Source organism: Sulfitobacter aquimarinus (assembly GCF_040149565.1).
In the GTDB taxonomy this organism is placed as follows: domain Bacteria; phylum Pseudomonadota; class Alphaproteobacteria; order Rhodobacterales; family Rhodobacteraceae; genus Sulfitobacter; species Sulfitobacter aquimarinus.
In genome coordinates this window covers 1-57671 of record NZ_JBEFLO010000001.1, presented here as the reverse complement: position 1 = coordinate 57671, position 57671 = coordinate 1, and the positions used below count along the sequence as shown (strand labels likewise).

Sequence of the window (57671 nt, the reverse complement as noted above, 5' to 3'; positions counted from 1 at the left end):
CGAGGTCTTCGGAGAAAACGGCGATGTCGTCTGTGATGTGGGGCGTGTCCATGGGCACCACATCGTATCCCCGAGCGGGCACGCCTGCGGCGCGCAAAGCGGCCAGCATCGGTGCGCCCATTCGCCCGCAGCCTGCTATGCCAGTCCGCGAGCGCATCTTATTTCACGATGTGTTCGTCTTTGACGAACATGTTTGCCCATGCGCGATCCATCAATTCGGGGGTCATGTGATTTGGCACACCTTCGAATTCGCAGATTGCGATGATCTGGTCGATCAGGAAGATCGGCTGATAGTTGGCATATGTGTTGTCGATTGTGGGATATTTGTTTTTCAGCAAGTGGATCAGCGTCGCTTCATCCAGCGGCATGCCGCGTTTTTTGGCAACCATGGCAAAGATTTTGAGGAAGTTCGCCTGATTTGGCCCGTCGATTTTGATCTTGAAGAAGATCCGGCGCAGGGCCGCTTGGTCGAAGATCTCGTTGGGGTGGAAGTTGGTGGAGAAGATCACCAACGTGTCGAAGGGGACCTCGAACTTCTCACCTGATTGCAGGGCGAGGATGTCTTTGCTTTCCTCCAGCGGGACGATCCAGCGGTTCACGATGCTTTGCGGGGGTTCTTTCTGGCGGCCAAGGTCGTCGACGATGAAGATGCCGCCGGTGGATTTGAGCTGTAGCGGGGCCTGATATGTCTTGGCGTTGGGGCTATAGACCAGATCGAGCATGTCGAGCGAGAGCTCACCGCCTGTGATAACCGTCGGGCGCTCGCAGCAGACATAGCGGGCATCGAAGCGGGTGATGCGGCGCAGGGAGTTGGGGTCTTGTTCGGCCTGTGCGACTTCGGTGTGCACAATCGGGTCAAACATGGTGATGACCTGACTGGCGTATTCAATCGCGCGCGGCACATAGACCTGATCGCCAAGCGCGTCGCGGATGCCGTTCGAGATTGAGGATTTACCGTTGCCGGGTGGGCCATACATCAGGATCGAGCGGCCGGCCGAGACGGCAGGGCCGAGGTTGTCGAGCAGATCGTCAGGCAGCACCAGATGACCCATCGCGCCTGTCAGCTGGGCGCGGGTGATTTGCATGTTGCGCACGGATTGGCGTTTGACCTGTTCTTTGTACACCTCAAGCGGGACGGGCATAGGGCCGAAATATTCCGATTGGGCCAACGCATCCAGCGCGCGGGCCTTGCCGCCATCGGTCAGCTGGTAGCCCATCTCGTTGGCGCCGTCCTCGGCCACGGTGCCTGTCGCCTCGATCAGGCGCTGGGTGCGGCACATATCGACCAGTTCCTGTACCACAGGGATGGGCAGGCAGACGGCTTTGCTCAGGTCGCTGACCAGATCAAGGTTCTTGCGGAAGATTGTCTTGATCAGGATATCGCGCATCATGACGATGGGCAGGCGCATGTCTGACAAGGTCTTGGGCGGTGGCGGGGCCATGACGGTTGTGGTTGGGGCGTTCATACTGCTGTCTCCCTCTGCTGGGCTGTTGTTAGCCCGTCAATAGCAGGAAAAAATGGCCGTTTTCAGGCACCATAAAGAAGGCCGAGGCCCAAATAGAGGCTAAGCGCGCTGCCAAGGGCGAGGCCCATTGGGAACTTCTTGCCCTGCTCCCAGCTGGTCCAATTGGGGGCCAATTGGCGCAGCGGCGTGAATTTGGCGAAACGGTGGGTCACAAAAGCGGCCAGCAGCGTGGAGGCGAACAGCCAGATCAACAGGTTCAGATCGCCCAGTGCGACAAAGGGGGCCGCCGCAGCGAGGAATTTGCTGTCGCCTGCGCCCATAGCACCCGCCGCGTTCAGCACGATCCCTGCAATCAACACGATCACAAGGTTGGCAAGCCGCCACAGGTAGTCGTCAAAGGGCAGGGCGATCAGGCCAATCACGACAAAGACGGCGGCCAGCAACAAGTTCGCGCCATTGGTGATCTTCATCGTCGAAATGTCTGTATATATTACATAAAGACAGATCGGCAGCACGAAGGGAAAGAACCACGCAGCGGCGTAGACCGTAATCGCCACGGGTTACGCCTCGAGTGCGGCGAGGGCCCGAGAGGCGGCCTCGAAGTGTTGGGGATGCGTCTCGATCGCTTCGCGCAGCAGGCCTTTGCCTGTCTCGACATCGCCTTGTTTGATCGCGGATAGGGCAATTGTGTGCAGCAGTTGCGCGCGCTCTGTCTGATCCATCGGGACGACAGGCAGGTTATAGTTGCCCTGCGCACCGCGGGCCAAAACAAGGTTGTTTTTGGCCGTGAACAGCCCGCTGTCTTGGGTAACGGCGCTTGTGAACAGACGCTCGGCGTCTTTGAAATCACCGCGCGTCAGTTTGGAATAGCCCCAGTTGTTCAGTACAGGCGCGGGCTTTGTCGTCAGGCCCACCGCGATCTCGTAAAAGCTGTCGGCTTTTTTCCACTGCTTTTTGCTGTCGGCGACGATGGCCTCCAGACGGTAGCGTTTGAAGGTTTCATGCGTGGGCGGGATCGCGGTCAGCGTCTTTTCCGCACGCGCCCAATCGCCCGACCGGATCAGCGCATCCGCGTGCTCGACGCGGTCGTCATTGGTGGCACCCGCCAGCGAGGTCGTCTTGCCCCACGCCGCCGCACCTTCGTCATAACGTTTGGCGCGGATCAATGATTGCGCCAGACCGCGCTGGAATTCGATATTTTTGGGCTGCTCGGCAGTCACCCGTTTGAAATAGGTCACTGCCTCGTTAGGGTCGCCCACGGTCAGCATGACATCGTTCAGGTTGGCGTCGTCAATGACGTTCACGTCCTGAAAGGCACGCTCGACGGTTTCTTCTGCGTTCTGCTCGGCACAGCCGGCCAACATAACTGCCCCTACAAAAAGGGCGCTCAAACGGGAGGTATGGCGCATGGTTGCGTCCTTTTACTGCTTCTGCCTCATGCGGTGCCCCTGCGCGGGATGTTGTTGCCGTGCCTATTTTTAGGTCACAGCCCCGAGCGGATCACATAGTCTGCGGATCCACGGCGCACCAACTTATAGTCTTGGGGTGTACCCGATGCCGCGCCGAAATTCTCGTTCTTTTCGAGGGCCAGGCGTAAATTGTCGCGGATTGAGACACTTTCGCCATTATCGAGCGCGAAAGCCTTGCGAAATATCTGTGTGGCGTCGGCATTTTTGCCACGCTCCATCAGGACAACGCCCAGATTGTTCCAGATTTCGGGGCTTGTCGCGTCACGCTCCACGGCGCGGCGCAGCAGGATTTCCGCCTGACCCAACCGCCCCAGCCCCAGGTTAGCGGTGCCAAGGCCCGACAGAATCTCGGCATCGACTGTGCCGCGGTCAATAGCGGCACGGTTGAACGAACGGATCGCCAATTCATACTGCCCCGAGGAAACGAGGCGATGACCTGTTTCAAGATTGTCGGCACCGTCGGCCCGCAAATCCACACCCGGCGCATCCAGCGGATCAACCTTTGGGCCGAACACAGATGCGCCAAAGCCGCCCGAAGAACAGGCGGCCAAAGCAGTGTTAAGAATGAGGAGGGCGGCCAGCGCCCTCAGCCATGATGTCATTATTGTCCGGGTCCGCTCATTTCGCCCATTTTCTGGATGCCCATGACCGATGGACCAACAAGGATGATCAACAGAGGGGGCACCGTGAACATCATAGTGGCAAGTGTCATCTTGGTTGGCAACTTGTTTGCGGCCTCTTCCGCACGCATGACGCGTTTGTCGCGCATCTCGGCCGCGTAAACGCGCAAGGCGTCAGCGATCGAAGTACCAAAGGCCGCCGATTGCACCAGCACGGTCACAAAGGACGACACATCCTGCACGCCGCAGCGCGTGCCCATGTCGTTGAGGACGTTAACCTTGTCCTTACCTGCCTTCATCTCTTGGGCCACGACTTCGAATTCATCGGCGAGGGCGGCATAAGACGCCTTTAGCTCACGCGCGACGCGGACGATACATTGATCCAGCGACTGGCCGGCCTCAACGCAGACCAGCATCATATCGAGCGCGTCTGGAAAGCCGCCCTCGATCTCTTCCTTACGGGCGGCAACGCGGCGCGTGATCCAGTATTTGGGCAACCAATAGCCGACAGCGCCGGGGCCAAGGGTCCACATCATGGTTTTCTGTGTCGTCATCTCAACTTCGACGATGAAGTTCGTGTAAACCACACCGATCACAAGGCCCAGCAGGCCCAGAGTCATCTGCGCGAAATAGAAAATGCGCACGGCATCGCGGGATTGGTATCCTGCCTGACGCAGCTCCAGCTGTTTGTCGCTCAGTTCCTTGTCGTCTGACGGCTCAAGGAAGGTCGAGAACTTTTGCAGCTGGGCGTTGCCATCCTTTTGGCGCAGCCTTGCGGGTTCATCAACGCCGCCACGCGGGGCGCGCTGTTCCCGCTTGAGCTTGTCCAGCGGGTCTTCGGGTTGGTTGATCATCATGACAACTGTGGCCAGGACCAGAACGGCCCCCATCACGCCAAGGATGATGATCAGCCCGAAAGGCCCCATCACTTCGCTGATTGCAGTGTTGATATTACCAAGCATATCCGCCCCCTAGACTTTGATATTTGTGAGCACGCGCATCACAAGAAGGTTAACGCCGAGGAAGATACCGACAAAGAAACACGCGGGGATAAAGTAGGGCGTCTCTTTCACTTCGTCGTAGTAGTGTGGATCGCCGACCTGAATTACGACCAAGGCCATGAGCGGGAAGGCAGACAGGAATTTGCCTGACCACTTCGCCTCGGCGGTGATCGCTTTTACACGGCGGAACAGGCGGAAACGGGCGCGGATCACTTTGGCCAGACCGGCCAGAATTTCCGCAAGGTTACCCCCGGATTGCTGCTGGATCGTCACGGCCACGGCGAGAAAGCGCAAATCCTGCATGTCCAACCGCTCGGCCATGTCTTTGAGCGCCTCGCCGACGTCACGGCCATAAGCCGCCTCATCCGCGATCACGCCGAATTCGGAGGCAAGCGGGTCTTGCACCTCTTTTGACACGATGGAGATCGCGTTTGAGAACGGGTGCCCCACACGGAGGGAGCGGACCATCAGCTCAACCGCGTCGGGCAGTTGTTCTTCGATCATCGCCATGCGTTTTCCGGCTTTCATGGAAATCCACATGAACACGGCCCCGATGCCCATCCCGATGGACATGACCAGACGCACGGCGGGCTCGGTCGCGGTGCCGATGGTCAGCGCCATAAAGATTGCTGCCGACAGGCCCGCCATCACCAAAATCAACTGCTGGGGCGTGAACGCAATCGCCGCTTTCTGCGCCTTTTCAGACAGCAGTGAATACAGCGGGATCGACCGCGCCTTCATGTGCTGGTGCATTTCCTTGCGCAGTTTTTCCAACACCTCTTCGCGGCGCTGGCCCTTCTCGAGCATTTCGAGACGGCGGTTCACGCGGGAGTTCAGCGAGATGGATTTGCCAAAGGCGACCAGATAGATCCCCTCGACGAGGACCAGAACACCGACGAAAATCAGGCCATAGATGATGGGTTCAACGCTCATATCGGGTACTCCTACTCGGCCGCAACGGGTTCATAGATGGACGAGGGCAGATCATAGCCCCACATGCGGAAGCGTTCGGCATAGTGGCTGCGCACACCTGTTGCGGTGAAGTGCCCGATGATCTTGTTATCAGGCGTCAGGCCAACCCGCTGGTAGCGGAAGATCTCCTGCATCGAGATCACGTCGCCTTCCATGCCTGTGATTTCCGTGATCGAGGTCATGCGGCGCGAGCCGTCTTGCAGACGCGAGGCCTGCACGATCAGGTTCACAGCGCTTGAAATCTGGCTACGCACAGCCTTCAGGGGCATTTCGATACCGGCCATGGCGATCATATTTTCCAGACGCGACACACCGTCCCGAGCAGAGTTCGCGTGGATCGTCGTCATGGAGCCGTCATGGCCGGTGTTCATGGCTTGGAGCATGTCGATGACTTCCTCGCCACGAGTCTCACCCACGATGATGCGGTCGGGCCGCATGCGCAGGGCGTTTTTCAGACAGTCGCGCGGCGATACCTCGCCTTTGCCTTCTACGTTTGGCGGACGGGATTCCATCCGGCCCACGTGGGTCTGTTGCAGTTGAAGTTCCGCCGTATCCTCGATGGTCAGGATGCGTTCGGCATTGTCGATGAACGAGGACAGCGCGTTGAGCGTGGTCGTTTTACCCGAACCCGTACCACCCGACACAATCACGTTCAGACGTGTGGCAACGGCGGCTTGCAGATATGCGGCCATCTCTTCGGTGAAGGCCCCGAATTGCACCAGATCGTCGATGCCAAGCTTGTCTTTTTTGAACTTACGAATGGACACGAGGCTGCCGTCAACGGCAACTGGTGGCACCATCGCGTTGAAGCGCGAGCCGTCTTTGAGCCGCGCATCGACGTAGGGGTTCGATTCGTCGACGCGGCGACCCACGGCCGATACGATCTTGTCGATGATCCGCAGTAGGTGACGCTCGTCCTTGAAGGTGATGTCCGTCAGCTCCAGCTTGCCCGAACGCTCTACAAAAATCTGTTGCGGGCCGTTCACGAGGATATCGTTCACGGTTTCGTCTTTGAGCAACGTCTCAAGCGGGCCGAGGCCGGTAACTTCGTCATAAAGCTCGGAGTTGAGCGTCATGCGGTCTTCGCGGCCCAGAACGATGGACTTCTCGGCCAGATGCTCGGCCGAGATTGCGTTGATTTCCGCGCGCAAGTCAGCCTCGGTGGCGTGCTCCAAAGCGGCAAGGTTCAGGTTGTCGAGCAGGACGCGGTGCAGATCGAGCTTGATCTCGCCCATACGCTGCTTGCGTTTGACTTCCTTGTCCACGGGCGTGGCCGCCGCGGGCTGCGAGGCTTTGCGCATGGAAGCCGCCGGTGCTGGTGCGGCGGGTTTTGCTGCTTCGATCGGCGTTACCTTGGCCTGCGGGGCAGGGGCTGCGGCGGCGTCCGGTTTTTTATACTTGGAGAACATGGGCGTGTGCTTTCTATGTCTCGGGCTCAGGCTGCGGCGGCTTCAGAGTCGCGCAGGGTAAAGATAGAGGCGGCCAGTTTGGAAATCTCTTTGCGCAGCGGGCTTTTAGGCGCCGATGCAGCAAGAGGCATCCCGTGGTCGTTGGCCTGCGTGATCGGCTTGCCGCCATCAGGCAGTTGCAGATCAATGCTGATGTCGAGGCTTTCGGCCATCCGCTTCACGCGGCTTTTGGCGTTCAGATCGGTGAATTTGGGCGCACGGTTCAGCACATAGCGCAGCTTTTCCACCGGCAGCTCTTCGGATTGCAGCGCACGTTTGAAACGCAGCGTATTTTGCGCCGACCGCATATCCAGCTCGAGCATCGCAAAGTAGATATGCGCGGTGGTCAGCACGGTTTCGGACCATTGCACCAAGGTCGAGGGCATGTCGATCACGACGTAATCAAACTGGTTGCGGGCCATATCCAGCACGCGGCCAATGTCTTCGGCTGTGATCAGGTCCAGCGGTAGCATGTCGGACGGGGCGGTCAAAACCGAAAGCGTGTCCTCGTAGGTGGTCAGCGCCTGACCAAAGATTTCTTCGTCCATCGCTTCGGTATCCGACAGCATTTCATAGACGACTTCGCGGCGGGGTAGGTCAAGGAAGGTCGACACCGACCCGTATTGCAGGTCCAGATCCAGCAAACACACCGAAGGCGTGCCTTTGCCGCCCGCCAGGGCCAGCTCCCATGCGAGGTTCACGGCCATTGTGGTCGAGCCTGTGCCACCGGCAAGCCCGTGAACCACGATCACCGCGCCGTCTTTTTGCGCGCCTGCCTTCAGGCCGCTTGCACCTGCGACTTCGGGCACAGGTTCAGGGGTGCGGATACGCTCGATCGCTTGGGCCAGCTCACCCTCGGGGAGGGGGTAGGGCACGAACTCATCGGCCCCTTGGCGCAGCAAAGTGTGCAGCGCATTGGGGGTCACGTCTTCGGCGATCAGAATAACCTTGAGGCCGCGTGCCTTGGCTTGGGTGATGATCTCGGTCATCATCGGCATGTTGTCTTCGTCGGCGTCGTCCATCGCAAGGGCGATGAATTCCATGCCCTGTGCCTCGGGTTGACCGAAAAACGCCAGTGCCTCGGCAAATCCCAGATCACCCCAGCTTTCGCCAAGCGCGCTTTCCATGTCCTCGATCAGCAGATCGAAGTTCTGCACGTCACGGCTAACCGTACATGCAAGGATGACGTCCTGTTCGGGTTGCGGCATTACGCTGCTCATTGCCTTCATTCCTTTTATCAAAGGGAGGGGGGCCAATGTGCTGCATGTCAGATGCAGATTTCGCCCGACCACCCCCTGCCGGACCTTTGCCCGGACAGAGTTTTCTTGTTGAGGAATTCTTGCCAGTGAACTGGGGCATGATTGGGGCGCAATTGCTGCGATTGTTGGGTTTCTTGAAACGATGGGGGGGTGATAGGGCGGATTGATTTCTGCAAAAAACGCCTGATCTAAATGAAAAAGCCGCTCTGGAAGAGCGGCCTTTTAAGTTGTTTCAAAGACTTAGTTGGTGCCGGTGATGCCTGTCTGATCAGATGACAAAGTCGACGGCGCCACGGCACTGGCCACATAGTCACGGTAAATGATCTGGGCGTATTTGCCGTCCATCACCGTTGGATGACGTTTCACAAAACCGCTGACTTCGGTGACCGTTCTGCGGTTCCGGCGCTCGCGGCCTTGGGTGACGACCAGCGGCTGTGTCTCGCCGAAGGAGACGACGGCCTCAAGCCTGCTGCGGCTGATTCCCTGCGTCGAGAGATAGCGCACAACGGCATCTGCGCGGCGTTTGCCCAAGCTTTTGTTCGCGCGGTTTGTGCCGACAGCGTCCGTGTGGCCGTAGACCTTGAACCGGATTTCGGGGAATTGCCGAATCCAGCCCGCCTGCTTGCGCAAGATCGCCTGTGCCTGCCCGTCAAGCTGTGACGAGTTGAACGCAAAGTTGACCGTGCTGTCGATCTCGGCGGCAAAACGTTTCGCCAAATCAAAGGTATACTGGCGTTCGCCCGTCATGACGAGGCGGTTGTTCAGCGTCGCATTGCCAAAATCACCTGTATCAACCAGCGCACCCGCTTCGGAATAAAACTGCGTATAGACCGGATCGGAACTGGTGGTGGCGCAGGCGCCAAGCCCGACAACCGCCGTTAGCATCGAGGCTGTGAATATGTGCCGTGTGGTCATGCGCTTCATAGCCTTAATCCAATACGTAGCCATATGACCCGGTAAAGTCCTGCTTGGCAACCTCGCCTGCGGCGCCTTTTTTAGGCGTGCGGGTGCCAGCGGCCGTACGACCGTGCAGGAACAGGTCCTGCTCTGTCGGGGGCTTGATCCGGTCGGTCGGCAGGGCCAAAGCCTCGCCACGGGTTGGGGTCACAAGATGCGCGCTGATGATGATGACCAATTCGGTCTGGCTGCGCTGGTAGTTGGCCGAGCGGAAGAGGGACCCCAGCACGGGCACGTCGCCGATCCACGGCAATTGCGTCGCGCTATCGCTAAAGTCGTCCTGCAAAAGCCCTGCAATCGCAAAGCTTTCGCCATCGCGCATTTCGACCGTGGTGGAGGTTTCGCGCCGCGAGAAAGCAGCAACCTGAAAGCCGTCCAGTACAACGCCGTTATTTGTATCAATCGCCGATACGGCGGCCTTCAGCTCAATATTGATCAGATCTTTGTCTACAACACGCGGGATAAAGGCCAGTTCAACACCGAAGGGTTTGAATTCAATGGCCGTCGCACTGCCGTCCTGGGCAACGGGGACCGGATATTCGCCACCTGCCAGAAATTTCGCTTCCTGACCTGAAAGAGCGACCAGATTCGGCTCTGCCAGAAAGCGGACAACGCCTTTTTGCTCCAGCGCTTCCAGAAGAATACCAACCTGCACCGAGCCTGCGTTAAAACCGAACAGAACCGCGCCGGAGTTGACGTTGGAAGGCGCATACTGGCCCGTTTGGGCCGCAGAGCCGCCCAACGCGATGAGCGAGCCAGTGCCGCCGTTAACGCCGAAGTTGTTGCCGCCACCAATCGACAGCGAAGAGGCGAGGGTTTTTGCAACGGATCGCTGCATTTCAGCAAACCGCACTTTCAGCATAACTTGCTGAATGCCGCCGACAGTCATCAGGTTCGAGACACGCTCGGGGGCGTACCGCTCAGCCAGTTCCAACGCGCGGGCCAGCTTTTGTGCCGATGTCACGACACCCGACAGCACGATCCCGTCATTGGCAGAGCGGACCTCGATCTTCTCACCGGGGAGGATCTGGCGCAGACGTTCTTTGAACTCGGACAAATCGGGGGTCACGACCACATCAACGTTTGTGATCAGCCGTCCTGCGGCGTCAAACAGCGTGAGCGTGGTGGTGCCGGGCGCTTTGCCCAATACATAAATGGTGCGATCCGAAAGCGAGGACAAATCCGCGATGCCGGGGTTTGCGATGCTCAGTTCGGCAAAGGGCGTGTCACTTTCCACAACAATTGCGCGGTTGAGCGGTACCTGCAGTCTGGCACTTGTGCCACTTTTGACGACACGCAGATTATCGGCAACGGCAACCGTAGGGGCCGTTACCGCAATTGCGGATACACTTAGCGTCAGCCCCAGAAGGGCCGCTTTTAGAAATCTATCGATTTTCATGTGACCTGCCTTTTTGATCACGCCTCAAAATAGGGTCTTTTTGCCCGCCGTTTTGTTAACCTTGCTGCAATTTCGATTTTTTTGCAAGAATCAATACGTTCGCAGGCAACATTTCTGTGGATTAATGGCAACAGGGGCGAAACGCGAAACGCCGCCCCTGATGGGAGCGGCGCATCTATGTTGAGGGAAATAGGGGGTTTATCCCGCGATTTACCCCTTAATTCGTGCAGGGAACGGGCAGGTTGACCACTTCCGAGCCGCGGCGGGTGCGGATGGTGCAAACTTTCTCTTCCACCTTTTTCGGCGCGGCGACAACAGTTTCCTCTTCCAGACCCAGCAGATCCTTTTGGTTCACTTCAATGTTGCTGGCGATGACAAGGTCGTCACCTGCACCAACCAAAGACAACGAAAGGCGACCTGTTGACTGGGCTTGTGCAAGCGACGCCACCTGATTTGGTGTGACAGCGACAGTAACAGTGCGCGCAATCTGTGCGCCTTCGACAGTGCCAGAGCTTTGGTCGACCGCGATCAGCTGTACGGTTGTCTGGATCAGCTTGGTCACTTCGGTGCGGCGTTGCCCACCGCCGACGCTGCCTGTCCAATAGACATCGACGCGGTCACCAGGGCGCAAGAAGCCCGACACCCCAGAGGATACATCGACCTTGATCGCAAAGGCGCGCATCCCTTTCTCAAGCCGCGAGGTCAGGCCCGCGTCTTCGCCCGGGCGGGTGACTTTCACAGCCAGCAAAGCCTCGTCTTTCTCGATGGGGCGCAGGACAACGCGCTGCGCATCGGTGTTTTCAGGGAAAATCTTCAGAATGTCGTCGAAATAGCCTTCGGGCAGGGCGGTAACTGGGAATTCGACCGCCCGGACATCTTCTTTTGCAAGCTTTTCACCGTATTTCAGGGCGCGTGTGACCACAAAAACCTTTTGGGTCTTCACGACTTTTGCTTTCGCGGCTTCGGCGTGCGCGATTGCGTTTTTATACTGACCAATCTGGCCCTTCGCGAGATACACAGCGCCGCCGGCCAACGCTAGTCCAACCAACAGCACCAGTCCAAAAATCATGCGCATTCTGTGTTCCTCTTTCCTCAAGCAACGGAAAATGCCGTCGCGGTTTATATGATCCGGCTATTGTGCCGGTTGATTGTGGTCTTTGTGCGCCGCCGATGTGCGGCGGGTTGGGCAAAAAGATCGCTTTTTACCCGTCCAGACCCATGACTGTTTCGACGTCTGTGTTGGTCAGGTAGTCGCTTACGTTGTCGCCAACGCTACGGCTGCCAGCTTGGATTGATGCAAATGACGCAATGGCCAGGCCGCAAACTGCTGCTGTCAGAACAACCCAGTCTACTGTGACGGCGCCGCTGTCGTCTGATGTGTACGATTTAATGAAGTCAAACATCGCAACTCTCTTTTCGGTTCGTTGCAAAGCTGTGCAACCGGACTAGAAAAAGGGGCTGCATTCCATGCAGAACGCAGCCCCCCGAGTAAGGGTGATGGCTAGGCCATCATCCTTAGCATTCGATTATTGCGCTGGTGCGCCAACGGTACCGATTGTCTGACCGTCAAGGAAGGTCGCGGTGTTGGTTGTCATGTTGTCGGCACCGGTTTGGATCGAGCCGTAGGCTGCGATTGCCAGGCCAACAACTGCGGCTGTCAGAACAACCCAGTCAACTGTTACGGCGCCGGATTCGTCATTGCGGAAGTTTTTTACGAAGTTCATCATGATAGTATCCCTCCAAAGGATATAAGGTTTAAGTTCCAACCCTGCCTCGCTGTCTGGCCCGCTCTCATTCAGGCCTGCTTGACTTGGTATGACGCTATATAGCTGGATGAATGGGGCATGAATTTGACCGCGAATAAGGCTTTCGCGATTTAACTGATGTTTTTGGGGGTATTCGTGTTAAGATCATGTATATAAAGGAAAATTACCCATTCATTTTTTGGTTTTGGTTAATGCCTGCGACCCAAACACCCCAATTGTGTCAAATTCGCCATGTTTGACTGCCTCAATTGTTGGATTGGGCGCCGGTTTTCGGTAATATTGCCGAAAAAAGCAGCCTAAAAACGAGAGCAGGTCCATGAAGTCTTTTGCAAAGATACTGATGCTGGGCGCGATGATGTCCGTTTTGCCGCTTGGGGCGGCCGTTTTGGCCGAACAACCTAAACCGTTTCCCGATTTTAAGCCGAAGTTTGTAAAACCCCCGAAGGCGGGTGCCCGTAAAAGGGTGAATGTTCAGATCAATCGCCCGGCTATTTTGCCTACGCCGGATGCAGCACCCCTGCAACCCGCTGCAAAAGCAAAGCCGCGGAAGGGACAGTATGACTGGTTCTGGGCCAAAGTCTCTCCTGATGCGGCGCAAACGGGGCCGGGACGGTTGGAGCAGGCGATCACGACCTTGTCCGGCTCAAACAGCCGCGTGCCCGCGCCGCGATTGCAGCATATGCAGGACATCGCAAAGGTGCACGGTGTGGACATCCTGCGCTCGACCATCGGGACCAAAGTATCGCCTGCGCTGGCGCTTGCCGTGATCTCGGTGGAATCGTCCGGCAAGGTTGCAGCCGTCAGCGGGGCAGGGGCGCAGGGCTTGATGCAACTGATGCCCGCCACAGCCAGCCGTTTTGGCGTCGAAGACAGTTTGGTGCCTGCGCAGAATATTGCGGGCGGGATCAAATACCTTGATTGGTTAATGGGGCATTTCAGCAATGACCCTATTCTTGTGCTGGCAGGGTATAATGCAGGCGAAGGATCCGTGCGCAAACACGCAGGCGTCCCGCCGTTCCCCGAAACCCGCGATTACGTGCCGAAAGTGCTGGCGGCGTTTCAGGTCGCCAAGGGGCTATGTAAAACGCCGCCCGAGCTTATCTCGGACGGCTGTGTATTTGCAGCAATGAAGTAACCCGCGCGGGGAGCAGAGTTTCATAGAAACTCTGTGCACAAAGTCTCGGACGAGACTTTGTCGCCACCGCTGCGCATTAAACGATCGTTGCGTCTGTGGCGGCGCGTAGCTCGTCTTCGGTGACGCCTTCGGCACATTCAACAATGCGCAGGCCGCCTTCCACCACATCCAGCACACCCATGTTGGTGATGATACGGTCCACAACGCCTTTGCCGGTCAGGGGCAGCGTGCATTCTTTCAGCACTTTACTCTCACCGTGTTTGTTTGCGTGATCCATGACCACGATCACACGGCCCACGCCTGCAACCAGATCCATCGCGCCGCCCATGCCTTTGACCAGCTTGCCGGGAATCATCCAGTTCGCCAGATCGCCGTTCTCGGCTACTTCCATCGCACCCAGAATCGCGGCAGCAATCTTGCCGCCGCGGATCATCGCGAAGGATGTCGCTGAATCGAAGTACGCCGTGCGGTCCATTTCGGTGATAGTCTGCTTGCCCGCGTTGATAAGATCCGGGTCTTCATCCCCCTCAAACGGGAAGGGGCCCATGCCCAGCATGCCATTTTCGGATTGCAGGGTGATGTCCTTGTCGCCCACATAGTTCGCCACCAGCGTCGGAATACCGATGCCAAGGTTCACATACATGCCGTCTTCGAGTTCTTGCGCGGCGCGTGCCGCCATTTGATTGCGATCCCACATGTTATGCTTCCTCCCGCTTTCTAGTCGTGCGCTGTTCAATGCGCTTTTCATGGTCGCCCTGAATGATGCGGTGCACATAGATGCCGGGCAGGTGGATGTGATCGGGGTCGAGGCTGCCTGTGGGCACGATCTCTTCCACCTCTACAATGCAGATTTTCCCGCAGGTGGCGGCAGGTGGGTTAAAGTTGCGCGCCGCTTTGCGGAAGATCAGGTTGCCCGTCTCGTCCGCTTTCCATGCTTTCACGATGGACAGATCGGCAAACAGGCCTTCCTCTAGTATATAGTCCTGACCATCCCACTGTTTGACGTCTTTGCCTTCGGCAATCACCGTGCCAACACCTGTTTTGGTGTAGAATCCGGGGATACCTGCGCCGCCTGCGCGCATCCGCTCGGCCAATGTGCCTTGGGGGGTGAATTCCAGCTCCAGTTCACCCGATAGATACTGACGCATGAATTCCGCGTTCTCGCCTACATAGGACGAGATCATCTTTTTCACCTGTTTGGTCTGCAACAAGATGCCAATGCCAAAATCATCAACGCCCGCGTTGTTGGAGGCAAAGGTCAAATCCTTTGCGCCGCTGTCGCGGATCGCGGCCAGCAAAAGCTCGGGGATGCCGCACAGGCCAAAACCGCCCGAAGCGATCAACATGCCGTCGTCGATCACACCTTCCAGCGCCTCGGCGGCGCTTGCGTATATCTTCTTCATAAAATTGGCTCCCCTGTCGTTTCACATTTCCGCATCTGTGTGACGCGGGGGCAGGGGCATGTCAATGCTGCGGCGCGGCGTCAGATCACCCGCACTTGGGTGCCGACAGGAGCCATGGCAAACAGATCTTCTACCATCTTGTTATATAAACCGATGCAGCCGCTGGACGATTGCCGCCCGATCTTGCGCGCATCATGCGTGCCGTGGATCAAATATGCGGGCCATCCCAGATACATCGCATGGGTGCCCAACGGATTATGCGGGCCAGGCGGCATGTATTTCAGATCAGGATTGTCTTTCAGCATCGAAGGCGTAGGCGTCCAATCAGGCCCGATTTTTTTGCGCACAATTTCGGTGTAGCCACGTTTGGTCAGATCATCCGTGCGCGGTACAGAGGTCGGGTAGACCTTGTCGACCTTGCCGTTACCGGCCCAGAAATGCAGGGCGCGCGACGTGGTATCGGCCACGATACAGCCTTTTCCAAGCGTATCAAAATGGTCCTGCCAATGCTGCGTGGTGAAACCCATGATGTTGTTGCGGTTGACCGATGGTGCCGCCAACAGCGGTGTCGGTACGGCCAAAGCGGCCGATACGGCGCCGATCAAATGTCGGCGCGTGAAACGCGGTTGTGTCATATTGCCCTCAAGTTCTGCTCGTCTTTTTTGTTTACACAAGCACGCAGAAGGGCCGTTTGCATAGCGCCACGCGGCAGCGCCATGCTGATTTTATGGAAAGTGCGACATCCCTGCGCCAACTACTATGCAGGGTTGTGCGTCTTACTCTTCTGATTTCTTTGCAGCTGCCTTCTTGGCCGCAGGCTTTTTCGCGGGGGCCTTTTTCTTGGCTGCCGGTTTCTTGGCGGCTGGCTTTTTGGCGGCGGCTTTCTTCTTCGGGGCCGCTTTCTTTTTGGCCGCAGGCTTTTTCTTGCCTGCCTTCTCGGCGCGTTCATCAATCAGATGCACGGCCTGTGCCATCGTGATCTCTTCGGGGTCGACGGTGTCGGGAATCGTCGCGTTGATCTTTTCCCATTTGACGTAAGGGCCGTATTTGCCCTTCATCACATTGACTGCGCCGCCTGCCTCTGGATGTTCGCCCAACTCGCGCAGGGGGGCTGCGGCTTTGCCGCGCTGCCCGCGAGAGGCGACTTTTTCAGCCAGCAATTGCACCGCACGGTTCATCCCGACGGTAAAGACCTCGTCGATGCCTTCAAGGTTGGCGTTCGTGCCGCCACGGTCCGATGTGGACGGCGCATGTTTGAGATACGGGCCATAACGCCCGATGTTGGACCAGACCATGATCCCGTCTTCGGGGTGGGGGCCAATCTCACGCGGGAGCGAGAGCAGCATCAGCGCGCGCTCCATCTCCAGCTCTTCAGGTTCCCAATCTTTGGGAATCGACTGGCGCGGCGGTTTTTTGTTTTCTTCGGTGACCTGCCCGCGCTGCACGTAGGGGCCGAACCGCCCTTTGAACACACGGATCTCGTCGCCTTGGTCCTCGCCCAGCAATTTGCCTTCGGGCGGGATGGCTGACGCCTCGGCCTCGGGGTTTGGCGGGCCGAAGGGGCGGGTATAGCGGCATTCGGGGTAGGCCGAGCAGCCGATGAATGCGCCGCCTGAACGGGCGGTGCGCATGCTGAGCCTGCCTTTGCCGCAGTTGGGGCACAGGCGCGGGTCGCTGCCGTCTTCATTCGCGGGGAACAAATGCGGCGCCAGCACATCGTTGATCTTCTCAAGCACCTCGGTAATCCGAAGCTCTGACGTCTCGGCGATAGAGGCCGAAAAGTCACGCCAGAAACGGTCCAACACCTTTTTGTATTCGGCATTGCCTGCCGACACCTGATCCAGCTGGTCCTCCAGATCGGCGGTGAAGTCATAGCCGATATAGCGGCGGAAGTAATTCTCGAGGAAAGCTGTGACCAGACGGCCCTTGTCCTCGGGGATCAGGCGTTGACCTTCGCGGCGCACGTACCCACGGTCCTGAATGGTCGTCACGATACTGGCGTAGGTCGAGGGGCGGCCAATGCCCAGCTCTTCCATACGCTTGACCAGCGTTGCCTCGGTATAACGGGGCGGGGGCTGGGTGAAATGCTGGCTGCCCAGTACGGCCTCTGCCTCGGCCAACAGGGCGCTGGATTTGCGCTGCATCCCGCCTTGGCCCGTGTCGCCTGTGTCCACCAGATCGTCATCCGTGAGGCCCGTGGCCTTGCTGAATTCTTCGCTGTACCGTGCGGCGGCGGCCTTTTTCAGCGCGTCGCCCATGGCGATCTGAGGCAGGCGTTTATCGTCGTCATCCCCCGAGACATCATCGCGGCCTTCTTCATAGACGCGCAGGAAACCGTCGAACAGCATGACCTGACCACTGGCACGCAGTGTGACCTGCGCATCATCGCTGCCGATCTCGACTGTGGTCCGCTCGAAACGCGCTGTCTCCATCTGGCAGGCCAGCGTGCGTTTCCAGATCAGATCGTAAAGCTTGCGCTGGTCGCCATCCATCAGCTTGAGCGCGTCTGCGTCCTTGGCCATATCGGTCGGGCGCACGCATTCGTGGGCCTCTTGCGCGTTCTTGGCCTTGTTCTTGTAGACCCGCGGCTTGCTCGGTACGTATTTATCGCCGTAGCGATCCGCGATGGCATCGCGGGCCATTTGCACGGCTTCGGGCGCCATATCGATGCCGTCCGTCCGCATGTAGGTAATGTGACCCGCTTCATACAGGCGCTGTGCTGTGCTCATCGTTTGGCGCGCACCCATGCCGAATTTGCGGCTGGCCTCTTGTTGCAGGGTCGAGGTCATGAAAGGCGCCGACGGGTTGCGCGAGGCGGGCTTTGCCTCAACCGACGCAACTTTGAGATCGCGGCTGGAGACAGCTTGCACAGCCATTTCAGCCTTGGTCGTATCGCCGAGATCGAATTTATCCAGCTTTTTGCCAGCCAGTTCCGTCAGGCGGGCCTCGAATTCCTGCCCCGACGGGGTCGTCAGCAAGGCTTTCACGCTCCAGTATTCACGCGGGCGGAAGGCCTCGATCTCCATCTCACGCTCGGTGATCAGACGCAGAGTGACCGATTGCACGCGGCCCGCCGATTTCGCACCGGGCAGTTTGCGCCACAAAACGGGGCTAAGGTTGAACCCCACAAGATAGTCGAGTGCGCGGCGGGCCAGATACGCCTCCACCAAGGGCATGTCGATTTGACGCGGGTTTTGCATCGCCTCTGTCACCGCCGTTTTGGTGATCGCGTTGAACACCACGCGGCTGACGGGCGTGTCTTTCTTAATCGACTTGCGGGCGGTCAGCGCCTCTTGCAGATGCCAGCTGATCGCCTCACCCTCGCGGTCGGGGTCGGTCGCGAGGATCAGTTCGTTATCGTCTTTCAGCGCGTCGGCAATCGCCTTCATGTGTTTTTTGGAGCCGCTGTCGATTTCCCACAGCATCTCGAAATCATTCTCGGTGTCGACCGAGCCATCCTTGGGCGGCAGGTCCCGCACGTGGCCGTAAGAGGCCAGAACCGTAAAGTTATCACCGAGGTATTTATTGATCGTCTTGGCCTTGGCGGGCGATTCGACAACGACTACGGGCATAAATATTAGGTCCTTCGGGGGAAATTCGGCAGTTCAGTGGTTTCCTGACATGTGGGATCAGGGGGGGCTTTGTCAATGCGCACCGCGTTGCATAGCGTTCGGAAATGAGGGGAAATTGGGGCCAGACGCCGCAGTACGGGCCGCATCGCTGCGCGATAAGGGCGGTTCGCGGCTTTAGGAGGGGCGCGACAACAGGCCGCCTGCGCTGCGCATGACTTTGCCATCCATCTCAAGCTCGACCAAGGCGGGGGTGAGTGCGGCAGTCGGTACCTCAAGGTCGCGGATCAGCTGGTCTTCGGCAACGGGGGAGGGGCCGAGACGTTGCAGGATGGACAAGTGCAAACTGGCGGTTTCGCGCAGGGTTCTGCGCGGTTTGGCGGGCTTGGGCGCAGGGGCCGGCGGTTCCGCGACCAAGGGGAGCTGCGGAGCGTCTTCGTGCAGATCGCTGAGCGCCTCGATCACGTCGGCGGCATTGCGTACCAGCGTGGCCCCGTCGCGGATCAGCATGTTACCGCCCGCCGCACGGGCATCAAACGGATGGCCCGGCACGGCGAGTACGTCACGCCCTTGGTCCAGCGCGTCGCGTGCGGTGATCAGGCTGCCGGACTTTGCCGCGGCCTCTACCACGATGGTGGCGCGGGCAAGGCCCGAGATGATGCGGTTGCGTTTGGGGAAATGGCGTGCGGTGGGTTGCAGGCCCATAGGCTGTTCCGACAGGCGCAAGCCGTGGGTGGCAATGTCTTCGGCAAGGCCGGTATTTTCGGCCGGATACATAATGTCCACACCGCCCGCCTGTACCGCGACGGTGCCTGTGGGCAGGGCTGCCAGATGGGCAGCCGCGTCGATACCGCGTGCAAGGCCCGAGACGATGGTAAAGCCCGCCTCGCCCAGTTCTTTCGCGAGAGTGCGGGCCATGCGGGTGCCCAGCGACGAGGCATTGCGTGCGCCGACCATGGCAACCATCGGACGGTTCAGCAGGGCAGGATCGCCCAGCAACCAAAGAAAGGGCGGCGCATCATCCAGTTCTGCCAGTGCCGGAGGGTAGTTGGGATGATCGACATGCAAAAGCTGCGCACCTGCGGCATGGGCGGCCCGCAATTCCGCGCGCACGACCCCTTCGGGGCAGATCTCATATCCTGACACGCCCGCGGCGCGCGCTACCTCCGGTAGCGCGGCCAGCGCGTTTTGCGCAGTGCCGTGTTCAATCAGCAGTCGTTTATACGTGGATATGCCGACCCGGCGCGAACGCAACAGACGGAGACGGGCAAATCGTTCGTCTTCCGGGGTGGGTGGGAGTGGGGGGTGAGTGGAAGAAGGATTGTGATCCTCGAATGTCATCCCGTTGCTCCGTCTGTTGCTAGAATCAGGTATAGCTTTTGGTGGTTAACAAGGGATGAATCGTTTCGCGCTCAATTGCATTAAGCTGGCAATGACCGGCGCGTAGCCGCGAGGTGCCAGCCGGTGAGTATGAGCCACGTCATCACACCTATGGCCACGCCGCTCAGCATTGAGGCGCCGATGAGCGCGGGAATGAGCATCTGCGTCAGCGGTGCCACAACGCACCAACTGGCCGCTGGAAAGACAACGCCGATGACCGCGGCGCGGCCAAAGCCGCCTTTTCCGCGCCGTGTGGCCCTGCGCAGCCAAAACAACGCAAAGGGTAAATAGACCCATGCGACAACCGCTGTCAGCTGGATCGAGATCACTATCATGTACAAGTTTGGACCGACGCGCAGGTCGCGCAGCTCCGCCAAGAAGACAGCGCGGCTGAGAAGGAACCCGACCAAATGCAAGATAAGAACGGCGCTAACCCCCGATAAAATCCAATGCCATGCGCGCAGAGGCGTGGTTTCGTCCTGCGGTGTCATTTGGCGCAGGTGGTCAAGCCGCCGCACCCCCTATCGTCAGCCCGCCAATCATCAGCGTTGGCTGGCCCACGCCTACAGGCACCCATTGGCCCTGCTTGCCGCAGTTGCCCATGCCGGGGTCAAGGCTGGGGTCATTGCCGATGGCGCGGATTTGTTTCAGAGCGGTGGCCCCGTCTCCGATGAGAGTGGCACCTTTGACGGGCGCGCCGACCACGCCGTTCTCAACGCGGTAGGCCTCGGTGCAGGAGAACACGAACTTGCCGTTGGTGATGTCGACCTGACCGCCACCGAATCCTACGGCATAGATGCCGTCCTTGAGATCCGCCACAATGTCACCGGGCGCGGTATCACCGCCCAGCATATAGGTGTTGGTCATGCGTGGCATGGGGATGTGGGCAAAGCTTTGGCGGCGCCCGTTGCCGGTGCTTTTCACGCCCATCAGCCGCGCGTTCTGGCGGTCTTGCATATAGCCAACCAGCTTGCCGTCCTCAATCAGGACATTCTTGGCGCTGGGCGTGCCTTCGTCATCGACCGAGATAGAGCCGCGGCGGTCGGGAATCGTACCGTCGTCCAGAACCGTCACCCCTTTGGCGGCGATCTGCTCGCCCATCAGCCCTGCGAAGGCACTGGAGCCTTTGCGGTTGAAATCCCCCTCCAGCCCGTGGCCGATGGCCTCGTGCAGCAGGATGCCGGGCCAGCCGGGGCCAAGGACCACGTCCATCACACCCGCAGGGGCGGGCACGGCGCTGAGGTTCACGACCGCGACGCGCAAGGCCTCACGCGCTTTGGACTGCCAGTCTTCGGGGGCGAGCAAGCCATCAAGGCCAATGCGCCCGCCGCCGCCTGCCGTGCCGCTTTCGCGGCGGCCGTCTTGTTCTACGATGATCGAGACATTGACGCGGGTCATGGGGCGGATATCTCGCACACTGGTGCCTTCGGGGCGCAGAATCTCGACCTCCTGAATCGACGCGGAGATCGAGGCGCTGACCTGCACCACGCGGGGATCAAGGCTGCGGCAAAAGTCGTCAATCTCACGCAGTGTCTCAACTTTTACGGAGAAAGCAGCGCCCGCGATGGGGTCCGCGTCTGTATAGAGCTTTTTGTTGGTGCCTTCGGGCGCGTCTGCCCATGTGCCGCCCCCGTCACCCACAGCGAGGCGGGCGGTTTCACTTGCGCGGCGCAATGCGGCCTCGGAGATTTCGGTGGAATGGGCGTATCCTGCCACTTCGCCGCGCACGGTGCGCAGGCCAAAACCTGTTGCAGCGTCATAGCTTGCAGTCTTTAGGCGGCCGTCATCAAAGACCAGCCCCTCGGAACGGGTCCGCTCGAAAAACAGTTCCCCGTCGTCGGCACCTGCCACCGCGTCGCGCAAAACGGAAAGCGCCACGTCGCGGTCTATGTTGTCGGTGAGGGGCGAAAAGGGGGTGTCGGCCATGGGGAGATGCTCCGTGAAATGGGGCTGCGGGGGAAAATGGGGCCGCAGGGGCGCTCGCGTCTATCTGACGCAAGCTGGGGACTTTCTTTCGTAGTCAGAATATGATTGTAAGGCGCCAGATTACAACGGCGGGTGCGCCTGCCTGCGCGTTTTAGCCACTTAGGGTCAAGAATATCAGGACGAATATGATGACAAAGAACCTCACTCTTGCCGGCCTGTTGGCTGGTTTTTCAAGTATGCCTGCATGGGCGCAGAACGTTGATCCAACGGGTCTGGAGATCATCGGACAACCCGCTGACCGCAAGATGGGCTTTCAGCCTGCGGTGACCGAGCTGGCCAATGACCTGCAATGGTTGGACGGGATGATTCTTGTCATCATCACCGTGATTACGATTTTTGTGACCGGTTTGATGGTCTGGGTCGCGATCCGCTATAACGCAAAGCGTAACCCGACGCCTGCCAGCTTTACCCACCACACCCCTGTTGAGGTGGCGTGGACGGTTGTGCCAATTCTGATCCTTGTCGCCATCGGCGCGTGGTCACTGCCCATCCTGTTCCGCCAGCAGGAAATTCCGCAAGCGGATGTCACCATCAAGGCCATCGGGAACCAGTGGTACTGGACCCACGAATATGTTGACGAAGGCTTCGGCTTTGACAGCTATATGATCGGCGCACCTGCGCTGGGCGGCGAGAACATGAAGACACCGGAAGTGATCGCACAGCTGGAAGAAGCGGGCTATTCCGAAAACGAATGGCTGCTGGCGACAGATACTGCCGTGGTTGTGCCTGTAAACAAGACGATTGTTGTTCAGGTTACCGGCTCTGACGTGATCCACGCATGGACGATCCCCGCATTCGGCGTCAAACAAGACGCGGTTCCGGGCCGTCTGGCAGAGCTGTGGTTCAAGGCCGAAAAAGAAGGCGTATACTTCGGTCAGTGTTCCGAGCTGTGCGGCCAAGCCCACGCCTACATGCCCATCACGGTCAAAGTTGTTTCGGAAGAAGCATACGCCGAATGGCTGGGCCGTGCCCGCGAAGAATACGCAGGCATCGCGGCACCTTTGACGGTTGCCTCGAACGACTGATACGACCCGCAGCCACAGTGCGCGACCCTGCGCTGTGGCTGCGGCTTTTCCATTTCATGACCTCTCATAGCATCGGGAAGCCCCTCTATGACCGACGTGACCAATAGCCAGACCTTTGAAGGTGAGCCGCAGCTGGGCGACTACTACGCGCTGATGAAGCCGCGCGTGATGCAATTGGTCGTGTTTACGGCTGTGGTCGGCATGTTGGCCGCACCTGTGTCTGTGAACCCTGTCATCGGCTTTGCCTCGATCCTGTTTCTGGCCATCGGGGCAGGGGCCTCGGGCGCGCTGAACATGTGGTGGGATGCCGATATCGATGCGGTGATGAAGCGCACGGTGAACCGCCCGATCCCTGCGGGCAAAGTTTCGGCTCAGTCCGCGCTTTATCTGGGGGTGGCTTTGTCGGGCATGTCCGTGATGATGCTGGGCCTCAGCGCTAACCTGCTGGCGGGTGCGATGCTGGCCTTTACGATCTTTTTCTACGTTGTGCCTTATACCATGTGGCTCAAACGCTCGACCCCGCAAAACATCGTGATCGGTGGTGCGGCAGGGGCGTTCCCGCCTGTGATCGGCTGGATTATTGCAACGGGCGATATTGTGGTGCTGGAGCCGTGGCTGATGTTCGCGCTGATCTTTATGTGGACGCCGCCACACTTCTGGGCGCTGGCCCTGTTCATGCGCAATGACTACGACGACGCGAAGGTGCCGATGCTGACCGTGACCCACGGTCGCCGCGCCACACGCAATCACATCCTTGGATATACCGTCCTGCTGGTGATTTTGGCTGTCGGCACCGCCTTCACCGCGATTGGCGGCTGGGTCTATCTGGTGACGGCACTGGTGCTGAACGCGCTTTTCCTCAAAGGCGCCTATGACATCTGGCAGCGCGATGAAGACATGTCCGAGGCCGATAACTTCGCGGTCGAGCGCAAGTTCTTCCGCCTGTCGCTGTGGTATCTGTTTGCCCACTTTGGTGCGATCCTTGCCGAAGCAGCACTTGGCATGGGGGGGCTGTTCTAATGGCTCTGCGTCCCGAACATGAAATTCACAGCCGCCGCAAAGGTCTGAACATCGGCATCGGCCTGATGCTGGGCGCATTTGTTCTGCTGATCATGCTGCTGACTTTCACCAAGATTACGTCGCCCCAGTTCCAGATCCCTGCCTCACAGGCCAATGGTGTGGGCGAGCAAGTGCCAACTTCCACCACTGGAGGTAATGACTGATGGCGATGACAGGTCCTCAAAAGACAGTCACACAGACGGTTGGTCTGGTTGTGCTGATGGGCGGTCTGGCTTGGGCGTCCGTGCCTTTTTACGACTGGTTCTGCCGTGTCACGGGCTTTGGCGGCGTGCCGGGTGTCTCGACCGTTGCGTCGGACGAAGTGCTGGAGCAAACCATCAAGATCCGCTTTGACGGATCACTCAATAACCAGATGGGGTGGGAGTTCGCCCCCGTTCAGCGCGAGATGGAAATCCGCATCGGCGAGACGGGGCTGGCCTTTTACGAGGCGTACAACCCGACCAGCAAACCGATTGCCGGTCAGGCGTCGTATAACGTGACGCCTTATCAGGCAGGCGGCTTTTTCGAGAAAATCGACTGCTTCTGCTTTGAAGAACAGGTGCTTGCCCCGGGCGAGCGCGTGCAAATGCCGGTCAGCTTCTTTGTTGATCCGGAAATTGTGGGCGACCGTGAAGGTCAGTATATACATACCATCACGCTCTCCTATACATTCTACGAAATTGACCTGCCGGAGGGGTATGCCGCCCTTGAGACAGATCAAACCACCGACTTGAACTAAACACACATAGGGACGCCCATCATGGCCCATGCAAAGAACCACGACTATCACATTCTGAACCCCTCTATCTGGCCGCTGCTCAGCTCGCTGTTTGCCTTTGTCATGCTGACAGGCGGCGTGCTGTGGATGCACGAGATTACACCGTTTGTTTTCCTGATCGGCCTTGTTGGTACGCTGTATTGCAGCTTTGCATGGTGGTCCGAGGTTGTGGACGAAAGCAAGATCGGCGATCACACAACGGTTGTTCAGATCGGCCTGCGCTATGGCTTTATCCTGTTCATCATGTCCGAGGTCATGTTCTTCGTTGCGTGGTTCTGGAGCTTCTTCAAACACGCCATGTACCCGATGAACGAATATGTGGGCTCGACCTACATCCCACCGCAAATCTATCAGGTCGATGCCTTCCACCTGCCGCTGATCAACACGCTGATCCTGCTGCTGTCTGGTTGTGCTGTCACATGGGCGCACCACGCGCTGGTCCACGGCAACAACCGTGCCGACCTGAAGAACGGTCTGATCATCGCGGTTGTCCTGGGTGTGCTTTTCACCGCGCTGCAAGCGTATGAGTATAACTACCTGCTCTATAAAGGCTGGGAATTCGGCGGCGACAAGTTCTTCTCGAACTTCTTTATGGCCACAGGTTTCCACGGCTTCCACGTTGTGATCGGGACGATCTTCTTGCTGGTGTGCTGGTTCCGAGCCCGCGCTGGTCACTTTGACGAAAAGAACCACGTCGGTTTCGAAGCCGCCGCTTGGTACTGGCACTTTGTTGATGTCGTATGGCTCTTCTTGTTCTTCGCCGTCTACGTCTTCGGCATTCCGGCCAACTAAGCACGGGCTTGCACCTCTATGCAGGCACGCTAAATACGGACGCGCGGGGCTCATGGCCTCGCGCGTTTTTCCTTTTACAAACACGAGGGTGCTGATGCGCCGTAGTCTTTTTCTTATCGTCATCGGGGCAGGCGGGGCCGCCATTCTGCTTTGGCTGGGGTTGTGGCAGATGCAGCGGCTCGAGTGGAAGCTGGGCGTCATCGACGATATCAACAGCCGCATCGAGGCACAGGCCATCCCGCTGCCCGATTTTCTGGACCGTGAAAACGACGCCTATCTTCCCGTAGAAATCAGAGGTGTCATCGCCCCCGATTATCTGCGCGTTCTGGTCAGCCAGAAAGAGATCGGTGCGGGCTACCGCATTATCTCCGCGATCGAGATGAGCGGGCGCAGAGTGCTTTTGGACCGCGGCTTTGCACCTGTGGCAGAGTCGGATGTGCCCACGCATGACGGGTCGGTGACCGTGCAGGGCAATCTGCAATGGCCGCAAGAAACCGACGGCTTCACCCCTGAACCCGATCTGGACAACAACATCTGGTTTGCGCGCGATGTGGATGCCATGGCCGCCGCCCTGAACACCGAACCTACGCTTGTGGTGGCCAAGACGACATCGTTCAACGATGCGCCAATATCCCCCCTGCCTGTTGACACGGGCGCGATTCCAAACGACCACCTGCAATACGCCATCACATGGTTCTCGCTTGCTGCGATCTGGCTGTTGATGAGCCTCGCCTTTATCCTGCGCGCCCGCCGCGCACCCCAACGATTGAGCTGACCAACATGCGCTATATCTCGACCCGTGGCACCGCCCCCTCCCTGAGCTTTGAAGAAGCGATGTTGACGGGGCTTGCCCGTGATGGCGGCCTGTATGTGCCCGAAACGATACCTCAGTTGTCAGCCGCACAGATCAAGGCGATGGCCGGCCAATCCTACGAGGAAATAGCCTTTACCGTCATGCGCCCCTTCATCGGTGATACCTTTACGGATGCCGAATTCCGCGATCTGATTGCCAAAGCCTACGCAAACTTCGGCCACGACAGCCGCGCCCCGCTCAAGGAGCTGGCCCCCAACCACTTCCTGCTCGAGCTGTTCCACGGTCCCACACTGGCGTTCAAAGATTTTGCCATGCAGCTGATCGGCCAGATGTTCCAGCTGGCTTTGGGCCGCAAGGGCGAGCGTGTGACAATTGTGGGCGCGACTTCGGGCGACACAGGCTCTGCCGCGATCGAGGCGTTTCGCGGGTTGGACAATGTCGATGTCGTAATCCTCTATCCCCATGGTCGCGTGTCCGATGTGCAGCGGCGCCAGATGACCACGCCGTCCGAGAGCAACGTGCATGCGCTGGCCGTCGATGGCGATTTCGACGACTGCCAAGCGCGCCTGAAGGACATGTTCAACGACTTTGAATTCCGCGATGGGGTCAAACTGGCAGGGGTCAACTCGATCAACTGGGGCCGTGTACTGGCGCAGGTGGTTTATTACTTTTCCTCTGCCGTGAGCCTCGGCGCGCCGGATCGCAAGATCAGCTTTACCGTGCCGACGGGCAATTTCGGCGACATCTTTGCGGGCTACATCGCCAAGAAGATGGGCCTGCCGATTGACCAGCTGGTCGTGGCCACCAACCAGAACGACATCCTGCACCGCTGCCTCAGCGGGCAGGGCTACCACAAAGATACGGTGCATCCCTCGATCAGCCCGTCGATGGATATTCAGGTTTCCAGCAACTTCGAGCGTGCGCTGTTTGACGCCTATGACCGTGACGGCAGTGCTGTGGCACAGCTGATGGCCGAGCTGGGGCAGGGCGGGTTTGATGTCTCCCAAGGGGCGGCGCAAGTGCTGTCGGAGCACTACACCTCTGGACGCGCCTCGGAAGAGGAAACCAGCAAGACCATCACCCACACGCTGAAACACAGCGCCGAATTGCTGTGCCCGCATTCCGCCGTCGGTGTGAAAGTCGCATACGAAATGCGCGAGCCTGCGACCCCCATGGTTACGCTGGCCACCGCACACCCTGCGAAATTCCCCGACGCGGTCGAGGCCGCCACCGGCATTCGCCCAGCCTTGCCGCCGCGTATGGCGGACCTTTTTGACCGCCCCGAGCGGTTGGCCCGAGTGCCAAACGATCTGGCCGCACTCAAGACGACCATCAAAGGATTGATTGCCCAGTGACATTGCAAACGCACCGCCTTTCTAACGGCTTTCGCATCGTAACCGAACAGATGCCGGGGCTCGCTTCGGCCTCGATCGGGGTCTGGGTCGGGGCAGGGGGGCGTCACGAGACGCCCAAGCAAAACGGCATCGCGCATTTTCTGGAGCATATGGCCTTCAAAGGCACCAAGACGCGCACGGCGCTACAAATCGCCGAAGCGATTGAGGACGTGGGCGGCTATATCAACGCCTATACCTCGCGTGAGGTGACGGCCTATTACGTGCGCGTGCTGGAAAACGACGTGCCGCTGGGGCTTGAGGTGATTGCCGACATCCTGCGCAACCCCGTGATGGACGAGGCCGAGATCGAGGTAGAGCGCGGCGTGATCCTGCAAGAGATCGGCCAGGCGCTTGATACGCCCGACGATGTAATTTTCGACTGGCTGCAAGAGAAGGCCTATCCCGATCAACCGATGGGCCGCACGATCCTTGGCCCGTCCGAGCGTGTCTCGAACTTCGGGCGCGATGATCTGACGGGGTTCATTGACCAGCATTATGGCCCTGAACAGATGATCCTGTCCGCCGCAGGGGCCGTTGACCATGACGCGCTGGTGGCGATGGCCGAGAAGCTGTTTGGCGATATGAAACCCAAACCGCTGATGCGCGCCTTGCCCGGCGTTTTCGCAGGCGGCGAGCATCGCCAGACCAAAGAGCTGGAGCAAGCACATTTCGCGTTGGGGTTTGAGAGCCCCGGTTACCGCGCTGACGATATTTACGTGGCGCAGATTTATGCCTCGGCCCTCGGGGGCGGCATGTCGAGCCGCCTGTTTCAGGAAGTGCGTGAAAACCGTGGCCTGTGCTATACCATCTTTGCCCAAGCGGGCGCTTATGCCGATACAGGCATGATGACGGTCTATGCCGGCACGTCGGGCGATCAGCTGCCTGAACTTGCGGGCATCACAATTGACGAGATGAAGCGTGCTGCAACGGATATGTCACCCGCCGAGGTCGCCCGTGCGCGGGCGCAGATGAAGGCGGGGTTGCTGATGGGGCTGGAAAGCCCCTCCAACCGCGCCGAGCGTCTGGCGCGGCTCATACAGATTTGGGATCGCATCCCGCCGCTGGAGGAAACGATCGCCCAGATTGATGCCGTCACCACTGGCGACGTGCGTGATTTTGCCGAGCGTATGGCAGCAACGGCCCCTGCGGCCTTGGCGCTCTATGGTCCTGTCGACAAAGCGCCCACCCTGGTCGAGCTTGAGGCGCGACGCGCAGCCTGATGCTTTTGTCGCGGCGTAAACTCAAGCTTGAAACAGAGCGCATGACCCTGCGCACGCCGGTCCATAATGACTTTCGCCCGTGGGTCGCGCTGCGCAGTGCCAGCCGCGATTTTCTCACCCCGTGGGAGCCATCGTGGTCTGCGGATCATCTGAGCCGCAAGGCGTTTTCCAACCGTGTCTATTGGGCCAACCGTTCGGTGAATGCGGGAACGGCAATGCCGCTGTTCATGATCCGTCGCGAGGACCAGATGTTGCTGGGCGCGATCACGCTGGACAATATCCGCCGTGGTCCGGCGCTTGCGGGGACGCTGGGCTATTGGACGGGGGAGGCCTTTGCACGTCATGGATACATGCGCGAAGCGATCGAGACAGTGGTGCATTACGCCTTCACCCACCTTGATCTGAGCCGGATCGAGGCGGCCTGCCTGCCCGAAAACAAGCCGTCACGCGGGTTGCTGGAGCGGTCGGGCTTTAAATACGAGGGCGTCGCGCAAAGCTATTTGCAGATCGACGGGCGGTGGCGGACGCATGTTCTGTATGCGTCGCTCCGGGCAGACAGGCGCGGCAAGGCGCAAACCGACTGAGATTTTGAGACGAGCGTGAATTGTGCTAGGGTGGCCGCATGGTATTGAGGGCGCTCATCGCTATTTTGCTCTTCGCTGGGTCCGCGCAGGCGCAAACGCGCACGCCCAGTCATTGTCATGCGCTGGCCGATGCCACGCAGGGCATGACCTATCTGCATCGCGCAGGCCTGCAGGACGTGCCTGCGGAAACGGTGGATATTCACTACATCGCGCACGCGAGTTTTCTGCTGCGCAGCGCGGGCGGGTTGAACATGGTGACGGATTTTACAGGCTTTATCGGTAGCACGCCGATGATCCCCGATGTGGTCACGATGAACCACGCCCATGACACCCATTGGACCGCCTTTCCCGAGCCTGCGATCCCGCATGTGCTGCGCGGGTGGGGCGCGTTTAACGAGGGTGTGACGCATCATCTGGATCTGGGCGAGGTCTTGGTGCGCAATGTCTCGACTGACATACGATCACAGTTTTCGGGCGTGGAGGAAGACGGCAATTCGATTTTCATCTTTGAGCTGGCGGGCCTGTGCATCGGGCATCTGGGCCATTTGCACCACATGCCCCGCGACGAACAATTCGCCGCCATCGGGCGATTGGATGTGGTGATGGCCCCCGTGGATGGCGGCATGACGCTGGATTTGCCGACGATGATTGCTTTGCTCAAGCGGTTGCGGTCGCGGATTGTGATCCCGATGCATTGGTTTTCCGATACGGGGCTGGAGACGTTTCTGGCGGGCATGGATGATGCGTTCAATGTGGTGCGCGTCGAGGGACCAAGGCTGAATGTGCGGCGCGATGCGCTGCCTTCACGGCCCACGATTATGGTGTTGCGGCCCAATTATCTGCGTGCCGACTAGGGGTTGGACCTTGCATCGGCAGCACGCGTATTAGATCAATCCGTATGAGTGATATTTTGAACCCCGCTGACGCCGAATTTGCGCAAACCCTGCGCGCCGCTTTGCCTGAAGGGACGCTAGATGGTGCCAGCGCTTCGTATCTGGAGGAGCCGAGGGGCCGATACGCGGGGCAAGCGGGTGTTCTGGCGCGGCCGCGTAACGCGCAAGAGGTCTCGACGCTCGTGCGCATGGCCGCGGATGCGCGGGTTGGTATCGTGCCTTATGGTGGTGGCACAGGGTTGGTTGGCGGGCAGGTGGCCCCCGACGGGCCTGCGCCCCTGATCGTGTCGTTGGAGCGGATGGCCGCAATCCGCGATGTCTATCCCGACGAGAATGTCCTGATCGCCGAAGCGGGTGTGATCCTTGCCAATGTGCAGGCAGCGGCGGAGGGGGTGGACCGATTGTTCCCACTCTCCTTGGCGGCGGAAGGCACGGCGCGGATTGGCGGTAACCTTGCCACCAATGCGGGCGGGACGGGGGTGCTGCGCTATGGCAATGCGCGGGACCTGTGTCTGGGGCTGGAGGCGGTGCTGCCTGACGGGCAAATCTGGAAAGGGCTGACGCGGCTGCGCAAAAACAATACAGGCTATGACCTGCGGCACCTGTTGATCGGGGCCGAAGGCACGCTGGGGATTATCACGGCGGCCGCTCTCAAGCTGTTTGCACGACCTGCGCAGACAGGCACGGCCTTGTTAGTGGTGCAAAGCCCCGATGCGGCACTGAAGCTGTTGAGCCTTGCGCGGGGGCTGTTCGGTGAGATGATCAGCGCGTTTGAATTGATCCACCGTCAGGGATTTGACTTTCTGACCGAGACGATGCCCGATGTGCGCCAGCCTTTCGAGACACCGCCCGAGTGGTGCGTGTTGATCGAACTGGGGTTGGCTGCGGATATGGACCCGTCCTCTGCGCTCGAGACGCTCTTCGCTTCCGGCGCCGAGGCGGGCCTCGTTTCCGATGGGCTCATCGCTGGGTCAGGGGCGCAGGCGGATGCGTTTTGGGCGATCCGCGAGAGCATTCCCGAGGCAAACAGGCGGATTGGATCGGTATCGAGCCATGACATTTCGGTGCCCTTGGGGGCGATCCCTGAATTCATTGTGCAGGCGGGCGAGCGGTTGGCGCGGATGGGGGATTTCAGGATCAATTGTTTCGGGCATGTGGGGGATGGCAACCTGCACTATAACGTTTTCCCTCAGGTCGGGCGCAGCCGTGCGGATCATGAAAACCAGCGCGATGCGATCAAGGCCTGTGTTCATGATCTGACGGATGAGTTGGGCGGATCGGTCTCGGCCGAGCACGGGGTCGGGCGGCTGAAAGTCGGGGATCTGGAGCGGTATAGCGATCCCGCGAAGATGTCTGCGATGCGGGCGATCAAGGCGGGGTTGGATCCTTTGGGGATCATGAATCCGGGAGCTGTTTTGCGCGGCTAGCGGGGGATGGGGGCCAGCCCCCATTGACCTGTGGCCAATTCCCCAAGGGGATTTAGGGCCAGAAAAAATAGGTGTTAGTGGCCATCGAATTCGCACAGAATTTGCACGTTCATCCCCATTGCTTCCAGTCGTTTGCGGCCGCCCAAGGCAGGCAGATCGATGATGAAGCTGGTGGAGACGATTTGGGCGCCCAAGCGTTCGAGCAGTTTGATGCCAGCCTCGGCGGTGCCGCCTGTGGCGAGCAGGTCGTCGACCACAAGGACGCGTTCGCCCGGCTGGATCGCGTCGTCATGGATCTCCATCGTCGCTTGGCCGTACTCAAGCGTATAGTCCTGGCTTAGGGTTTTTCCGGGGAGCTTGCCCTTTTTTCGGATCGGGACGAAGCCGACGCTGAGTTGGTGTGCGATGGCCCCGCCCATGATAAAGCCGCGGGCCTCGAGGCCTACAACTTTGTCGATCTGGACCCCTGCGAAAGGGTGCAGCATCTGGTCGATAGCCATGCGAAAGCCACGCGGGCTGGCGAAAAGTGTTGTGACATCGCGGAACATGATCCCTTCGTGGGGGAAATCGGGGATGGTGCGGATGTAGTCTTGGACTTGTTTCATGTTGTGCTCCGGCGCAGTGTTGCTGTGAGAAGGCCCATCGCGACTAAAGTGCCGCCACCGGCGCGGGTGATCCATGGCAGAACGCCAGGTCGTTTGATGGTGCGGCGCAGCCGGTCGGCGGCGAGTGCGTAGATGAGCGCGTTGAGGCCGCCCATGGTGACAAATGTGGTAATCAGGATCGCGAATTGCGGTGCCAGCGGCGCGTTCGGCGCGATAAACTGTGGCACGAAGGCGATGAAAAAGGCGATCGATTTGGGGTTAAGTGCCGTGACCGCCGCCGTGTGCGAGAACACGCGGGATGCGGTGATGTCTGTTGCATCGGGTAGGTTGAAATCCGCATCCTTGGCCGAGCGGATGAGTTTGGCGCCGAGATATACGAGATAGGCAGCTCCGATCCATTTCAGCAGCGAAAAGGCGGTTGCAGAGGCGAGAACCAGTGCGCCCAAACCTGCCAAAGATGCGCTCATCGCGATGAAGTCGCCCAAGGCGACGCCGCCTGCGGAGGCGAGGGCGACGGAGCGCCCTTTGCTGAGCGCATAGCTAAGGACAAGCAGCACGGTTGGGCCGGGGATCAGCAGCAAGGCGGCCGTTGCCGCCACAAAGGTGAGCCAGAGGTCAAAGGGCATGGAGGGGCTTTCAGTTGGGCGGGTAATGCCGGATCAGCGCCATCTTGTCTTGTTCGCCCAAGGTTTTCAAGCTGTTGTCAGCATTTTGCGACAGGATTGAACGGGTTTGGTAATGCGGGTTCTGGATGTCTGTGATCAGGCCAAGCGCTTGGATTATTTCCTCGAGCATGACGGATTCGTACTGCCGGATTGTCATGGTCGAGGAAAACCCGATGGCGGCCCCACCGATGGTGTCTCCGTCGACATCCAGCGCCGTGATGGCGTTTGCCATCGTTAGACCGCCCAGAGGGGCAGGTGCCGTAATCGTCGTGCCGCGTTTGGTGGGCAGCAGGTGGATGGCGATGTCGGGGTTTGTGTCTGACTGGCGCAAGGACATTCCACTACCCGCCGCGTTCAGGTGTTTTAGGGCGCGGACAAGGGCTGCGTCCGCGCGCTTCATCTTGCCGCCCAGAAACGACGGGTCGCGGGTGATGATCCCCACGGTCAGGGTGGTTCTGCGCCACTTGTAAAAGGGTTTGGCGCAGGGGCCGTCTGGCGGGGCCGCGCAGGCGACCAGCCGGTAGAACGCCGCATCGTCCAACGGGCCGCTACTGTCAACAAAGTCCTGTGCCTGCGCGCCATGCGCCAGACAAAGGCACATCGCGGCCCAGCGGATCAGAGCACGCGCCCCGCCACCGCATCAAGCTTGGCCACAACCGCGGGATCGCGGGCGTCGGGCGCTGTCATGATGGCGTATTCCAGGGCGCGGTCACATCCGTGCGGGCAGGCTGCGCGGTCATTGCCCAGCAGGGCAGGCAGGCGCGCCACCAGATCGCGGGCATGTGCGGCATTGCCTTGCAGGGTTTTGATAATCTCGGTCACGTCGACTTCGCCGTGGTCGGGGTGCCAGCTGTCGTAATCGGTGATCATCGCGATGGAGGCATAGCACAGCTCGGCTTCGCGGGCGAGTTTCGCCTCGGGCATGTTGGTCATGCCGATCACATCCGCGCCCCAGCTGTCGCGGTACATTTTGCTTTCGGCCAGTGTCGAGAACTGCGGCCCTTCCATTGCCAGATAGGTGCCGCCACGGTGCACGTTGACGCCTGCGGCGCGTGCAGCGGATTCGGCGGCGTCCGACAGGCGCGGGCAGGTGGGGTGGGCGACGCTGACGTGCGCCACGCAGCCTGCACCGAAGAACGACTTTTCGCGGGCAAAGGTGCGGTCGATAAACTGGTCCACAATGACAAAATCACCCGGTGCCATTTCCTCACGGAACGAACCGCAGGCCGAGACAGAGAAAACATCCGTGCAGCCCAGCCGCTTGAGCGCGTCAATATTGGCGCGGTAGGGGACAGTCGTGGGCGAATGCACATGCCCGCGCCCGTGACGCGGCAGGAACGCCATATCGACGCCGTCGAGCGAACCCGTCAGGATCGCGTCCGAGGGCGCACCCCAAGGTGTATCAACAGTCACCCATTCGGCGCCCTCCAGCCCGTCGATATTATAGATGCCTGAGCCGCCGATTACGGCGATTTTGGTCTGGGTCATGGGTGCGGTCCTTTGGGTCATCGTTGCGGGCGCAATGGTGGCGCGGGGGCTGGGGGATTGCAACAGGGCAAAGTGTGGCTCACCCAAGCGTTACTCGCGCCGGATAATGCCAGTGATCGCCGCCGCGCCCAAGGCCGTCACGATCCAGCCAAAAACGGTGAAGCCCCAGCGCATCCACCACAGATGCCAGCCCCACCACCCGCGTGTGGTTGAGGGGGCCCATGTTTCGGTCTGGCCAAAGTTGATGAGGGGGATCACGATGTCCGCAGCATATGCGACGCTGTTGAACGTCTCCCAGTCGCGGCCGGGGGCGCTGTTTTTCCACGCGTCGGCTAATTGGGTTTCATCCCAGTCTGTTGTGTCAACGCCTTCGGGTGTCCATCCCTTGGGCACCATGTCGCCAGACCAGATTTTCGCGGGGTTCGGCGCTTCTGTATGCAGGTTTGTCCAGCCTTGCGAGACGAGGACTGGCCCCGAGTTTGGGGCGAAAGAGCCTTCGTTCCAAGCAAAGCACGCAGGGATCGTGGCGATGAAAATCAGGCCAAAAAGCCACCAAATTGATCTGAACGGATCATGACCATAGCCGACCACGACTTTCTGGAGCCAGTCGCCCGCTGTGCGCTTTACCAAATTGAAGCCGTTGAGTTCACTACGCTCATGGTCCCGCACCAGTGTTTCGCGGGTCAAAAGGACTTTGCGCGCTTCCGAGTCGTGACCCGTGTCGCGCAGGAATTTGGCGTATTGGCTGTAGGGTTGCGGGAAGAATTTGCCATCCGTATGGCTGCCGTTGTGCAGCCAGTCTTTGCGGGCGGGGTTATAGTCCGTGTATTCGGCGATGCGGTCATAGGTGAAGCCGTCAAGGCTTAGGTGTGCAGCGTCTGGCCAGTGTTGCGGGTTGTCGTCCAGCTCGGCCGCATGCGCGCCGTCAAGGATGACTTTGCCTGTGGCCGTTGCGTCTTTGCGCCAGATGAAAGACTGCGCCACTTGCATGCGGCGGGCGATGAAAGCATCGCCGTCCTTGTTGTTAAAAGTAGCCCTCTTGCAGCTGAGATCGCCCGTAATTTTCGCACCGGTAAAGTCGGTGGTGCCGAAAATACTGCAGCCTTCGAGATCGGCGGCTCCAGTTACGGTCAGGTTCTTGGCTCTTAGGGCTTGTTTCCCTGCGTTTGCCGAAAGGATCATGCCCGAAGAATGGATGCCGCCCACACATGCTGAGGCCAAGGTCAAACCACCCCTTGCGAAAAAGGGGAGCGCTTGCTCAGTTTCGTCATTGAGTTCAAGGGGGCGCAAGAAAATGCCGCCCAAAATTTCGGTGTCCTGCACATTAAGAGCCCAATCCGTTTTGCTTTCAAGGATTGCCCCGTCACATGCAAGCTGACCAGTAATCCTAGCACCGTTAAGGTCAACGCTATCCGTGATGACAGTATATCGGATGAATAAATGACCAAAAACCTCAATGGCTTGCCCAGATATACCAGCTAGATAACTGCCGATTAAATTAAGCATTTTGCATCGCGTCTGAACCATATCCAAACGCTGATCAAAGCGGCTCGCAGTCAACTGAATTGCGCCACGCGCAGCTACAAAACTGAGATCAAGTTTCTCCGATATATGCGCCCCTTTAAGCCAAACGCCGATATCATCAACGCGGCAGGCGTCACAGCCGCCGAGAATGAGGTAGCGCAGAACTTCGGCGCGGATATGGCGCTCGGGGGTAGGCGGCCCTTCGGGCGGCAATGTGCCGTCCCCAAGGACGCAAGGTTCACCTGCCTGCGCCGCGTCTATCAGGCGCCATTCCGCTTTTGTGGGCGGCAGTTCCTTTAGCTCTGCAAATGTTCGGATATGCGCCATGATTCCCTCGTCGCGTGTAGCCCTGTTCACATTAGTCTATTCTTCTGGCTTGCCCAGTGCGCACAGCGGTGACCTTTCCTTCCTACTCCACATGGGCTAGGTGCGGGCGAAACGACATGCCGATACGCCGCAGGAGGCCCCAATGGTCCGCACCACATTCCGCAGCTTTACCCAAGCGCTCACCCCCAAAGACGTCACCGATTTGCGCTGGATGGGCGAGGACGGGTTTTCCGTCAGCCGCGTCCGGATCGAGTTGCTCTCGGGGCTGACTGTTGCTTTGGCATTGGTGCCAGAGGCGGTGGCCTTTGCTTTTGTCGCGGGTGTGCATCCGCTGGTCGGGCTGTATGCGGCGTTTCTGGTGGGGCTGATTACGGCGCTGATTGGTGGCCGTCCCGGCATGATCTCGGGGGCGACGGGCGCTTTGGCGGTTGTGATGGTGGCTTTGGTCGCGCAGCACGGGGTTGAGTATCTCTTTGCTACCGTCGTCCTGATGGGGCTTTTGCAAATTTTTGCGGGCATCATGCAATGGGGCAAATTTATCCGGCTGGTGCCGCATCCTGTGATGCTGGGCTTTGTGAACGGCCTCGCGATTGTTATTTTTCTGGCGCAGATGGGTCAGTTCAAAGTGCCGGGCTCGATGGTTGATACGGGCCACGGCATGGGCGGGGGCGAATGGCTGTCGGGAATGCCGTTGTTTTTGATGCTGGCGCTGGTGGCCGCGACGATGGCGATCATCTGGGTCATGCCGCGCATCACCAAGGTGATCCCCGCGCCGCTGGCAGGCATCGGGATTGTGGCGGCTGTAGTTATCTTCACGGGCATGGATGTGCCGCGGGTCGGCGATCTGGCATCGATCCAGGGCGGGCTGCCATCGCTGCATAACCCGTTTGGCACGGGCGAGGGGCTATATGGCACGCCGCTGGCGCCGTTCAACCTTGAGACTTTCTATATCATTCTGCCTTACGCGCTGATTTTGGCCGCAATCGGCCTGATCGAGAGCTTGCTGACCCTGAACCTCGTAGGCGATATGACCAACAAGCGCGGCGGCGCGTCGCAGGAATGTATGGCCCAAGGTGTTGCCAATACCGTGACCGGCTTCTTTGGCGGCATGGGCGGTTGCGCGATGATCGGCCAGTCGATGATCAACGTGAAGTCTGGCGGCCGCACGCGGGTTGCGGGCATCGCGGCGGCGGTCTTCCTGCTGCTGTTTATCGTGGTCGCAGCCCCCCTGATCGAGCTTATTCCGCTGGCCGCTCTGGTCGGTGTGATGTTCATGGTTGTGATCGGCACCTTCGCGTGGAACTCCCTCACGATCCTGCGCAAAGTGCCCCTGACCGATGCGTTTGTGATCCTGTTGGTGACGGTTGTGACCGTCTACGAAGACCTCGCGGTGGCGGTGGTTGTCGGTGTGATCGTCTCTGCGCTGGCCTATGCATGGAACAACGCCCGCCGCATCCACGCCAAGACCTATACCACGCCCGAAGGCGCCAAGGTGTATCAGGTGCAAGGGCCGCTGTTCTTCGGTTCCGCCGAAGGGTTTTCAGAGCTGTTTGATGTGGTCGGCGACCCGAGTGTCGTGATTGTGGACTTTGAAGACAGCCGCGTGGTGGACCAATCCGCGTTGCAAGCGATCGAGGCGATTGCGGCGAAATACGAAAACGCAGGCAAGCGGATCGAATTGCGCCACCTGACCCGCGACTGCCATGCGCTGCTGACTAAAGCAGGCCACCTGATGGTCGACAGTGACGATGACCCCGAATACCAGATCGCCGTGGACTACCGCGTGCGCACAGGTATCTTGGGCGGGCACTAGGCTGCGGGCACCCCGTATGGATGGCCAATATTCATCCTTGGGGTGCCGCATTTCAGGCGTGAAGGCGCGGTCGTTTTTGGTGGGAACCGCAGACGACACTGCGGCCACCCCGATACGCGCAGTGTGATTATTTGCACCGCCGAAAAGCCCCTTGGCAGTCGATTGCCGACAGGTTTTCGCGGCATATTGATCGCGCAGGGCGCTGGCGCATTTGCTACCGCCAAAGGCACTCCGCTTAATCTTGTCCTCTCGGATCATCCCAAAGGCCGTGCATCTTTGAGCAAGACGAAAGCGGCAGACTGCTGGAGGATATTGCCGCATGGGATGGTGCGCGTGTGGGCGCGTTCCTTGCGCGTGTCGGCGCGATGCCAGCGCAGCCTCGGGGCGGCACTACGCACGCCTGTTGCGCCTGTTGTGGTATGCGATGGCTAACCGTCGCGTGGCTGTTCCATTCCGCCCGCCTGTCATCGGGGGCATATGTTGCGCCGCCCCGTTGCATAAGGCGGCGCATCGGGATCAATCGTCGGGGCGGATGATCTCGAACACCTCGCGCACGGCGGTGTAATCGCGGTATCCCAAACGGCTGAGCGGGACGTAGCGGGTGACGTCGAACCGCCCGTCCACGATGCAATCATCGCGCATATGCACGCCGATGACCTCGCCGAAACAGACGTAATTCGATGCGCCCTCGATCTCGACGATCTGGGTCATGCGGCATTCAAGGGCGGCTGGTGCCGTGGCCACGCGGGGCGCGTTGATGGCTTCGCATTCGGCTTTTTCGATCCCTGCATGGGCGAATTCATCCGCGCCGTGGGGCAGGGTGGCGGATGATTTGTTCATCGCATCGCGTGCCGCGTATTCCACAATATTCACGCAAAACACGCCAGTTTCGCGGATGTTGGCCATGCTGTCTTTGGTCCCGTCCACGTCATCCTTCACGCCCGTCGAGGCGAACATGATCTGAGGCGGCACATAGGCCACGCCGTTGAAAAAAGAATAGGGTGCAATGTTGTCGCGCCCCTGCGCATCGCGGGTCGAGATCCAGCCGATGGGCCGCGGTGTCACGATGGCGTTGAACGGATTATGGGGCAGGCCGTGGCCGTCTTGGGGGCGGTAGAACATGTGAAATGCACCTTTCGTGGTTGTGATTGAAACTCTAGCTAGCGCCGTGATAGGCCGCTGACCAGAACAAACCCCACTGCAAGAGAGGCAGCGCCGCCCCGTGTATGATTTGCGCCCAGAAACACCCGACGATCTGTGGGAGGTCGAGGCGCTCTTTGACACCTGCTTTGCGCCGGGTCGCACGGCGCTTTCGTCGTACCGCTTGCGCGAAGGCGTGGCGCCTGTGGCGGGCCTGTGTCTGGTGGCGCGCGATGATCTGGGCATTCTGGCGGGCGCGATCCGGTTTTGGCCTGTGGATGTCGGCGGGCAGGTGACCTTGTTGCTGGGGCCTGTGGCCGCGCACCCTACGCGGCAGGGCGAAGGCTTGGGCGCGTTACTGATCCAGACCTCGCTGGAACTGGCAGGCAAGCAGGGGTGGGACCGTGTGCTGTTGGTGGGGGATTCGCCCTACTATGAACGCTACGGGTTTGTGCGGCTGGACGGCGTGACCATGCCGCCGCCCACCAACCCTGAACGTGTCCTTGGGCGTGCCTTGCGCGACGGCGCGTGGGACGGTGTTCAGGGCACCGTGACGCGTGCGCGTTGAAATCCGTCTGCTTTCTGCCCACATTGGAGGGATAGGAGCACACATATGACCCAGACCAACCTGCCAGCCCCCCTTGATGTCGACGCTGAGCTGGAGAAGATCGCACAGCGATACAGCCAAGCGGGTGGCGTTGGTATCAGCGTGCTGAATCTGATTGGCGGACAGGCGGAAAACCTGCTGGACCGTTTGCCCGCCTCGGTACGCGGGCAGCTTGAGGGGGCGACGATCCGTGCGCTGGATCATGCGATGAACGCGGCCCACAAAAGCCGCGCCCATGTGCCTGATCAGGCTGCGTGGCTGAACTCGGCCGCGTCTGCGGCGATGGGGGCGGTTGGCGGTGCGGGCGGGTTGCCCACGGCTTTGGCCGAATTGCCTGTAACCACGACATTGCTGCTGCGCGTGATCGAAGGCGTCGCGGTCGAGCATGGCTTCGACCCCGAGCTTGAGTCAGTGCGCTTTGACTGTGTGCAGGTCTTTTCGGCTGCGGGGCCATTGGCCGATGATGACGGGTCGGACCTTGCATTCCTGACGGCGCGGCTGGCGCTGACGGGCAAGGCCGTGCAAGCGGTCATCCACAAAATCGCGCCAAGGCTTGCCGTAGTGATGGGGCAAAAGCTGGCCGCACAGACGGTGCCTGTGATTGGGGCCGTGGCGGGGGCGGCGACCAATTACGCCTACACCAGCTATTATCAGGACATGGCGCATGTGCATTTCGGCCTGCGCAAACTTGCGATTGACGCAGATGTCCCGCCGGAAGAGCTGAACCTGCGGCTGGCCGGCAAGATGAAGGCGCTGGCCAAAGTCTAGGCCGCCTGAACAGCTTGCCAGACCATCTGCCTACTGGCAAACTAGGGCAGAAGAACAGGAGCCGCCGATGATCCGCCTTTCTCTTATCGCCTGCTTGGTTGCGGCGCTTGCCGCCCCCGCGATGGCCGAGGTCCGCTTTGGCAAGAACGTGCGCATCGGCGGGCATGATGTCTCGAACCAGACGTTCACCAAGAAAAGGCGCGGCAAGTTTATCATCCACAAAGGCACACCCAAAAACGCGGGCTGCGTCTGGCGCAAGAACGCGGATGGATCGCAGACCAAAGTCTGCAATCTGAAGCGCAAAAAGGTCAAGGAAAGCCGCTAGGGCTCCTTTTGGCGGCCGATACTTGTCGGCGCAATGGTGGTGGATTTCAGCACTGCAAAGCACGAGGTTCCGACACGCAGGTCCAGCTTTTCAACTGCGCGGCGGGTGATCCGCGCAAGGATATGCGCGCCGCCCACATCCAGCGTGACCGCAGCACCCGGACCGCTGCCTGTGTGGATGTCCACCACGCTGGCGCCAAGGATATTGAGCGCGCTGATGTCTTTAGGCTGTGTGCGGGCGATCATCACATCCTGCGCCTTGATCCGCAGGCGCAGGCGCGTGCCCACGGGTGCCTCTACTTTTGGTAAAACCAATTTTCCCGCGTTTAGTTTAAGCGTGCTCAGCCCGTCGGCATCGTGGCTTTGTACTGTGGCTTCGATCACGGCACCTGCTTCGCGCACGCCCAAAAGGGGGATGACGGCAGGATCGGCCATCACATCGCGCAAGGGCCCTTGGGTCGCGATCTGCCCGTCTTTCAGCACCACCAGCGTGTCGGCAAGGCGCGTGATCTCGTCCACGGCGTGGCTGACATAGAGGATCGGCAGGCTCAGCGGGCCGTCGCGCAGATGCTCCAGATAGGGCAGGATTTCGTGTTTGCGCGGCGCGTCCAGACTGGCAAGAGGTTCGTCCATCAGCAGCATTTGCGGTCCGCTCAGCAAGGCGCGGGCAAGGGCTACGCGCTGCCGCTCTCCGCCTGACAGGGTCGTGGGCGCACGGTCCAGCAATGCGCCGAGGCCCAGCAGATCAATCACATCATGGCGCGGCACTTGGGCGCCTTGGGGGGCATAGCGTGTGCCAAAGTCGATGTTCTGCGCAACGCTGAGATGCGGGAACAGGCGCGCATCTTGAAACACTGTGCCAAAGCGGCGTTTGTGCGGCGGGGTATGCAGGCCGCGCACAGTATCCATCAGCACAGTGCCGCCTATTTCAAGATACCCTTCGTCAGGGCGCAGCAGTCCTGCCACCGCGTTGATGATCGTGCTTTTGCCTGCGCCCGAAGGGCCGAACAGGGCTGTGATCCCGTCACCTGCCTCCAGCGACAGATCAAGGCCAAAGCCGCCAAAGCTGTGTTTCAGGCGCAGTTTCATCGCCCGCCCCCGATCCGCAAAGCGACCCTGCGGGCAAGCGCTTCGGAGGCAAGGACCGCGCCCAAGGCCACGACACATGACAGAACCGCCATGCCTGCGGCGGCCGCCTCTCCGCCCGGGATTTGCAGGGCAGTCCAGATCGCGATGGGCAGGGTTTGGGTCTGGCCGGGGATGTTGGCGACAAAGGTGATCGTCGCACCGAATTCGCCCATCGCTTTGGCAAAGCCCATGACCGCGCCCGCAAGGATACCGGGTGCGATCAGGGGCAGGGTGACGCGAATGAAAACAGCGCTGCGCGGTGCGCCCAGCGTGGCGGCGGCATCCTCCAGCTTGGGGTCCACGGCCTCGAACGCGAGGCGCATGGCGCGCACCATCAGCGGAAAGCCCATGACGATGGCGGCCAGAACAGCACCCGTCCATTTGAACGCAAGCGACAGACCCACGACTGCGAGTGCGGCGCCCGCAGGAGCGGCGGGCGAAAACAGCGTGAGCAGGACATAGCCCGTCACCACAGGCGGCAGCACCAGCGGCAAATGCACCAGCGCGTTCAGCAGGGATTTGCCCCAGAACTCCCGCCGCGCCAGCAGCCATGCCACCCACAGCGCCAGCGGCACAGCAATCAGCGTGGCCCAGACCGCCACCCATAGCGACAGGCGCAGGGCCTCCCATGCGACGGAGTCAAAGGTCACGGCGCAAATCCGTGGGCGGTAAATATGGCGCGGGCCTCGGAGCTTTGTAGATGATCCAGAAAACCGCGGCCCGCGTCCGTTGTTGCGGCTGCGGGATAGCGGATCGGGGCGTGGGTATCGGCGGGGATGGCATAGCGCAGGCTTACCCGTGGTTCTGCCGCCGCGTCAGAGGCATAGACAACGCCCAGCGGCGCGGCACCTGCGGCCACCAGCGCGAGCGCGGCGCGTACGTTATCGGTTTCGGCCAAATGCGGGATCATCGCCTCCCACGCGCCGATATGGCGCAGCCAGTCGCGGGCGTAGCTGCCCGCAGGCACGGCGTCCCGTTGCCCGATCGCCAGCCGTCCGTTGCCAAGGGCCATGCGCAAGGTATCCGTGTCAGGAGCCTCCAGCGTAGATGCGCCCGCAGGGCCGATCAGCACCAACCGCCCCCCTGCGACATCTACGCGGGTTGCGGGTTTGGTCAGGCCGCGGCCCTCCAGCCAATCCATCCATTCAGGATGGGCCAGCACAACAACATCCACGGGCGCGCCTGCCGCCACTTGTCGCGCCAGCGTGCCCGAGCCCGCAAAGGACAGGGTCACATCGGCGTCATAGCTGTGGGCAATCTCGCTCAGCGCGCCGCGCAGCGACGCGGCAGCAAAGACCGTCACTGGTTGCGCGCCAAGAGCCAGAGGCGCAAGAGTAAGAAGAAGGGCAAGGAACATCCGCATATCGCCGCGACTATCCTTTAACGGTCCCAGCCCTGCAAGGGGCAGCACGGCGCATCTGGCAATTCGACGTTAATTCCTTTATCCTAACAGGAATAACAGGTTCCGAGGCCCGAGTAACATTTCATGGCAAAGCAGTTGCCTATATCTCTTCACGGCGGTGCCAAAGGCAGCGCACGTACCCAATTTGCGGCGCTATGCTGGCGGCGGCATGAGGGGAAGGTGCAGGTATTGGTCATCACCTCGCGCCGCCGCAAGCGGTGGATATTGCCAAAAGGCTGGCCGATGGACGGTAAAACCCCCGCCGAATGTGCCCTGATCGAAGCGTGGGAAGAGGCGGGCGTGCGCGGCAAGGCGCAAGATGTCTGTATCGGCGTTTATTCCTATGCCCGTGTCCGCGAAGGCGAGGCGAATGTGCCCTGTCTGGCGCTGCTTTATCCCGTTAAGGTCAAAAAGCTGAGAGATAAATTTCCGGAAGCCAAAGACCGCAAGCGTAAATGGGTCAGCCGTAAAAAGGCAGCTAAAATGGTGGACAACCGCGAGCTGGGCAAGCTCATCAAAGGGTTTACGCCGCCGCGACAGCCAACACCTGCTTGACCTGCCCCCGTCTTGGGCCACATCCTAGAATCAGGCTGATAGAAGGACCCCGCGAATGATCCGCTATGCCCTCAAATGCGAGAACGACCACGTCTTTGACAGCTGGTTCCAGTCTGCGGCGGCCTTTGATGCGTTGCAGGCGGCGGGCCATGTACACTGTGCCGTTTGCGGTGTGGCCAAGGTCGAAAAGACGCTTATGGCCCCGCAGGTCGCTGCGGGCAAAGGGGTGGCGGCTCCCGATCCGCAGGCCGACAAGCTGGCGCAATTGCGCCGCGAGGTCGAGGAGAACGCGACCTATGTGGGCGGCAAATTCGCGCAAGAGGCCCGCGACATGCATGACGGCATCTCGCCCGAGACTTCCATCTACGGTGAGGCCAGCGGCGACGAGGCCCGCAAACTGATCGAGGACGGCGTGCCGGTTGTGCCATTGCCGTTCAAACCCAAACAAAAGCTGCAATAGCGCAGCACAGGATTTTGCCAGACAAAGGGGCAGCGCATGACAGTCGTGATTACAGGGGCCAGCCGTGGCATTGGCGCAGGGCTTGCCGCGCACTACCGCGAGGCGGGATTGGACGTGATGGGCACAGGCCGTTCCTTGACGGCGGACATCACGCTGGATGTGACGCACCCGTCGGGCCACACAGAAATGGCGCAGGCGCTGGGCGACAAGCCTGTCGAGCTGCTGGTGTGCAATGCGGGCGTCTATCTGGACAAGGGCGATGACATTGAAACGGGCTATGGCGCGGATCTGTGGGCGCAAAGCTTTGCCACCAACGTCACGGGCGTCTTTCTGAGCATTCAGGCGCTGTTGCCAAACCTCAAACGCGCAGGCTCCCCGCGCATCGCGATCATCTCGTCCCAGATGGCCTCATCCGAACATGCGCCCGGCGGCAGCTATATCTACCGTGCGTCCAAGGCGGCGGTGCTTAATCTGGGGCGTAATCTGGCGACCGATCTGAAATCCGAGGGCATCGCCGTGGGCATCTATCACCCGGGTTGGGTTCAGACCGATATGGGCGGCGACGCGGCGGCGATCACGGTGGACGAGGCCGTGTCGGGCTTGACCCGGCGTTTTGCAGCGCTCAGCCTTGCGACAACGGGCTGTTTCGAGACATGGGACGGGCGCGCGCACCCTTACTGAACCTTGCTTTGAGCGCTGCGCTGGCGTAAGTGCTGCGTGGAGTGACAAGGACGGGGGCAAGATGCCTGTATTGGTAATGAAATTCGGCGGCACCTCGGTGGCGACGCTGGACCGTATCCGCCGCGCGGCCAAAAAGGTCGGCGTGGAAGTGGCCAAAGGCTATGACGTGATCGTCATCGTCTCGGCCATGTCGGGTAAGACGAATGAATTGGTCGGCTGGGTGAACGAGACTTCGGCCATGTATGACGCCCGCGAATACGATGCGGTTGTGTCGAGCGGTGAGAACGTAACAGCGGGCCTGATGGCGCTGACCTTGCAGGAAATGGACGTGCCTGCGCGCAGCTGGCAGGGCTGGCAAGTGCCGGTGCAGACGACCTCGGCCCACTCTGCCGCGCGGATCGAGGATATTCCGCCCGCCAATATCATGGCGAAGTTCGCGGATGGTATGAAAGTCGCCGTGGTTGCAGGGTTTCAGGGCGTCAGCCCCGAGGGCCGGATCACAACGCTGGGGCGCGGTGGCTCTGACACCACTGCTGTAGCCTTTGCCGCTGCCTTTGGCGCGGAGCGCTGCGATATTTATACGGACGTCGACGGCGTCTATACCACCGACCCGCGGGTCGAGAGCAAGGCGCGCAAGCTGGACAAGATCAGCTTTGAAGAGATGTTGGAGCTGGCGTCCTTGGGGGCGAAAGTCTTGCAGACGCGATCTGTTGAATTGGCGATGCGCTATAAGGTGAAGCTGCGCGTGCTGAGCAGTTTTGAAGAACAAAGCGACGAGGCCGGAACGCTCGTTTGCGATGAGGAGGAAATCATGGAAAGCAATGTAGTCGCAGGGGTGGCGTTCAGCCGCGATGAGGCGAAAATGACACTGGTGTCGGTTGCGGACCGCCCCGGCATTGCCGCCACGATTTTCGGCGCGCTTAGCGATGCGGGCGTGAACGTCGATATGATCGTGCAAAACATCGCCGAGGAAGGCCGCACCGATATGACGTGGTCGTGCCCCGTCGATCAGGTCAAACGCGCCGATGCCGCGATGAGCCAGGCCGCCACTGACGGGATCATCAACTACCAGGAGCTGATCGTGGACGAAGGCGTTGCCAAGGTCTCGGTCGTGGGAATCGGTATGCGCAGCCACACAGGCGTTGCAGCCAAGATGTTCAAAGTGCTGTCCGACGAGGGGGTGAACATCAAAGTCATCACCACCTCCGAGATCAAGATCAGCGTACTTATTGATCGTAAATACATGGAACTTGCCGTGCAGGCGCTGCACGATGCATTCGAGCTTGATAAAGCCGCCTAAGACCTTACAAAATGTACCCTCCCCAAAACGGGGAGGGGTAGATACAACTGCCCCAAGCACAGACTAGGGACGCCATGCCAGAACGGACACATAGCGACAGTCGCAAGCTGCTGGGCCGTTTGCGCGATGCCATGGCCGAAGATGACGCGGGTCAGGAGCGGCTGAACAAGATCACGCATCTGATCGCCACCTCGATGGGGTGCGAGGTCTGCTCGATCTATCTGTTCCGCGACGATGACACGCTGGAGCTGTGCGCGACCGAAGGTCTGAACAAAGACGCGGTCCACCAGACACGCATGAAGATGGGTGAGGGCCTTGTGGGCCGCGTGGCCAAGCGCGGCCATGTGATCAACACGCCCAACGCGCCGCAGGCCCGCGGCTTTCGCTATATGCCGGAGACGGGCGAGGAGATTTACTCAAGCTTCGCAGGCGTGCCGATCCAGCGCTTGGGCGATACTTTGGGCGTGCTGGTCGTGCAGTCCAAAGAGGCGCGTGAGTTTGTCACCGACGAGATTTACGCGCTCGAAGTTGTGGCCATGGTGCTGGCCGAAATGACCGAGCTGGGCGCCTTTGTAGGCGAGGGGGCGGCCATGTCGGCCCGTCACAGCCAGCCCGTTCTGCTGCGCGGCACCGTGGGTCAGGAGGGCGTGGCCGAGGGCCATATCTGGCTTCATGAGCCGCGTGTTGTTGTGACCAACCTCGTCGCCGACGATCCCGAAACCGAAGCAAAGCGCCTGACCGAGGCTGTCGATACACTGCGTCTTAGCGTTGACCAGATGCTGAGCATGTCCGGCGGGGATAAAGACCAGAAAGAAGTGATTGAAACCTACCGCATGTTCGCCAATTCCAAAAGCTGGATGTCGCGGATGCAGGCGGATATTGCCCAAGGCTTGTCTGCCGAGGCGGCGGTGGAGAAAGAACAATCGCTGGCGCGCTCGCGCATCGGGAAATCCAGCGATAGCTACATGCGCGAACGGCTGAGCGATCTGGACGACCTGTCAAACCGCCTGCTGCGGATTCTGACGGGGCAGGGCAGTGACACGGGCGCCGATATGCCCGCCGATCCTATCCTTGTGGCGCGCAACATCGGCCCTGCGGAACTGTTGGAATACGGGCGCAGCCTGCGCGGTATCGTGTTGGAGCAAGGATCTGTGGGCAGCCATGCGGCGATTGTGGCCCGCGCACTGGCGATCCCGCTGATTGTGCACGCAGGGCGCATCACCAATGAGGCGCTGAATAACGATCACGTCATGGTCGACGGAGAGCAGGGCATCGTGCATCTGCGCCCTGATGATAGCGTGGCCACGGCCTTTCGTGACAAGATCGCAATGCAGGCCGAAGCGCAAGAGCGCTATGCCTCGATCCGCGGCAAGCCTGCGGAGACCACATGCGGACAAAGGATTGATCTGCACATGAACGCGGGTCTGATGGCCGATCTGCCCTCGCTCGAAAATTCGGGCGCCGAAGGGGTGGGCCTGTTCCGCACAGAGCTGCAGTTTCTGGTCCGCAACCAGATGCCCCGCCGGTCCGAGCTAAGCACACTTTACAAGCGCGTGCTGGATGCTTCGGGCGGCAAGCGTGTGGTGTTTCGCACGCTCGACATCGGGTCGGACAAGGTCCTGCCCTATATGAAACCCAACGACGAGCCGAACCCCGCGCTGGGCTGGCGGGCGATCCGTGTGGGGCTTGATAAACCCGGGATCATGCGGATGCAGTTGCAGGCGCTGCTTCGCGCCGCAGACGGCGGGCCGCTCACGATCATGTTCCCCTTTATCGCCCAGTTCGAGGAATACCGCGCCGCACGCGCCGAGTTGGACCGCACGTTGGCGCGGGAGAAAAAGCTGGGCCACAAGATACCGTCCTCTATCGAGGTGGGCGCGATGCTTGAGACGCCGAGCCTTGCCTTTGCGCCCGATGTCTTCTTCCAAGAGGTCGAGTTTTTGTCGATTGGCGGCAACGACCTCAAACAGTTTTTCTTTGCCGCAGATCGCGAGAACGAGCGCGTGCGCCGCCGTTATGACACGCTCAACCTCAGCTTCCTGACCTTCCTTGAAGGGATCGTGCAGCGCTGTGCCGCCACCAACACGCCTGTGTCGTTTTGCGGCGAAGATGCGGGCCGCCCTGTTGAGGCCCTGTGCTTTGCGGCGATCGGCTTGCGGTCTTTGTCTATGCGCCCCGCGTCGATCGGACCGGTCAAAAGCCTGCTGCGGCGCTGTGACCTAAACGAGGTCCGTCGCCTGATCGAAGACGCGCGTCACAACGGCGATATGTCGGTGCGTGACGCGGTCACCGCCTATGCGCGGTCGGTTTTCTAAGGCCATGGCCAGCAACGGTTATTCGAATTTCCAGGGGATAACCTGTTCCGAATTCTACTCGTCTTGTTTGGCAATCCTATTGCCGCGAATCTGATTTCTATCCGAGCGAGCAAGTAATCAACTTAAGGTGGTGTTTACGATTTGCGCGCCAAGCTTTGCGCCTGTCCACTCCGCTTAGTTTGATCAAAAGATAAAAAAAATTTTCAATAAATTCGGCTTTGTTTCACAATCGAAGACAGTAGTTTGACCCTAGTATAATTGGGGAAAACGACTTTTTGCATTTTGGCGCGGCTGGCCATAGGCAAAAGCGATATGTTAATTTTTCGTTAAATCGGCTTGCGGCGTATTGACTTAAAGCGGTCAATCGCCAACCCTATCCGCATATAGCAGACAGTTCTTAATCAGTTTCTTTGTTAAATCATAGCTTTACGAGGTTCGGCCGCGTTGTGATTAAAACCAACGCAGTCAGCACACGTCAGGGTGGTAATATTTCTACCTTTACCTGATCCGCGCAACTTACTCGAACGGCATAGGCGGCGGGACGTGCCCCGTCACCACACAATCTGTCCGCGCTTTCAGCGCGTGTTCGGAATCTATTGGTTCCGGCGCGTGAACAATTGCGCCCTTGCGCGCCTAAATAAAGTTCCAGGAGCCGACCCATGCCAGCAATTATTGATGTATCCACAAATCTAACAGATGATATCGTAAACGAGGCCGCCGTCGGTGGCAGCCTCTCCACTACGGGCGACGGCGCGTTTCTGATTACCGTTCAATTCAATGAATCTATGGATACACAGGCTTCCTTTACGCCAGTGATCAGCTTCCCGAATTCGAATATCGACTTTACAAATTCCATTGCCTTCGACAGCGGCAGTTGGTCGACAACGACCTTCCCCAATGACACCTATGTGTTCCAGTTTGATGTGTTGGACGCGGATGTTGCATTGCTGATGCGCGCAATCAATGTCACTGGCGCCCGCGGTGCGACTGGTGCGCCGCAGGATGGGCTATTTACCTTTAACGATATTTTCGACATTGATACGGATATTCCCGATGTTGTCGCAACTGCGCCAACCTTGATCACGGATACGGGGCTGAACACCACCGACGGTCTGACCAACGATGACACACCTGTTGTGCAGGTGACCATGCCCGCCAGCGGGCTGGTTGCGGGCGACATTGTGCAGCTGGTTTCAGGCAGCACGATCTATGCAGAATACGAGGTTACAGGCTCGGAAGGGGCCACCGTGGACATTACCGTTGGCGCCACCGTTGCCGGAAGCTCCAGCACGGTTGCCGCGGCGCTTCCTGCAGGCGATACCGATCTGACTGTCAGCTATCTGGACACGGCGGGCAACACGCGCGATGGCACGGCATCTGTCACCGTATCGGTAGATACCACTGCGCCTACGACAGTTTCTATCGTGTTGGACAGCAGCACCTTGATTGTAGGTGAAACAACGGGCGTCACCATCACGTTCTCCGAAGCGGTCGAAGCATTGGAGATTGCGGATTTCACGGTTGCTAACGGCGCCTTGTCGGCCTTGGCCACAGCGGACGGCGGCACCACATGGACAGCCACCTTCACGCCTTCCGAGACCACCTCGGAAACCACAAACATCATCACACTGGCGGATTCCTTCACCGACCTTGCGGGTAACGGCGGGACAGGTACGTCCAGCGCCAACTACGTCGTGGACACGGTTGTGCCTACGGTAGCCACCATGACGCTGGCCGCTGACGTCGCGATTGGTGAGACGACATCGCTGGCTGTGACCTTCTCCGAGGCGGTCACGGATCTGGAACTGGGCGACTTCACGGCCACCAACGGCACCTTGTCTGATCTGGCATCGGCGGATGGCATCACATGGACCGCAACCTTCACGCCTGACGTGGGCGTCGAGGGGGCAGGCTCGGTCGCGCTGGCTGACACGTATGCGGATTTGAACGGCAATGACGGCACTGCCAGCACCTCGAACGCGATTGCGGTTGATACGGTCGCGCCGACAACTGCGTCCATCGTTCTGGACGATACCGATCTGGTAATTGGCGAAACAGCAGGCGTGACGATCACCTTCTCCGAGGCGGTCAGCAGCCTTGATCTCACTGATTTCTCGTCGGAAAATGGCGTCCTGTCTAATCTGGTGATGAGCACGCCGACGGTTTGGACGGCGACATTCACCCCGACAGCGGCGATCGAGGACCCCACAAATGTCATCACTCTGGCCGATACATTCACCGATGTTGCGGGCAACGACGGGACAGGTGTGTCCAGCGCCAACTACACCGTCGAGACGGTCGCGCCGACAGCCAATTCCATCACGCTTGCAAATGCAGCACTGCTGGCAGGTGAGACGACAACCGCGATAATCGTCTTCTCCGAGGCGGTCACGGACCTGACCGAAGCAGACTTTTCCGTGGACAATGGCATGTTGTCGGGCCTGACCTCATCAGACGGGATCACATGGACGGCGACGCTCACGCCTGCGGTTGATACCGAAGCTATGGGCAACACCGTCACGCTGACTGGAGGGTTCACCGATCTGGCAGGCAACGCGGGCACAAGCGCAGTGAGCGCGACATTCGCGGTTGAAACATTGCGCCCGACAGCGACCATCACATTGGACGATTCCGACCTGATTATCGGTGAGACGTCTACCGTGACCATCACCTTCTCCGAGGCGGTAACAGGGCTTGAACTGACGGATCTTACAGCTGAAAACGGCGAATTGTCCGCGCTGGCGACAGCGGATATGGGCGTCACATGGACGGCGACATTCACGCCGACCGCCGAGATCGAGGACCCGACCAACGTCATCACACTGGCTGATACCTATACCGACGTTGCGGGCAACGCGGGCACGGGCGCGTCCAGCGCGAATTACACCGTCGACACCTCGATTGATGTGGGCGGCGACGCCGCAGTGGCGCTTGTCGATACGGACGGGTTCATCAACGCAAATGACGTAACAGCAGTTCAGTACACAATCAGCGGTGTGGATGCGACCTCTACACCGCAGGTGGTCTTTACCGTTGGATCGGACACATGGACCAGCAGCTTCCCCGCTGGTGCAAACGGTACCTTCAGCATTGACCTCAGCAACGGAATCACAGGCTTGCCCGATGGCCCGCTCACGGTTTCCATCAACCTAACCGATGCCGCCGGCAACATGACCACCGGTGCATCGGACACTTCGGCAGTTATTGACACGGCGGCACCTGCTGCACCCGTTATCACGGGCCTTGGCACGGATACGCTCGGGACAGTTGCAAATGACGCCACGCCCCAGATCATCGGCACAGGCGAGGTGGGGGCGACTGTCGCTGTCAGCTATACCGTAGACTTCGGGCTGGCGCAGGCCATCACCGAAACAGCCGTGGTCGATGCCAATGGCGACTGGAGCATCACGCCTTCGGCTGATCTGGTTGCAACACTAAGCGGCAGCTACGCAATCACCTTCACGGCCATCCAGACCGACCCTGCCGGAAACCCCAGTGCGGCCTCGTCCGCACTTCCCTTCGAGCTTGATTTCGCAGCAGAGTTTCTTGACGTGTCGCAAAACAGCGGCACGCCGACAGAAGCTGCGGACAATATCGTTACCCCTGAAACAGACGCAGCGACCGCGACAGGTACGCTCACTTTCGAAGACATTCCGGTGGGGCAATCCCATGCCGTTGGCATCGCGCCGGGTGGTACCGGCTATATCGGTAATTTCCTTGCCGGCGTGTCCGATACCACGGTTGCGGATACCACGGGTGCGGTGACTTGGACCTTCGAGGTTGCCAACGCGCTGATCGACTACCTTGCCGCAGGTGAGACGATCGAGCAGACCTATGACATTTCCCTGATTGACGGCGACAACGACGTCGCGACCGAGACGATTACCGTCACGATCACAGGCACGAATGACGCACCCACGATTGATGTAGGTAGCGGCAGCGCGGCAGCGGCCATTGATGAGGCCAACATCGGGCTGACCGCGAACGGGACACTGGATGTGGCGGATGTGGATACCACAAACACCGTCAGCGTGGCGGTCACAAGCGTGGCAACCGTTGGCAACCCGAATGGTGCGGCGACCCTTGGTATGATGACGGCAGACATAGGCGATGTGATTGCCAATGACGCCACCACCGGCACGATCAACTGGAGCTTTGACAGCGATTCCGAAGCGTTCAACCACCTTTCTGTCGGGGAAAGCCTTCTTCTGACCTACACAATCACCGCCACGGATAGCGCCGGCGCGGCCGTGACACAGGACGTTGCGATCACGATCAACGGCACCAATGACGGGCCAACGCTTGACGCCGGAACGGGCGGCGCGACCGAAGGCGGCGCTACGATTGAAGTGAACCTTGCAGCACTTGGGGCTGACCTTGATACCGATGATAGCGGCGCATCGCTGATATATACCGTAGACACACAGCCCAGCGAAGGGACTGCCACTATTGCTGCGGGCAGCACGAACCTTACCTTTGATCCCGGCAGCGATTTCCAGGATCTCGGTCTGAATGACACCCGCGATGTGACCATCGTTGTGCAGGCCGAGGACGCGCATGGCGCCGTGGTCACCAACAACGTGGTCATCACTGTTACAGGCACCAATGACGCGCCAACGCTGGCGGCAGGCGTCGGTGCCGCCAATGAAGACGGCGCGACCATTTCGATTGATCTGGTCGCCTTGGGCGATGACGTTGATCTCGACGATGATGGCGACAGCCTGATCTACAGCATCGAGACCCAGCCCGCCGCAGGCTCCGCCGGGATCAGCGCGGATGGCAACAGCGTTGAGTTCACCCCCGGTGCTGATTTCCAAAGCCTCGCCTTTGGTGAAACCACAACCGCCACAATCGTCGTGCGCGCCACCGACAGCGAAGGTGAATTCGTAACCAATGATGTGGTTGTGACCGTCACCGGTACCAATGACGCGCCCAGCATGTTGGCAGGCACGGGCACCGCGACCGAAGATGCAGGCGACTTTACCGTTGATCTGTCGGCCTTGGGCAATGACATCGACAGCAACAACGACGGCTCCGACCTTGTCTACACGGTCACGGGCGCGCCCGCCGAAGGCTTGGCAACAATCGCATCAGGTACGACCGATCTGGTGTTCAACACAGATGGCGATTTCCAGGACCTCGCACAGGATGAGACGCGCGATGTGACCGTTCAGGTCACTGCGACAGATGCATCGGGTTTGACAGCGGTGAATGATGTGGTGATCACAGTCACCGGCACCAACGATAACCCAACCCTTACTGCGGCAACTGTGGGCTTTGGAGAGGACGCCCTCGTGGCCATAGTTAACCTGCCCGCCTTTGCAGATGACCCCGACAGCGATGACACGGGCGCAACGCTGACCTATGCCATAACAACGCCGGCCAGTGAGGGCACAGCGACGATCGCGGACGGCAACCAGATCCGGTTTTATCCAGGCAGCGATTTTCAGGACCTTGCAGAGGGCGACAATCGCATTGCAACTGTCGGAATTACGGCCACAGACAGCAATGGCGGGACGGTCACCACCACCATGTCCTTTTCTGTTACCGGTAGCAATGACGCGCCGACAGTCACCGCAGGCGGGACCGGCACCGCGTTCGAAGACGGCGCTTCGGGGGTTGTTGTCGATCTGACCACCCTTGGTGATGATATCGACAGCGATGATGACGGCAGCAGCCTGACCTATGCGATCACCAGCGGCCCTGCAGAAGGTGCCGCCTCGATCAATGGCAGCGGCGGGCTTGTCTTTGACCCGGGCACAGCGTTTCAGGACCTCGCCGAGGGAGAAACACGCCACGTCACTGTTGGCGTGACCGCCAATGACGGCACGCTGACCAGCGCAGCCGAGAATGTCACAATCACCGTGACAGGCGTAAACGATGATCCGACCCTTGGCTCGGTCGCGATGACCGCAGCCGAGAACGGCACAGCCCAGACGGTGGACCTTTCTGCTCTTGGGAATGATGTCGACAGCAACAACGACGGCTCCAACCTGACCTATAGCGTGGCCGCATTGCCGGCAGGCAGTGGCACAGCCAGCATCCTTGGCGATGGCGTCACACTGTCGTTCGATCCGGGTAGCGATTTCCAGTATCTGGCAGTTGGCCAGCAGACGGCTGTCGCCATTTCCGTGACCGCGGAAGACGCGGATGGCGGCACTGTGACCACTGTCTTCAATGTGACTGTGACAGGTGTGAACACGGATCCGACGTTCGATGACGGTACAGGTGGCACGACAGAAGGCGGCGCAAACGCTGAGGTTGACCTTACCGAGCTGGCCGATGACATCGACAATGATGACACGCCGGCCGATCTGACCTACTCCATCGTGACACCGCCCGCCGCTGGCTTTGGCTCCGTGTCTTTGACAGGGGCAGGGAGCAGCACGCTCAGCTTTGCGCCCGGTCTTGATTTCGAAGACCTCGCCGATGGCGAGACGCGCACTGCCACCGTGACCGTGCGTGCAACGGATACACATGGCGCCACGGCAGATGCAGATGTTGTGTTCACCGTCACAGGCACCAACGACGGCCCGCAGATCACCGAAACCGACACTGTGATCGCAGCGCAGCCAGAAGGTGACGCCGCGCTGAGCGAGAGCGGTACATTCGCCGTGACCGACGTGGACACGACCAACACCGTGTCCGTGGCCGCGACCCTCGATAGCGCCTCTGCCAGCGTCACAACCGCGCTGACAACCGCCCAGCTTGAAGCGATGTTCGGCGTCGATATGGGCGACGTCATCGCCAATGGGGCCACCACAGGTACCGTTAACTGGACCTTCGACAGCGCTGCGGGTGATTTCGACTTCCTCAACGATGCAGAGGCGGCCTCGGTCGTCTACACCGTCACCGTCACAGACAGCTTTGGCGATACAGACAGCCGCACAGTCACGATCAACCTGACCGGCACCAACGATGCGCCAACCATCACCGCTGGTATGGGCGGTGCAGTTGAGGACGGCGCACAAATTACCGTTGATTTGGCCGCGCTTGCCGCCGATCTGGACGCCGAAGACGATGGCTCCACCATGTCCTACGCGATCACCAGCCTTGCAGGCGTAGGCGAGGGGACAGCGACGATTTCAGGCACCGATCTTGTGTTTGACCCGGGCAGCGATTTCCAGGGACTTGGCGCGGGGATCACCCAAGTGGTCGACTTCACCGTCGAAGTCACTGACGCGCAAATGGCCACGGCAAGTGCCACGATCAGCATCACCGTCACAGGCACCAACGACGTTCCCGTGCTCAGCGCGGATGTGACCGCCGCGACGATCACCGACACAGCCGCAGATGACACATTTGCCGCCGTGACGGGGACACTTACCACCGTGGACGCGGATTCCAACGCCACAGCGACCTATGGCATCACCGGGGGAGGTACGTCTTCCGAAGCGGGCTTTGACGTCGAGCTGGCAGGCACCTACGGCACGCTCTACCTCTCCAGCACTGGCGGTGGGTACGAATACCGCGCCAACGACGCGGCGGTCGAAGCGTTGCAAACCACGGAGACGGATGTTTTCACCCTTACGGTCACTGACGATCAGATGGCAGGCGACACGCAGACGCTGACCATCACGTTGGCAGGCGACAACGACACACCGGTGATCACCGGCACCACAGCCAGCACAAATGATCAGGCCGCAGCGCCGATCACTGTGCAACTGCTTGACGGAGTGTCCAGCGACCGCGATGGCGATGATCTGGACATCCAGAACGATACCTTCGCCGTACACTCGGGCCTATGGAGCGATCCTGTCACCTACACGCTCGATGCCGCGACAGGCGCGCTGACCCTTGATCCGACGCAATTCGCCGCATTGGACGAAACCGAAACCGTGGTCCTGCGGTTCTCTTATGAAGCTGTCGACGCGGGGGGCGAATTCGCTGCTGCCTTCACGGACATCACTGTGACTGGCACCAACAATGCGCCGATCATCGTGGCGGGCTCTGATATTGCGGGCGATATCACCGAAGTCGCTGATGGGGACGCCGCAGAGGGCACAGCACTGCTGACCGCTTCGGGTTCCATCGAATTCGCCGATGCGGAACCGTCGGATACACACCTTGTCATCATCTCCGAAGTGGCGAATGGCGCAGGGGCATCTACGCCGGATGTTGCCGACTATATCGGTGATTTCTCCTCGGGCATTTCGGGCCGTGTGGTCAGCTGGGAGTTCGAGCTGGCCGATAGTGTGATCGACAGTTTGGGCGCTGGCGAAACCATCGTGCAAACCTACAGCGTCGTTGTGCGCGAACAGGACAACCCTGCAAGCCAGGTCGAAGAGTTCGTGACCGTCACGATAACAGGTACCAACGATCGCCCGATCGTCACAGGGATCAGCGCACCTGCCGTGCTGATCGAGGCCGACGACGGTATGGCAAGCGGCATACAGGCCCTCTCGGCGACCGCGACCCTTACGGTCACTGACGCTGATTTCGGCGGTACAATTGCAGGCGCTGCACGCACTGCAGATGAATTGACGCCAGAGGTGGTCGGCACTGGCACCACGAACTACACCGGCACCGTGCCAGCAGATGTCGATATGACAGCCTTGCTTGCCGCCTCTACTATCAGCTTCACGGCAGCCTCGGCGACAGCCACAGCCGCTGGCGAAAGCTTTACGGTGCAATACGACGCTTCGTCGGCCCTCGACTGGGTCGCGTACGGCGAAACGTTGACCATCAGCTTCGACATCGCGGTACGCGACGATTCCGCGGCGGCTGATGCACTTTCGGTCATTGAAACACTC

The 57671-nt window shown here is 59.7% G+C and carries 52 protein-coding genes (1 of these 52 running past the window's edge); 22 read left to right on the top strand and 30 right to left on the bottom strand.

The features are described from left to right. The 14 genes from ABMC88_RS00260 to ABMC88_RS00195 form a co-directional block, all read right to left on the bottom strand. A protein-coding gene (locus ABMC88_RS00260) for an NAD(P)-dependent oxidoreductase (protein ID WP_349574823.1) crosses the window boundary here: on the bottom strand, window positions 1-121 show its beginning. Its footprint begins 638 nt before the window's first position; 121 of the gene's 759 nt are visible here — the first part of the coding sequence; the start codon lies at window positions 119-121; the stop codon falls past the left edge of the window. Window positions 122-158: 37 nt separating this feature from the next. Next, window positions 159-1466 carry a DUF8689 domain-containing protein gene (locus tag ABMC88_RS00255; RefSeq protein ID WP_349574822.1) on the bottom strand — a complete coding sequence of 436 codons (1308 nt, stop codon included), beginning with the start codon at window positions 1464-1466 and terminating at the stop codon, window positions 159-161. A 62-nt stretch (window positions 1467-1528) separates the two neighbouring features. Beyond that, complete coding sequence (locus tag ABMC88_RS00250) at window positions 1529-2023, bottom strand: prepilin peptidase (protein WP_349574821.1); 495 nt, start codon at window positions 2021-2023, stop codon at window positions 1529-1531. A gap of 3 nt (window positions 2024-2026) precedes the next feature. Further along, window positions 2027-2875 carry a tetratricopeptide repeat protein gene (locus tag ABMC88_RS00245; RefSeq protein ID WP_349574820.1) on the bottom strand — a complete coding sequence of 283 codons (849 nt, stop codon included), beginning with the start codon at window positions 2873-2875 and terminating at the stop codon, window positions 2027-2029. 74 nt (window positions 2876-2949) lie between these two features. Beyond that, window positions 2950-3537 (bottom strand): tetratricopeptide repeat protein, encoded by a 588-nt coding sequence (locus tag ABMC88_RS00240; protein WP_349574819.1) that lies wholly within the window; start codon window positions 3535-3537, stop codon window positions 2950-2952. Continuing rightward, complete coding sequence (locus ABMC88_RS00235; RefSeq protein WP_349574818.1) at window positions 3537-4517, bottom strand: type II secretion system F family protein; 981 nt, start codon at window positions 4515-4517, stop codon at window positions 3537-3539. The genes ABMC88_RS00240 and ABMC88_RS00235 overlap by 1 nt, the downstream gene beginning before the upstream one ends. A 9-nt stretch (window positions 4518-4526) precedes the next feature. Continuing rightward, the gene (locus ABMC88_RS00230) at window positions 4527-5489 is read right to left on the bottom strand and encodes a type II secretion system F family protein (RefSeq protein WP_349574817.1); all 963 of its coding nucleotides are present in this window, start codon (window positions 5487-5489) and stop codon (window positions 4527-4529) included. Window positions 5490-5500: 11 nt separating this feature from the next. Further along, complete coding sequence (locus ABMC88_RS00225) at window positions 5501-6937, bottom strand: TadA family conjugal transfer-associated ATPase (protein WP_349574816.1); 1437 nt, start codon at window positions 6935-6937, stop codon at window positions 5501-5503. 26 nt (window positions 6938-6963) lie between these two features. After that, entirely contained in the window at window positions 6964-8196 is a 1233-nt protein-coding gene (locus tag ABMC88_RS00220) for a CpaE/TadZ family protein (RefSeq protein WP_349574815.1), read from the bottom strand. A gap of 279 nt (window positions 8197-8475) precedes the next feature. Further along, the gene (locus ABMC88_RS00215; protein ID WP_439655565.1) at window positions 8476-9150 is read right to left on the bottom strand and encodes an OmpA family protein; all 675 of its coding nucleotides are present in this window, start codon (window positions 9148-9150) and stop codon (window positions 8476-8478) included. Between the two features lie 13 nt (window positions 9151-9163). Beyond that, window positions 9164-10591, bottom strand: a complete 1428-nt coding sequence (locus tag ABMC88_RS00210; RefSeq protein WP_349574814.1) for a type II and III secretion system protein family protein — start codon at window positions 10589-10591, stop codon at window positions 9164-9166. A 217-nt stretch (window positions 10592-10808) separates the two neighbouring features. Then, complete coding sequence (gene cpaB, locus ABMC88_RS00205) at window positions 10809-11666, bottom strand: Flp pilus assembly protein CpaB (protein WP_349574813.1); 858 nt, start codon at window positions 11664-11666, stop codon at window positions 10809-10811. A 127-nt stretch (window positions 11667-11793) separates the two neighbouring features. Next, window positions 11794-11994: a hypothetical protein gene (locus tag ABMC88_RS00200; RefSeq protein ID WP_349574812.1), complete on the bottom strand. Its 201-nt coding sequence runs from the start codon at window positions 11992-11994 to the stop codon at window positions 11794-11796. Between the two features lie 123 nt (window positions 11995-12117). Then, entirely contained in the window at window positions 12118-12318 is a 201-nt protein-coding gene (locus ABMC88_RS00195) for a Flp family type IVb pilin (protein WP_349574811.1), read from the bottom strand. 355 nt (window positions 12319-12673) lie between these two features. Between ABMC88_RS00195 and ABMC88_RS00190 the strand changes: the two genes are divergently transcribed. Next, the gene (locus ABMC88_RS00190; RefSeq protein ID WP_439655554.1) at window positions 12674-13492 is read left to right on the top strand and encodes a lytic transglycosylase domain-containing protein; all 819 of its coding nucleotides are present in this window, start codon (window positions 12674-12676) and stop codon (window positions 13490-13492) included. Between the two features lie 76 nt (window positions 13493-13568). On the opposite strand, the gene ABMC88_RS00185 is transcribed toward ABMC88_RS00190, so the two are convergent. From ABMC88_RS00185 to tldD, 7 genes are all read right to left on the bottom strand, one after another. Next, window positions 13569-14189, bottom strand: a complete 621-nt coding sequence (locus tag ABMC88_RS00185; RefSeq protein ID WP_349574810.1) for a 3-oxoacid CoA-transferase subunit B — start codon at window positions 14187-14189, stop codon at window positions 13569-13571. 1 nt (window position 14190) lies between these two features. Further along, window positions 14191-14895 carry a CoA transferase subunit A gene (locus tag ABMC88_RS00180; protein ID WP_349574809.1) on the bottom strand — a complete coding sequence of 235 codons (705 nt, stop codon included), beginning with the start codon at window positions 14893-14895 and terminating at the stop codon, window positions 14191-14193. A gap of 80 nt (window positions 14896-14975) precedes the next feature. Continuing rightward, entirely contained in the window at window positions 14976-15530 is a 555-nt protein-coding gene (locus ABMC88_RS00175; RefSeq protein WP_349574808.1) for a L,D-transpeptidase, read from the bottom strand. Window positions 15531-15671: 141 nt separating this feature from the next. Further along, on the bottom strand, window positions 15672-18467 hold the full coding sequence (topA, locus tag ABMC88_RS00170; protein WP_349574807.1) for a type I DNA topoisomerase: 2796 nt from the start codon (window positions 18465-18467) through the stop codon (window positions 15672-15674). A gap of 174 nt (window positions 18468-18641) precedes the next feature. Continuing rightward, window positions 18642-19805, bottom strand: coding sequence for a DNA-processing protein DprA (gene dprA / locus ABMC88_RS00165; protein WP_349574806.1), 1164 nt, complete (start codon window positions 19803-19805; stop codon window positions 18642-18644). 80 nt (window positions 19806-19885) lie between these two features. Next, entirely contained in the window at window positions 19886-20335 is a 450-nt protein-coding gene (locus ABMC88_RS00160; RefSeq protein WP_349574805.1) for a hypothetical protein, read from the bottom strand. 13 nt (window positions 20336-20348) lie between these two features. Beyond that, window positions 20349-21770, bottom strand: coding sequence for a metalloprotease TldD (gene tldD / locus ABMC88_RS00155; protein ID WP_349574804.1), 1422 nt, complete (start codon window positions 21768-21770; stop codon window positions 20349-20351). Window positions 21771-21958: 188 nt separating this feature from the next. On the opposite strand from tldD, the gene coxB reads away from it, so the two are divergent. The 11 genes from coxB to ABMC88_RS00100 all read left to right on the top strand — a co-directional run bounded on the left by coxB (window position 21959) and on the right by ABMC88_RS00100 (window position 31816). Next, on the top strand, window positions 21959-22855 hold the full coding sequence (gene coxB / locus ABMC88_RS00150; RefSeq protein ID WP_349575543.1) for a cytochrome c oxidase subunit II: 897 nt from the start codon (window positions 21959-21961) through the stop codon (window positions 22853-22855). 87 nt (window positions 22856-22942) lie between these two features. Then, entirely contained in the window at window positions 22943-23875 is a 933-nt protein-coding gene (gene cyoE / locus ABMC88_RS00145) for a heme o synthase (RefSeq protein WP_349574803.1), read from the top strand. Continuing rightward, on the top strand, window positions 23875-24078 hold the full coding sequence (locus ABMC88_RS00140; protein WP_349574802.1) for a cytochrome c oxidase system small membrane protein: 204 nt from the start codon (window positions 23875-23877) through the stop codon (window positions 24076-24078). The genes cyoE and ABMC88_RS00140 overlap by 1 nt, the downstream gene beginning before the upstream one ends. After that, on the top strand, window positions 24078-24653 hold the full coding sequence (locus ABMC88_RS00135; protein ID WP_349574801.1) for a cytochrome c oxidase assembly protein: 576 nt from the start codon (window positions 24078-24080) through the stop codon (window positions 24651-24653). Before ABMC88_RS00140 ends, ABMC88_RS00135 begins: the two co-directional genes overlap by 1 nt. Before the next feature lie 21 nt (window positions 24654-24674). After that, a complete protein-coding gene (locus ABMC88_RS00130) occupies window positions 24675-25484 on the top strand; it encodes a cytochrome c oxidase subunit 3 (protein ID WP_349574800.1) in 810 nt (269 codons plus the stop codon). A 94-nt stretch (window positions 25485-25578) separates the two neighbouring features. Further along, a complete protein-coding gene (locus ABMC88_RS00125; protein ID WP_349574799.1) occupies window positions 25579-26259 on the top strand; it encodes an SURF1 family protein in 681 nt (226 codons plus the stop codon). Between the two features lie 5 nt (window positions 26260-26264). Continuing rightward, the gene (thrC, locus tag ABMC88_RS00120; protein ID WP_349574798.1) at window positions 26265-27653 is read left to right on the top strand and encodes a threonine synthase; all 1389 of its coding nucleotides are present in this window, start codon (window positions 26265-26267) and stop codon (window positions 27651-27653) included. After that, complete coding sequence (locus ABMC88_RS00115; protein ID WP_349574797.1) at window positions 27650-28912, top strand: M16 family metallopeptidase; 1263 nt, start codon at window positions 27650-27652, stop codon at window positions 28910-28912. The genes thrC and ABMC88_RS00115 overlap by 4 nt, the downstream gene beginning before the upstream one ends. Further along, window positions 28912-29496, top strand: coding sequence for a GNAT family N-acetyltransferase (locus ABMC88_RS00110; protein ID WP_349574796.1), 585 nt, complete (start codon window positions 28912-28914; stop codon window positions 29494-29496). The genes ABMC88_RS00115 and ABMC88_RS00110 overlap by 1 nt, the downstream gene beginning before the upstream one ends. Window positions 29497-29534: 38 nt before the next feature. Beyond that, complete coding sequence (locus tag ABMC88_RS00105) at window positions 29535-30350, top strand: MBL fold metallo-hydrolase (protein ID WP_349574795.1); 816 nt, start codon at window positions 29535-29537, stop codon at window positions 30348-30350. 44 nt (window positions 30351-30394) lie between these two features. After that, a complete protein-coding gene (locus tag ABMC88_RS00100; protein WP_349574794.1) occupies window positions 30395-31816 on the top strand; it encodes an FAD-binding oxidoreductase in 1422 nt (473 codons plus the stop codon). A 74-nt stretch (window positions 31817-31890) separates the two neighbouring features. Here the strand turns inward: ABMC88_RS00100 and ABMC88_RS00095 are convergent, their stop codons facing one another. The 5 genes from ABMC88_RS00095 to ABMC88_RS00075 all read right to left on the bottom strand — a co-directional run bounded on the left by ABMC88_RS00095 (window position 31891) and on the right by ABMC88_RS00075 (window position 35795). Beyond that, window positions 31891-32421, bottom strand: a complete 531-nt coding sequence (locus ABMC88_RS00095) for an adenine phosphoribosyltransferase (RefSeq protein ID WP_349574793.1) — start codon at window positions 32419-32421, stop codon at window positions 31891-31893. Then, window positions 32418-33047: a LysE family translocator gene (locus ABMC88_RS00090; RefSeq protein WP_349574792.1), complete on the bottom strand. Its 630-nt coding sequence runs from the start codon at window positions 33045-33047 to the stop codon at window positions 32418-32420. The genes ABMC88_RS00095 and ABMC88_RS00090 overlap by 4 nt, the downstream gene beginning before the upstream one ends. Before the next feature lie 10 nt (window positions 33048-33057). Next, entirely contained in the window at window positions 33058-33687 is a 630-nt protein-coding gene (locus tag ABMC88_RS00085; RefSeq protein ID WP_349574791.1) for a hypothetical protein, read from the bottom strand. A gap of 14 nt (window positions 33688-33701) precedes the next feature. Then, entirely contained in the window at window positions 33702-34574 is an 873-nt protein-coding gene (locus tag ABMC88_RS00080; protein WP_349574790.1) for an S-methyl-5'-thioadenosine phosphorylase, read from the bottom strand. Window positions 34575-34664: 90 nt separating this feature from the next. Next, the gene (locus ABMC88_RS00075) at window positions 34665-35795 is read right to left on the bottom strand and encodes a hypothetical protein (RefSeq protein ID WP_349574789.1); all 1131 of its coding nucleotides are present in this window, start codon (window positions 35793-35795) and stop codon (window positions 34665-34667) included. 772 nt (window positions 35796-36567) lie between these two features. Between ABMC88_RS00075 and ABMC88_RS00070 the strand changes: the two genes are divergently transcribed. Further along, a complete protein-coding gene (locus tag ABMC88_RS00070) occupies window positions 36568-38238 on the top strand; it encodes a SulP family inorganic anion transporter (RefSeq protein WP_349574788.1) in 1671 nt (556 codons plus the stop codon). Window positions 38239-38754: 516 nt separating this feature from the next. Here the strand turns inward: ABMC88_RS00070 and ABMC88_RS00065 are convergent. Continuing rightward, window positions 38755-39360, bottom strand: a complete 606-nt coding sequence (locus ABMC88_RS00065; protein ID WP_349574787.1) for a flavin reductase family protein — start codon at window positions 39358-39360, stop codon at window positions 38755-38757. A 100-nt stretch (window positions 39361-39460) separates the two neighbouring features. Here ABMC88_RS00065 and ABMC88_RS00060 point away from each other — a divergent pair, with 100 nt between their 5' ends. From ABMC88_RS00060 to ABMC88_RS00050, 3 genes are all read left to right on the top strand, one after another. Beyond that, complete coding sequence (locus ABMC88_RS00060; protein WP_349574786.1) at window positions 39461-39946, top strand: GNAT family N-acetyltransferase; 486 nt, start codon at window positions 39461-39463, stop codon at window positions 39944-39946. A 45-nt stretch (window positions 39947-39991) separates the two neighbouring features. Next, window positions 39992-40753, top strand: coding sequence for an EcsC family protein (locus ABMC88_RS00055; RefSeq protein WP_349574785.1), 762 nt, complete (start codon window positions 39992-39994; stop codon window positions 40751-40753). Window positions 40754-40820: 67 nt separating this feature from the next. Further along, window positions 40821-41078: a hypothetical protein gene (locus ABMC88_RS00050; RefSeq protein WP_349574784.1), complete on the top strand. Its 258-nt coding sequence runs from the start codon at window positions 40821-40823 to the stop codon at window positions 41076-41078. Here the strand turns inward: ABMC88_RS00050 and modC are convergent. The 3 genes from modC to modA are packed head-to-tail and all read right to left on the bottom strand — an operon-like array spanning window position 41075 to window position 43568. Then, window positions 41075-42166 (bottom strand): molybdenum ABC transporter ATP-binding protein, encoded by a 1092-nt coding sequence (gene modC / locus ABMC88_RS00045; protein ID WP_349574783.1) that lies wholly within the window; start codon window positions 42164-42166, stop codon window positions 41075-41077. The genes ABMC88_RS00050 and modC overlap by 4 nt on opposite strands. Continuing rightward, window positions 42163-42855 carry a molybdate ABC transporter permease subunit gene (modB, locus tag ABMC88_RS00040; protein ID WP_349574782.1) on the bottom strand — a complete coding sequence of 231 codons (693 nt, stop codon included), beginning with the start codon at window positions 42853-42855 and terminating at the stop codon, window positions 42163-42165. The genes modC and modB overlap by 4 nt, the downstream gene beginning before the upstream one ends. Next, window positions 42852-43568 carry a molybdate ABC transporter substrate-binding protein gene (modA, locus tag ABMC88_RS00035; protein WP_349574781.1) on the bottom strand — a complete coding sequence of 239 codons (717 nt, stop codon included), beginning with the start codon at window positions 43566-43568 and terminating at the stop codon, window positions 42852-42854. Before modA ends, modB begins: the two co-directional genes overlap by 4 nt. Window positions 43569-43703: 135 nt before the next feature. Between modA and ABMC88_RS00030 the strand changes: the two genes are divergently transcribed. The 6 genes from ABMC88_RS00030 to ABMC88_RS00005 form a co-directional block, all read left to right on the top strand. Further along, entirely contained in the window at window positions 43704-44162 is a 459-nt protein-coding gene (locus ABMC88_RS00030) for an NUDIX hydrolase (RefSeq protein ID WP_349574780.1), read from the top strand. Window positions 44163-44217: 55 nt separating this feature from the next. Then, the gene (locus tag ABMC88_RS00025) at window positions 44218-44622 is read left to right on the top strand and encodes a DUF1178 family protein (RefSeq protein WP_349574779.1); all 405 of its coding nucleotides are present in this window, start codon (window positions 44218-44220) and stop codon (window positions 44620-44622) included. Window positions 44623-44658: 36 nt separating this feature from the next. Next, entirely contained in the window at window positions 44659-45303 is a 645-nt protein-coding gene (locus ABMC88_RS00020) for an SDR family NAD(P)-dependent oxidoreductase (protein WP_349574778.1), read from the top strand. Between the two features lie 61 nt (window positions 45304-45364). Next, window positions 45365-46603 carry an aspartate kinase gene (locus ABMC88_RS00015; protein WP_349574777.1) on the top strand — a complete coding sequence of 413 codons (1239 nt, stop codon included), beginning with the start codon at window positions 45365-45367 and terminating at the stop codon, window positions 46601-46603. A 74-nt stretch (window positions 46604-46677) separates the two neighbouring features. Further along, window positions 46678-48918 (top strand): phosphoenolpyruvate--protein phosphotransferase, encoded by a 2241-nt coding sequence (gene ptsP, locus ABMC88_RS00010; protein ID WP_349574776.1) that lies wholly within the window; start codon window positions 46678-46680, stop codon window positions 48916-48918. A 659-nt stretch (window positions 48919-49577) separates the two neighbouring features. Next, window positions 49578-57671: Ig-like domain-containing protein (locus tag ABMC88_RS00005; RefSeq protein WP_349574775.1), on the top strand; the 8094-nt coding region annotated here is incomplete at its 3' end.

Excerpts from the sequence above, each read along its gene's own strand:
- ABMC88_RS00255 (WP_349574822.1), bottom strand. The coding sequence starts at position 1,466 with ATGAACGCCCCAACCACAACCGTCATGGCCCCGCCACCGCCCAAGACC.
- ABMC88_RS00245 (WP_349574820.1), bottom strand. The coding sequence starts at position 2,875 with ATGCGCCATACCTCCCGTTTGAGCGCCCTTTTTGTAGGGGCAGTTATG.
- ABMC88_RS00240 (WP_349574819.1), bottom strand. The coding sequence starts at position 3,537 with ATGACATCATGGCTGAGGGCGCTGGCCGCCCTCCTCATTCTTAACACT.
- ABMC88_RS00235 (WP_349574818.1), bottom strand. The coding sequence starts at position 4,517 with ATGCTTGGTAATATCAACACTGCAATCAGCGAAGTGATGGGGCCTTTC.
- ABMC88_RS00230 (WP_349574817.1), bottom strand. The coding sequence starts at position 5,489 with ATGAGCGTTGAACCCATCATCTATGGCCTGATTTTCGTCGGTGTTCTG.
- ABMC88_RS00225 (WP_349574816.1), bottom strand. The coding sequence starts at position 6,937 with ATGTTCTCCAAGTATAAAAAACCGGACGCCGCCGCAGCCCCTGCCCCG.
- ABMC88_RS00220 (WP_349574815.1), bottom strand. The coding sequence starts at position 8,196 with ATGAGCAGCGTAATGCCGCAACCCGAACAGGACGTCATCCTTGCATGT.
- ABMC88_RS00215 (WP_439655565.1), bottom strand. The coding sequence starts at position 9,150 with ATGACCACACGGCACATATTCACAGCCTCGATGCTAACGGCGGTTGTC.
- ABMC88_RS00210 (WP_349574814.1), bottom strand. The coding sequence starts at position 10,591 with ATGAAAATCGATAGATTTCTAAAAGCGGCCCTTCTGGGGCTGACGCTA.
- cpaB (WP_349574813.1), bottom strand. The coding sequence starts at position 11,666 with ATGCGCATGATTTTTGGACTGGTGCTGTTGGTTGGACTAGCGTTGGCC.
- ABMC88_RS00200 (WP_349574812.1), bottom strand. The coding sequence starts at position 11,994 with ATGTTTGACTTCATTAAATCGTACACATCAGACGACAGCGGCGCCGTC.
- ABMC88_RS00195 (WP_349574811.1), bottom strand. The coding sequence starts at position 12,318 with ATGATGAACTTCGTAAAAAACTTCCGCAATGACGAATCCGGCGCCGTA.
- ABMC88_RS00190 (WP_439655554.1), top strand. The coding sequence starts at position 12,674 with ATGAAGTCTTTTGCAAAGATACTGATGCTGGGCGCGATGATGTCCGTT.
- ABMC88_RS00185 (WP_349574810.1), bottom strand. The coding sequence starts at position 14,189 with ATGTGGGATCGCAATCAAATGGCGGCACGCGCCGCGCAAGAACTCGAA.
- ABMC88_RS00180 (WP_349574809.1), bottom strand. The coding sequence starts at position 14,895 with ATGAAGAAGATATACGCAAGCGCCGCCGAGGCGCTGGAAGGTGTGATC.
- ABMC88_RS00175 (WP_349574808.1), bottom strand. The coding sequence starts at position 15,530 with ATGACACAACCGCGTTTCACGCGCCGACATTTGATCGGCGCCGTATCG.
- topA (WP_349574807.1), bottom strand. The coding sequence starts at position 18,467 with ATGCCCGTAGTCGTTGTCGAATCGCCCGCCAAGGCCAAGACGATCAAT.
- dprA (WP_349574806.1), bottom strand. The coding sequence starts at position 19,805 with ATGACATTCGAGGATCACAATCCTTCTTCCACTCACCCCCCACTCCCA.
- ABMC88_RS00160 (WP_349574805.1), bottom strand. The coding sequence starts at position 20,335 with ATGACACCGCAGGACGAAACCACGCCTCTGCGCGCATGGCATTGGATT.
- tldD (WP_349574804.1), bottom strand. The coding sequence starts at position 21,770 with ATGGCCGACACCCCCTTTTCGCCCCTCACCGACAACATAGACCGCGAC.
- coxB (WP_349575543.1), top strand. The coding sequence starts at position 21,959 with ATGACAAAGAACCTCACTCTTGCCGGCCTGTTGGCTGGTTTTTCAAGT.
- cyoE (WP_349574803.1), top strand. The coding sequence starts at position 22,943 with ATGACCGACGTGACCAATAGCCAGACCTTTGAAGGTGAGCCGCAGCTG.
- ABMC88_RS00140 (WP_349574802.1), top strand. The coding sequence starts at position 23,875 with ATGGCTCTGCGTCCCGAACATGAAATTCACAGCCGCCGCAAAGGTCTG.
- ABMC88_RS00135 (WP_349574801.1), top strand. The coding sequence starts at position 24,078 with ATGGCGATGACAGGTCCTCAAAAGACAGTCACACAGACGGTTGGTCTG.
- ABMC88_RS00130 (WP_349574800.1), top strand. The coding sequence starts at position 24,675 with ATGGCCCATGCAAAGAACCACGACTATCACATTCTGAACCCCTCTATC.
- ABMC88_RS00125 (WP_349574799.1), top strand. The coding sequence starts at position 25,579 with ATGCGCCGTAGTCTTTTTCTTATCGTCATCGGGGCAGGCGGGGCCGCC.
- thrC (WP_349574798.1), top strand. The coding sequence starts at position 26,265 with ATGCGCTATATCTCGACCCGTGGCACCGCCCCCTCCCTGAGCTTTGAA.
- ABMC88_RS00110 (WP_349574796.1), top strand. The coding sequence starts at position 28,912 with ATGCTTTTGTCGCGGCGTAAACTCAAGCTTGAAACAGAGCGCATGACC.
- ABMC88_RS00105 (WP_349574795.1), top strand. The coding sequence starts at position 29,535 with ATGGTATTGAGGGCGCTCATCGCTATTTTGCTCTTCGCTGGGTCCGCG.
- ABMC88_RS00100 (WP_349574794.1), top strand. The coding sequence starts at position 30,395 with ATGAGTGATATTTTGAACCCCGCTGACGCCGAATTTGCGCAAACCCTG.
- ABMC88_RS00095 (WP_349574793.1), bottom strand. The coding sequence starts at position 32,421 with ATGAAACAAGTCCAAGACTACATCCGCACCATCCCCGATTTCCCCCAC.
- ABMC88_RS00090 (WP_349574792.1), bottom strand. The coding sequence starts at position 33,047 with ATGCCCTTTGACCTCTGGCTCACCTTTGTGGCGGCAACGGCCGCCTTG.
- ABMC88_RS00085 (WP_349574791.1), bottom strand. The coding sequence starts at position 33,687 with ATGTGCCTTTGTCTGGCGCATGGCGCGCAGGCACAGGACTTTGTTGAC.
- ABMC88_RS00080 (WP_349574790.1), bottom strand. The coding sequence starts at position 34,574 with ATGACCCAGACCAAAATCGCCGTAATCGGCGGCTCAGGCATCTATAAT.
- ABMC88_RS00070 (WP_349574788.1), top strand. The coding sequence starts at position 36,568 with ATGGTCCGCACCACATTCCGCAGCTTTACCCAAGCGCTCACCCCCAAA.
- ABMC88_RS00065 (WP_349574787.1), bottom strand. The coding sequence starts at position 39,360 with ATGTTCTACCGCCCCCAAGACGGCCACGGCCTGCCCCATAATCCGTTC.
- ABMC88_RS00055 (WP_349574785.1), top strand. The coding sequence starts at position 39,992 with ATGACCCAGACCAACCTGCCAGCCCCCCTTGATGTCGACGCTGAGCTG.
- ABMC88_RS00050 (WP_349574784.1), top strand. The coding sequence starts at position 40,821 with ATGATCCGCCTTTCTCTTATCGCCTGCTTGGTTGCGGCGCTTGCCGCC.
- modC (WP_349574783.1), bottom strand. The coding sequence starts at position 42,166 with ATGAAACTGCGCCTGAAACACAGCTTTGGCGGCTTTGGCCTTGATCTG.
- modA (WP_349574781.1), bottom strand. The coding sequence starts at position 43,568 with ATGCGGATGTTCCTTGCCCTTCTTCTTACTCTTGCGCCTCTGGCTCTT.
- ABMC88_RS00025 (WP_349574779.1), top strand. The coding sequence starts at position 44,218 with ATGATCCGCTATGCCCTCAAATGCGAGAACGACCACGTCTTTGACAGC.
- ABMC88_RS00020 (WP_349574778.1), top strand. The coding sequence starts at position 44,659 with ATGACAGTCGTGATTACAGGGGCCAGCCGTGGCATTGGCGCAGGGCTT.
- ABMC88_RS00015 (WP_349574777.1), top strand. The coding sequence starts at position 45,365 with ATGCCTGTATTGGTAATGAAATTCGGCGGCACCTCGGTGGCGACGCTG.
- ptsP (WP_349574776.1), top strand. The coding sequence starts at position 46,678 with ATGCCAGAACGGACACATAGCGACAGTCGCAAGCTGCTGGGCCGTTTG.